This window comes from Campylobacter sp. P0109 (assembly GCF_002138755.1).
Taxonomy (GTDB): Bacteria; Campylobacterota; Campylobacteria; order Campylobacterales; family Campylobacteraceae; genus Campylobacter; species Campylobacter devanensis.
In genome coordinates this window covers 230,687-288,357 of record NZ_MJKK01000001.1, presented here as the reverse complement: position 1 = coordinate 288,357, position 57,671 = coordinate 230,687, and the positions used below count along the sequence as shown (strand labels likewise).

Genomic DNA, 57,671 nt, shown 5'->3' with positions numbered 1-57,671 from the left:
TATATTTTCTTTATATATTTTTTGTTCCTTTTTATATTTTAATAATACATCTATCAATCTAAATGGTAATTTAAAAATACCTATTGTACTTTTAAAACTCTCTACCATAGTATAGCCTAGTCTATATTCAAGTCCATTTAATATTTGTAATTTTGCACTACCATAGGTAAGCTTCGAGCTTGGCTTTTTTACTATATTAGATGGCTCAGATATATTGCAATTTAAAAATTGCTCTTTAATTTAATATTATTAAATCTTTTTTTATACTGTGTTAAAGAGATATCATAAGGATAATTTTCAAAATAAGCAAATCTATTTTTACTCTTATTATTATAGATTACATCATATAAAAATTCCAATTTATCTTTTGCATTAATTAGGCTATTTAGCATATTTTCAATAGCTTTTGGTGAGATAAACTTATCTTTATCATAAATATATTTAAAATTTTCATTTGACATATTTAAATTTTTTAGTGTCTCTTCTTTACTCCATTTTTGTTCAAATATATCATCTCTTAGCCAAAATATATCATTTTTTATCTGTTTTGCTGGATTTCCTGCATTTATAGTATTTAAATAGCACTGCTTAACAACCATACTTTTAGCACCAATTACTGATCCAGATGCTATAAATACGCCTTTTGAAATACCAGCTTCTTGTTCGCACTAAACATGATCGCCAATATAAATACTTTTTGAAAAATTTAATCTATTATTGCTATTAATATCCATTATAGGATGATAATCACAAGTACCAGCCCATATACTCCATGAAAACATACAATCCCTACCGATAATAATATTTGTAGCCTCATAAATACGCAGGCTAACTCCGCCAAAACTACTATCATCGTCTATATAACAACAGCAATCCTTTGTAAGAGAGATTGAGCCATTTACCCTAACACAATTGCCAATAAAAAACCAAATTATTATCTGAGTGAAAAGTTATATTAATATTCTCGCTTCTTCCAGCAAAAAAATACAATATTATTTTTACCTTTAAAATCACATTTGAAATTTAACTGTTTTTATAGATCGCCATATATAATATTGCCATTTTCACCAATATTTTCTAGCATAATTTCTCCAAATTTTATACAAATATAAAAATTGACAATATATTAAATAACTATAAAATCACAAATTCAAATAAGCGATTTTATAGTTATAAATTTAGCCATAAAATTTTATGAAAACCAGCTTTTAATCTTATCCCAAATTCCCTTATCAGTAGCCATTTCGCCACTTTTGATACTAAAACTATTTTGAAGTTTTTTCAAAAGCTCTATTTGCTCATCATTTAGCTTTTTAGGTGCTTGGATTGAAATTTGAACGATTAAATCGCCTAATTGCTTGGTTCTAGCGTTTCTAACCCCTTCTTTAGCGATAATAAATTGCTGTTTATCCTTAGCTCCTACTGGCAAATCCAAAGTCGCCTCCCCTCTAAGCGTCGGTATCTTGATACTATCACCTAAAATAGCTTGAGTGAAGAATACTGGAATCTCCACATATACATCATCTCCATTTCTATGGAAATGCTCATCATCTTTAACAGCTATACGGACATATAGATCTCCGGTTAAATTTTCATATCTATTTCCCTTTTGGCTAACCCTAATTCTAGTACCATTATCCACCCCTTCAGGGATATTGATTTTAATGCTATCGCTTATTTCATTATAGCCACTAGCATTACACTCAGGGCATCTGTCTTTGATAGTTTGGCCTGTACCTGAGCACTCTGGACAAGTTTGGACAAATTGCATAAAGCCTTGTTGGATTCCTATCTTACCATTTCCGCCGCATTTGCTACAAGTCTGTTTTTTGCCATCTTTTGAGCCTGTTGCGTTACAACTTTTACATGGAATTTTATACTTATATTTTATCTCTTTTTCACAACCAAAAACCGCTTCATTAAACTCTAACTCAATACCAACTTCTATATCTAAAGCATATTTATACTGATTTTTAGATCTACTTTTAGTACCAAATCCACCACCAAAAAATGAGCTAAATATATCACCCAAATCATCAAAATCAAATCCACCGCCAAAGCCACCACCGGCCATGCCTTTTAGCCCATCTTTGCCATATCTATCATATATTTCTCTTTTCTCGGCGTTGCTTAAAACCTCATAAGCTTCATTAATCTGTTTGAATTTCTCCTCAGTCTCTTTATCGCCTTGATTTCTATCTGGATGGTATCTTAGCGCTTGTTTTCTATAGGCTTTTTTAATCGTATCGCTATCAGCATCCCTTGAAATCTCTAATATCTCATAATAATCAAATTCCAAAATATCTTCCTTGTTTATAATTTTAACTGGCGATTTTATCCAAAAGTTACTAAATTTATACATAAAAAGCAAATTTATTATTAATTTTTGGTATAATAGTGCCAAATTTTATACTAGGAGCCAAATATGATAAATGTATTAATGATAGAAGATGATCCGGAATTTGCTCAAATTTTATCTGAATATTTAATAAAATTTAATATCAAAGTTACAAATTACGAAGATCCATATTTAGGCCTTAGTGCCGGTATCAAAAATTATGATCTTTTGATATTGGATTTGACGCTGCCAGGTATGGATGGGTTAGAGGTTTGTAAAGAGATTAGAGAAAAATATGATATCCCTATCATCATTAGTTCAGCTAGAAGCGATGTAAATGATAGAGTTGTTGGACTTCAAATTGGCGCTGATGACTACTTGCCAAAGCCATACGATCCAAAGGAGATGCACGCTAGAATTACAAGCTTAATCCGCCGTTATAAAAAGAGCAATGAAACCCAAGAAGAGGTCACAGATACGCTATTTAAAGTAGATGATAAAAGGCATGAGATATCATATAATGGAGCGCCACTTACACTAACACCAGCCGAATATGAAATTTTAGAATACCTAATCAAACAACATAGCTTTTCAGTATCAAGAGAGCAGTTAGTATATCATTGCAAAAGCCTAAAAGATAAAGATTCTAAAAGCTTAGATGTTATAATCGGTCGCTTAAGAACCAAAATCGGTGATAATTCCAAATCGCCTAAACATATATTTTCAGTTCGTGGTATAGGGTATAAATTAGTCGGATGAGATACTCTCTAACTACCAAAATCACGATAATTTTCGCTATTGGATTTATCGTGATTTGCACTCTATTTTTTATGTTTTTTAAACTACAAAATGAGAGATTGCTAGAAAAAATTAGCGAAAATCACTATAATTCTATTAGTTGGCTACTATCACTATACCAAAAATCCAATATGCCAGAAGATTGGGAGCGATACTTTAAAAATTTTGACCTAGCTTATGTTAAAAATGCAAATTTGCAAAAGGCAATTTTTGACCACGGCACACTAGTTAGTAGAAGCGATACATTAATTGGCATAGTTGATACCATTAGCTACAAAAATAATCTTTATCTACGCATTAAAAATCAAAGCGTAACTATAATTTTAGAATCTACTTTACATAGTGGAAATGACAGTATATTAGCAAGTTTCATAATTGTTATGGCGCTATTTATCTCGCTTTATGTATCGATTTTTAGAAGTCTTGTACCATTAAAAAAACTACGTAGTGATATACGTAAATTTGCAGCTGGTAATATGGATGGAGTTTGCGTAGTCAATTTTTCTAAAGGTAACGATGAGATAAGCGAGGTTGCATATGAATTTAATAACGCAGCATGCAAAATTAAAGATCTCATTATGTCTAGACAATTATTTTTACGCACCATTATGCATGAGTTAAAAACACCAATTGGCAAAGGTAGAATCGTTAGTGAAATGATCGAAGACGACACTCAAAAAGAGCGCTTAATAGCAATTTTTGAGCGACTCAATATCCTAATAAATGAATTTGCTAAAATAGAACAACTTTTAAGTAAAAGCTATAGCTTAGATTATGCTAAATATCGTTTTAGTCTCATATTAGATCAAGCTAAAGATATGATGCTCTTAGATGATTTTAATAGTAATGTTAAAGTTAATTTAAACTCCGATCCGCTTTTAAAAGTAGATTTTCAACTATTCTCTCTTGCTATTAAAAACTTAATAGACAATGCATTAAAATATTCTGATGATAAAAAAGTGCTTATAACATGCGATAATAAGACTATTTCTATAAAAAATCATGGTAAGCCATTAGATCGCTCTATTGAACATTATAAACAAGCCTTTATAAGAGATAATAGCTCAAAAGCTAGTGGAATGGGACTTGGACTATATATCATAGAACACATATGTTCTATGCATAAATTTAGCTTAGATTATAATTATGCTGATGGATATCATGAATTTTTGATTAAATTTGGAAAATTAGATAATGAAAAAGCTTGAGCAGTTTGATAGACTTGTAGAAGCCTTTGGTAAAATTCCTGGTGTAGGTAAAAAATCAGCGATAAAATACGCTTATTATGTAGCATTACAAGATCCATTTTTTGGGCTAAATTTAGCCCATACAATAGAAAATTCCATTCAGAATCTAAAACATTGTATAATCTGTAGCGGTATTAGCCAAAATGAAATTTGTGATATCTGCAGCGATATCAATCGAAATAGCTCCATAATATGCGTAGTTGAGAGTCCTAAAGATATTCTAACTATAGAAGATTCAAATTCATTTGACGGATTATATTTTGTCTTTAATGATATAAATAGTGTAGAAAATTTAAAAGATATGATTAGTAAATTTAACTCAAAAGAGTTAATTTTTGCTTTTAGCCCAAGTATAAATAGTGATGGTATTATGCTTTATATAGAAGATCAATTAAAGGAATTAGGAATTAGCTTTACAAAAATCGCTCAAGGTATCCCAACTGGAGTAAGTCTAGAAAATGTCGATATGCTTTCATTAACTAAAGCAATAAAAGATAGAAAAGAACTTTAAAGCTCAAACACTCCACGCATTAACTGTGTAATCTTATCTTGATTAAATTTATTATCAAAAAATATATTAAATGCCAAAACCGCTTGATAAAGTAACATATCCCTACCATCTTTGTTTTGTACATTCAACTCATTAGCAAGGCGTAAAAATTGAGTATTTTTATTATAAATAACATCAAAGGCAAATTTTGAATTAGAAAAAATATCATTTAGCAAATGTTTATCACATGGCAATTCATCACCACAAAGCCCTGCTGAAGTGGTATTTACTACCAAATCGTAACTACTTGGAGTAAAATTTGTATGAGTATGGAATTTATAGTTATTAAACTGTTCGCTTTTATCGCTTCGGTTTAAAATCTCAACGTCCACTCCGCTAAGATCTAAAATATATGCAAGTGCTTTAGCAGTACCACCAGCACCTAATATTAGCACCTTATTAATTTTGCCAAATTTAGCAATTGCCATCATAAATCCAGGTGCATCGGTATTATAACCTTTAATCTTATCACCTATACGAACTAATGTATTAATCGAGCCAATCTCCTTTGCGATACTATCAAGCTCATCGCAAAGGTTGATTACTGACTCTTTAAATGGAACGGTGATATTTGCCCCTTGAAGGTTATATTTTTTAAATTTATCAATTATATCACCACCTTGCTCTAGTAAAATCCTACCATATATTCCATTTATACCCAATCCGCAAAGCGCACTATTATGAAGCCTTGGCGAGATAGAATGCGATACAGGATTACCAAAAAGAGCAAAATATTTCATTATTATTTAACCCTATAAACAAAGGCGCCACTTGAGACATCTTGGCGTATTTTTTGAATATTTGATTCAATGTTAGAATTAAATGGACCAATTAGAATTTTTACTACTTTGTTACCATTTACAACAACTTCATGAGTTGTGTATTTATAGCCATTAGCTGTAATTCTTTTAATCAAAGCACTATTTCTATCGAGTTTAGATACAGATGCAACTTGAATATATGTTCCCTTAGCTAGGCCGTTTGTAGTAGCTGGCTCTTTTTTAGTTTCTACCTTTTTAACTGGTTCAGATTTTTTAACTGGTTCTTTTTTAGGTTCCACCTTTTTAACTGGTTCTACCTTTTTAGCTGGTTCAGATTTTTTAACTGGTTCTTTTTTGTTATCTTTAACAGCTGGAGCAGTTGCACCAAATGGCTCTTCAACTTTTGGAGGTAGCACTGGCACAATCATACTAGGTGTAGTATCCATAGCAGCTTGAGCATTTTTATACTCATTTACTATATTTTCAAAACTCTCTTTAGAATTTGAATTATCACTAACAATTGGCACTTGTTCAAAAAGGTCATTTGAGCCACTATTATCTGATGTATTAGCAGGTAACTCAGCAGGTAGTAATAGACTATCAGATATATCGTTACCCTTTTTAGTCTCATTTGAATTTAAAAACTTCACAACAATCAATACTACAACAAAAATGATAACTAGCAACGCCACACCAATTAAAATTTTGCGTATACCACCAGACTTTTCCTCTTCGTTTTTATCTAGCAAGATATCTTGTAAATTATTATTTTCTTCCATAATTTATCCTTTACATATGTTTTGACCAGCTAGCACCACGTTCTTTTTGATAGAGCTCATATGGCAAGGCTAGAATATTATACTCTAATGGCATATCCATAGTAGGAAACATTCTCCACTCTTGAGGTAACTTTTGTGATAGCATCACTGATAGTTTATTAGCTATTTGACACCCTTCCATAAAGGTTGTATGACCTTTATGGACGTATAGATGTAAATGACCAGGGGTTTTGGTCTCATAAGCTGTGAAATTTATAAACCCTTCTTCTCTTAGTAGTAGCTGAGCCCTATGCCAAAAGCGTTCAGGCATTCTGCCATTATAGTCAAAAACAATATTTTCAACCTTATTTAACCTATTGATCAAAGAGTGTGCTACAATTATTTTACGCTCAGCATGTTCTCTTTGTATTGCTAGGCTAAGCGGTTCATCTACTCTTTCAAATTTATCAAAAAAATACCTACCCTTATGCTCAATCTTTTTTACAGTTAAATCACGCTTGATATAGTAGTGATCTGTAATCATCTTAATAAGCGATAAATCCATACGCTGCATTAGAATGTCGCTTTATTATAGATGATAAATTGATGAGCTAAATCTTTTAATTCGGCTGCGATTTTGCGTTGTTTATCAAGATTATTTATATCATCTAATACATCAGCAATGCGATTTGCAATTAACTCAAATTCAGTCTCTTTCATACCTCTAGCAGTAAGCGCTGGGCTACCCACTCTAATACCGCTTGTTATAAATGGACTTCTAATTTCGCCTGGGACTGTATTTTTATTTACCGTAATTCCTGCATTACCTAAAGCTATATCTGCATCTTTACCGCTAAAATCTTTATTTAAGAAACTAACAAGTACAAGGTGATTATCAGTACCGCCACTTACTAGATCATATCCACGGCTAATTAAAACTTCACCAAGTTTTTTAGCATTTGCTTTGACTTGTTTGGCATATACTTTCCACTCATCACTTAAATTATGCTTAAAGCCTACAGCCTTACCAGCTATAACATGCATTAATGGCCCACCTTGAATTCCTGGGAATATAGAGCTATTGATCTTTTTAGCAAATTCCTCATCGTTTGTCATGATGATACCGCCTCTTGGGCCTCTTAGAGTTTTATGTGTTGTGGAGCTTACTACATGGCAATGTGGAAATGGATGAGCATGCTCGCCAGCTACAACTAACCCCGCTATGTGCGCCACATCAGCAAATAAATACGCACCTACGCTATCAGCAATTTCTCTAAATCGCTTAAAATCTATCTCTCTAGTATAGGCACTCGCACCGCAAACTATCATCCTTGGTTTAACAATATTTGCAATATCGGCTACCTTATCATAGTTGATTCTACCATCTAGCTCAACACCATAAAAAAAACTCTCATAATACTTACCAGAGCTTGAAACCTTAGCACCGTGAGTTAAGTGGCCACCATGGCTTAAATCCATACCTAAAATTTTATCACCTGGCTTTAAAAATGCTCCATAAACACCTTGATTTGCTTGGCTACCGCTATTTGGCTGAACATTAGCAAATTCACAACCAAAGAGTTTTTTGCATCTATCAATTGCAATCTGCTCAATTTCATCTACAAATTCACAACCGCCATAGTATCTCTTACCAGGATACCCTTCGGCATATTTATTAGTCAAAATAGAACCCATAACTTCCATAACTTCAGGATATGTAAAATTCTCACTAGCAATCATCTCCAAATGATCGCACTGACGCTCAAGCTCTTTATTTAAAAGAGCGTAAATCTCTTTATCATAACTTTCTAAATTCATATTTACTCCTTAATTTTTTGGTTTCATCGCTGGAAATAATATAACATCGCGAATTGATTTTTTATTTAATAGTAGCATTACCAACCTATCAACACCAAGACCCCAACCAACAGTTGGTGCCATACCATATCCAAGAGCTCTACAATAATCCTCATCCATCTCATGAGCTTCATCATTGCCGGCATCTTTGCTCTGTATTTGAGCCTTAAATCTCTCATATTGATCAACTGGATCATTAAGCTCATTAAATGCATTTGCTAATTCTCGACCAGCGATAAATAGCTCAAATCTCTCTGCGATTTCAGGATTTTCATCACTTCTTCTTGAAAGTGGTGAAATTGAAATAGGAAAATCTGTTATAAATGTAGGATTAATTAGCTTACTTTCAACATAATTATCAAAAAGTTCAGCTTGTAAATGACCAAGATCTAACTTATCATTTGCTTCAAATTTATCCTCTTTTAATTTAGCCAATATCTTCTCTTTATCGCTTATAATTTCTCTATCTAACCCACCAATTTCTACAAGTGCATCAAGATATTTAATCCTTTTAAATGGCTTAGAAAAATCGATATTTTGACCATCGAATTCGATTATTTTATCCAAATTTAATTTATCAAGTAGTGTCGCAAATAACTCTTCAGTCAGATCCATAACCTCAAAATAATCATGCCAAGCCCAATAAAACTCAATACTAGTAAATTCAGGATTGTGAGTTAAATCCATTCCTTCATTTCTAAAGCAACGATTCATCTCAAATACCGCTTCCATACCACCTACGATAAGCCTTTTGAGATAAAGCTCTGGGGCGATTTTAAGATATCTATCTACGCCTAATGCGTTATGATGGGTGATAAATGGTTTGGCATTAGCCCCGCCTGCTATCGGATGCATCATAGGCGTCTCAACTTCTAAAAATCCACGCTCTTCAAAAAACCTTCTAATAGTGCTAATAATAATTGAACGCTTAAGAAAATCACTCCTTACATCCCTATCCATAATCATATCTAGGTATCTTTGGCGATATCTTGTCTCTATATCAGTTAATCCATGAAATTTCTCAGGTAATGGAGATATAGCCTTAGTAGCAAGAGTGATATGGCTTGCATGTAGGCTAAATTCGCCTGTTTGGGTGATAAAAGCATAGCCTTTAATAAGGATTATATCACCAACTTCAAGATTTTTTTTGAATTTAGTATAATCCTCCTCGCCTATACTAGCTAATGAGTAATAAATTTGGATATTATCGCTCTCATCTTCTATATTGGCAAATGTTGATTTCCCAGCTACTCTTTTTAGTTTTATTCTACCAGATATAACTACCTCTTCTTGGGCTTTTCTCTCACCTTCAGGAAGTTCTTTTATATATCCAAATTTGCTCTTAAACTCAGAAATATTCATCTCTCTTTTTAAGAAATGCGGATAAGGGCTAACTCCCATTTGTCGTAACTCATCAGCCTTAGCTAGACGAGTTAATTCTAATTCAGTATCAAAAATCAATTAAATTCCTTTTATCTTTTGTTTATTACATTCACTACAAACACCATATAGTTGCATAATATGGCCAGTAAGCTTAAAGCCATGCTCTTTAGCAATTGCTAGCTGGCGCTTTTCTATAATCTGGTCTTCAAACTCAACTATTACACCACACTGCCTACAGATCATATGGTCGTGATGAGGCTTATTGGCTAATTCAAATTTCTTACCCTGCACACCAAAACTAATTGATGTTACCATACCTGATTCTTCAAGTAAATTTAGACTTCTATAAACTGTAGCAATACCGACATTTAGCCCTGGATGGCGTTCTTTGATATACAAATATAACTGCTCTGGGGTAAAATGCTCACTATTATTATATAATGTTTGTAAAAGTACTTCACGCTGTTTGGTATATTTTAAACCATTATCTCGTAATACCCTCTTAAATCTCTCTAGCAACGCATCATATTCAATATTTTCTATCATTGCTCCACCTTAGTTAAATTTTCTTCTACTCCCTCAGCACTATCTAAAAGCTCAGGAACGACAATCTGACCACTCTCTACACTCTCTTTAACTTTACTAACATCCATTGCCATAATAAATTGACCAGCACTTAATAATATTGGATAAACCTTACTGCCTTCAAAAAATGGAGATATTTTCTGATTTAATACTGAAATTTTTGATACAATCGCAGCTAAAATAGCAAGAACTAAAAATATCTTTGCTGCTCCAACAAAAAATCCCAATAATCTATCCACAAATCCCAATCCGCTCATTTTTAACATCTTTGATAGTAGATTACCAAGCATCAAACATACAAACCAAAATACTAATAAAGCAAGTAAAAATCCAAAGAAAAATTCTGCCGAATCACTGAGTTGATATATATAAAGACTTATTAAATCTCCAACTAAATTTGCATTTCTACTAGCGATAATCACACCACCAATAATGCCTATAAGACCAAAAACTTCCTTAATAAGGCCATTTATAATACCCTTAATTCCTAAAATAATCACTACAGCGATAATAATAATATCAAACCAAGTAATAAAATCCATCAATTTTTCTCCATTAATTTAAATTTGTAGCATTAAATTGCATCGCAATATCTTTTGTTATTATATTTTCATTTAGTGCTTTTTGTATCTCGCTTGCCATAATTCTCATACCACTTTGCGAGCTACCAAGTTGCATTTGAGAGAGGATTTGATGAATTTTCCCCTCTCTTATTAAATTTGAAATTGCGATATTGTTTAGCATAATCTCAAAAAGCGCAACCCTACCTCCGCCAATTTTTGGAAGTAAATTTTGAGAAATTACAGCTATTAATGACGAGGCTAAAGAGCTTTTGATATATGCTTGATCACTTGTAGCAAAACTATCTATTATTCTATTTATAGAGCTTACAGCTGAGTTTGTATGTAGTGTTGCAAAGACCAAATGCCCTGTTTGAGCCGCTTCAATAGTCATTGCCATAGTCTCTTTATCACGCATCTCTCCAACTAAAATAACATCTGGGTCCTCTCTAAGAGCATATTTTAACGCTCGTGAAAATGAGCTTGTATCGCTTCCAACATTTCTATGCGAAAATAGTGAGTTTTTGCTAGTATGAATAAATTCTACTGGATCCTCAATAGTAATGATGTGTTTATTTTGACTTTGATTTATCTCATTTAAAATTGCTGCTAGCGTAGTACTTTTGCCACTTCCTGTAGCTCCAGTTATTAGAATTAGTCCCTTTTGTTTCTTAGCTAAATCAAATAATATATCGGGTGCACAAATATCATCGAGTGTTGGTATCTCTAGCGGTATAGTACGAAATGCAGCCGAAAGCTCACCATTCATAGTATAATAATAATTTACTCTAAATCTACTATTGCCAAGATCAATAGAAAAATCAAGCTCTTTAAATTTTTTTAATTCAGCTTTTTGCTCTTCATCTATAAGTGGTAGGCAAATTTCTTCTATATCATTTGGTGTTAGAGCTACATTTCCTGTAGAAACTAGCTCTCCATCAATTCTAATCTTTGGCATACTTCTAGCTACTAGGTGTAAATCACTAGCTTTCTTATCTATTACCAAATCAAGCAAAGATCTTATAGCCATATTCTACTCGATAATTTTTGGAACTTCAAAACTTTTGCCCTGTTTTTGTGGAGCATTTTGTAAAATTATATCTATTACATCACTCTTGCGTGGTTCATCATCTCTAAGTGGAGTTCCACCGCTTACGGTACTTACTGCAGCTTCTATGCCATCTAAATTTAACTCATTTAAAACATCAACAAAATCGACAATCTTGCTAAGTTGACCCTTAAACTCTTCACGCTTATCATCCGGTATCTTTAGCGCGCTTAATTTCTCTAATTTTTCAAGCATTTTATCATCAATTTGCACAGTTTCACCCCAAATTTAAAATTTTTGAGCGATTATATCATAAGTTTTCTTAGATAGAAATTATCAATATTAGGAACTTTTTAATAATTACCTTTTTATTTGTTAGATTTAAGATAATTTATGATAAAATTAGCAAATTTTTTATTTTTAAAGGATATTACTTTGGCAGTTAAAGAGAATATTGACTATATTAAAAATGAGATTAGCTCTCAAGAACAACTATTAGAAAGCGCTATAAAAAGTGAAAGATTTTTTAAACGCAATAAAAAGAGCTTTATCGCTGCAGGAATTGTTATAGTTATTGCGCTTGTTGGTTATAGCATATCAAATGCTTTACAAGAAGCTAGTAAAGCAGAAGTTAATAAAGCCTATAATACCTTAATAAATCACCCAGACGATAGTAATGCAAAAGAAATTTTAATATCTAAAAACCCATCTTTATATGCTCTTTTTGTAATTAAAACAGCTGATTTAAACTCAACTACAATTATAGATGAGGCGATCAATTTAGAGATCGATCCGCTTTTAAAAGAAATTTTAATAAATTTAAAAGGCCAAGAATCGGCTAAAATTTTATCAAATTATAATGCTTTAATCGATGGTTATAAACTATTAAAAGATGGCAAAACCGATGCTGCAAAGGCTGAATTTGCAAAAATTCCTCTTAATTCACCACTTCAACAAATTGCTAAAAATTTAGAGCATTATCAAGGAAAATAGTATGAATTACAAAGCTTATATTCTATCATCTTTAATACTTTTTATACTTGTTGGTTGTTATACTAAAAGAGAGTATTATAAACCTGAGAGTGTATCTAGTAATATAGAATTTACTGGCTCATTAAGCTCAGCCATTCAACAAACTAGCAAATATGGTGCTGTATTAAAAAATGGTAGTGTGCTGCTAAAAAGTGGAAAGATTATAGAGCTAAATTTGCTTAAAGATGATAACTTTTTAGGAGAGTATCAAGATAAGCTTTTAGTTGCTAATATTGATGGCTCATTTAAAGTATTAGTTGATAAAGATGAGTATTACACAAATAAATTTAACACTCGCATAGTCTCAGCCTCTATAAATGATAATCATCTAGCTGCTCTAAGTGCTGATAATACTATATACCTTATTGATATGATTAGTGATACAATTCTTTTGGAGTATAATATCGGTATAACCTATGCAATCGATGCAAAGATGGCAAATCCAATATTTCTAAACTCAATTATAGTATATCCAACACTTGATGGTAAAATTATGATTGTTGATAGAGCTAATGGAAGAATTTTACGTGATGCAGTTGTTAGTAGTGAGCCATTTTTTAATAATATTATATTTCTTGATTTGCTAGGCGATAAAATGTTTGCAGCGAGTGCTACAAAATTTATGGCAATTGACCCTAATGGTGTTAAATATTATGATGGCCAAATAAAAGATGTTTTAATTTACTCTGGTAAAATTTATATTTTCTTAAAAGATGGAGTGGTAGAGATTTTGGATTTGGAGCTAAATAAAATTGGCAGTCAAAACTTTAAATTTGCCATATTTGCAGGTGCAATTCCACAAGATGATAAGCTATATATCTTTGAAAAAACCGGATATATGTTTATAACAGATCTAAATTTACAAAATACTCAAGTAATTGAGCTAGACTCAGAAATTAGCAAAAAAAGCTTCACAGGCGCGGACGCTTTCTACTATGATAATGAGATATTAAAATTAAAATAATGGATAATAGAATTTGTAATATTTTTAACCAGCGTAAAATTTTACTTAAAAATTTACGCACTCTTGATATTAAAGAGTTTAGTAAAAAGCGTAATTATCAGCTATTTTTAGGAATAGATAAAAGCGGATTTTATAATCTTATCTTTTTTAGGGATTCAAAAAGTAGATTTGTGAGTAAAGAACTTGAGGAGCTAAGAGAAATTAGCGAACTTGTTAAGAGGAAATTTGATACAAACATAGTTAAATTTGTACTTTTTTACAGCTCGCCGATCTGCTCAAAGGTTCTAAAATCAAATTCAGATTGGAAATTTTATGATTTTATGTGATATTGGAAATACAAATGCCTCATTTTTTGATGGTAGAAGGGTTTGGAATTTAACCATTGATGAATTTATGGCTTATGAGCCAACAGAAAAAATTTACTACATTAATGTAAATGATAAAGCTGAACAAAAACTTTTAAACCATTTATTTATCGATATTTCATCATATATTAAGTTAAATAGCACATATATTGGTTTAGGCATTGATAGGGCTGCTGTATGCTATGCTATAAATAATGGCCTAATTGTAGATGCTGGAAGCGCTATAACTCTTGATTTAATGGCAAATGGTTGTCATATTGGTGGTTTTATAATTCCTGGGATATCTGCAACACTTAAAAGTTTGCAAAATATCTCACCGCGACTAAATTTGCCACTAAATACAAATATAGATCTAGATTGCCTACCACAACGCACACAAGATGCTATCAGCTATGGAATAATCAAACCAATTGTAAGTTTAATTAGCGATTTTTCAAGCCAAAAAACGATATATTTTACTGGCGGAGATGGGGAGTTTTTGTCTAAGTTTTTCTCTCAAGCTATCTATGATAGAATGCTAATATTTCGTGGTATGCAAAGAGCGATAAATGAAAATAAGGAGATTTTATGCTAAGTGTAGCATTACCAAAGGGTAGAATTGCTGAGCAGACTTTAGAAATTTTTAGCAAAATTTTTGGAAGTGAGTTTAAATTTGAAGATAGAAAACTCATTATGACAAAGGGTGAATTTAAATTTCTAATGGTGCGAAATCAAGATATCCCAACTTATATTACCGAAGGTGCTGCAGATATCGGTGTAGTCGGACTTGATGTATTAGAAGAGCATAGATGCGATGTGCTTAGATTGCTTGATCTTGGACTTGGGCGATGCAAGGTTTGCATTGGTATTAAAGAAAACCAAAGACTAGACTATAGCAAACCAGAGCTCAAAATTGCTACAAAAATGCCAAATATTACCAAAAATTATTTTGACCAAAAAGGGATTGCAGTTAAGATTATTAAACTTTATGGTTCTATTGAGCTAGCTCCACTTGTTGGACTTAGCGATGCTATTGTGGATATTGTTGAAACTGGCACTACAATGAGACAAAATGGCCTAAAAGTAGCCGAAGAAATAATGACTAGTAGCGCTCATTTGATTGCTAATAAAAATAGTTTTATAACTAAACGTGATGAAATTTTATCACTTTATCATCAGATAAATAGTATAATCCAAAACTAAATTTAAGGCAAAATATGAGTCCATATATTTTTATTCCACTATCTACGCTGATTTTTTTGGGAATAAATTTATATACTTATAAACGTCTTAAACAAAACTTGATATTGGTCAAATTTAAATGGAGTTTACGAGTAGTTTTTGGGTTAATATTTTTATTTGAAGTAGCCTATTTTATATCTATTAAAAGCTCTCCACTACCATCGTTAATCTATCAAATTTCTATCATCTGTATTGGCGTGAGCTTTATGCTATTTTGTACTATTTTGCCTTTTCATTTGGTCTTATATTTTATTAAAAAGCTTAAAAAAAATAGCCAAAAAATAGCTAAGTTTATACTTGATATCTGTGTGATTCTTGGCTTTGCTTTATATATAATAATTGGTGCTTATAATGCCAATTTTAACACCATTATCACTGAGTATAATGTAAAAATAAAAAATCTTAAAAACCCTATGAATTTAGTCGTAATCAGCGATGTTCATATTGGTGAGTTTTTTCAAAAAGATTATATGAAATCATTAGTAGATAAGATAAATTTATTAAATCCAGATGCTCTTTTGATAGTGGGTGATTTGGTAGATTTAAATAGCGATGAATTGGGTGATTTCTTAGATCCTTTAAAGGATGTTAAGAGCAGATTTGGAACCTTTATGGTAGTTGGAAATCACGAGTATTATCATGGAATAGAGGGCTTGATTGATAAGTTTAAATCTATTGGAATTAAAGTTTTAGAAAATGAAAGCGTTGTAATCGCAGATATAAATTTAGCCGGTGTCTATGATATGGCTGGCCTTAAAATGGATAAATTCAAGCCAGATTTTACAAAAGCTATGAGCGATATAGACCCAAATTTACCTACAATTTTACTAACTCATCAGCCTAGATCTTTAAGCTATCTACAAAATAGCGTAGATCTAGCGATTTCAGGTCACACTCACGGCGGACAGATATTTCCATTTTCAATTTTAGTTTGGCTAAACCAAAAATATATCTATGGACTATACAATATCACTGACGATATGAAGCTACTAGTTAGCAGTGGCGCTGGACTTTGGGGGCCACCTTTTAGAGTTGGATCAAATAGCGAAATAGTATATTTAAAGCTTTTAGGAGATTAATATGGATTATAATAAATTTTCAAACTACTTTGGCCTGATAGCGCACTATAAATTCCCAAAATTACTTCAAAATGCTATAAATAACTGGTATGTTAAAAAATTTCAAATAGATATGAGTGAGTTTAATCCAATTGGTAGCTATGATAGCTTAAACGCCATATTTACAAGAGAGTTAAACTCTCCAAGAGCACTTGGTGATGGATTTGTTTCACCAAGTGATGGATTGTGCTTTGAGTGTCAAAAAGGTGATAATCTAAAAGCTTATAGCATCAAATCCAAAAGCTATAGCGTAGATGAGCTACTAGGTAAATCTCTTGAAAAAGGCGAGTTAGATGGTGAGTTTGACTATCTAAATATCTATCTATCACCACGAGATTACCATCACTATCACGCACCTTGCGATATGGAAATTATAAGTCTAAACTACACCCCTGGAACGCTTTTTAGCGTAGCTAGAAGCGCCCTTTTAAAGCATGATAATCTATACGCTAGAAATGAAAGAGTTGTATTAAAAGCAAGATTAGCTAATGATAAATTAATCTGGATGGTATTTGTAGGCGCTTTAAATGTAGGAAAGATGAAATTTGATTTTGAACCAAGAGTTAGCACCAATTCAAATTTATCTCCCGCTTTTTATAATTACAATAATTTAAGCTTAAAAAAAGGCGAACATATAGGCAATTTTGAGCTAGGCTCAACCATTGTTATAATCAGTCAAAATGGTGCTATAAACTACCAAATAAAAAGAGATATGACTCTAAAACAAGCCCAAAGCATAGCCCAAATAATAGGCTAAATCAACTGCTAGCTTTTAGCTTAGCTGCTAGGGCTTGTAAATTTTTTATCCTATTTTCATGACTTGGGTGAGTGCTTAAAAACTCCAATCCGCCATCACCTGAATGCTCTTGCATCTTCGTCCATAATGACGCTGCACCATCTGGATTAAATCCCGCCATATACGCAAGCTCTAGCCCTATTTCATCGCTCTCATTTTCATGCGAACGGCTAAAAGGCAGAGATATCCCCACATTAGCAGCCAAATTCGCAACTCCTAAAATAGTATTATCCACCCCAAAAACCGAAGCTACATTGATTAATCCACTCTTTATCATCTCTTGGCTTTGTTGCTCTCTTACATGCTCTCTTAAGGCGTGAGCAATCTCGTGAGCTAGGATAAATGCTATCTCATCATCATTTAAATTCAACTTCTCTATAATCCCTGTATATACAGCTATCTTGCCACCAGCCATACACCAAGCATTGATAGTATCACTTGTAATTACATTTACCTCCCAATCCCACTTTGTGCTATCTTGTCTAAAATATGAAGTTTTAGCAATTAATCTATTTGAGATATTTTTAACCCTATTTGTAAGATTTGGGTCTTTATTTAGAGTATTTGACGCTTTTGCTTTTTGTATCACCTCGCCATAAGCTTTAGCAGATGCTTCATTTATCTCATCGCTAGATATCAGCATTAGTTGCCCTCTATCAACTTCTGAGTGGCCTACATTTGTGGTATTTTGCATACAACCAACAAAAAATATAAGAGCAAATATCAATATAATTTTTTTCATATTTTTCCTTAAAATTTATGTTAGTAATTCTACCCAAATTTATCTAGTAAAATCCTAAATTTGCTAGAATTTAAGATTTATTTGGCTATAATCACGCATTTTATAGAAATTCAAAAGGTTAAAAATGAGTAAATGGAATAAAGATAGTTGGAGAGATTATAATATTTTACAACAACCGGTGTATCCCGATATTACCAAGCTTAGAGAGTGCGAAGATAAGCTTAGCAAACTCCCACCACTTGTATTTGCAGGTGAGGTTAGAAATCTCAAAGATGAGCTAGCTAAGGTCACTCAAGGCCATGGCTTTTTACTTCAAGGTGGAGATTGCGCTGAGAGCTTTGCTAACTTTAATGCGGTAAATATCCGTGATATGTTTAAGATTATATTACAAATGGCGATTGTCCTTACCTTCGCTGGTGGCTGTCCTGTAGTCAAGGTCGGTCGTGTAGCGGGTCAATTTGCTAAACCTAGAAGTAGCGATTATGAAGAGATAAATGGGGTTAAGCTCCCTAGCTATAGAGGCGATATCATAAATGGATTTGAATTTAATGAATCAGCTAGAGTCCCAGATCCTAAAAGAATGATAGATGCCTACTATCAAAGTGCATCTACGCTAAATCTTCTAAGGGCATTTTCACGAGGTGGATTGGCTAATTTACATGAAGTCCATAGATGGAATTTAGGATTTGTAAAGCGAAGTGAATTAGATGAAAAATTCGAAAAACTCGCTTCTGAGCTTACAAATGCTCTTAAATTTATGGAGGCTTGTGGGGTTACAACCTCTAATACCCCAACACTAAGCGAAACCAAATTATACACTTCTCACGAAGCTCTTTTACTCCCATATGAAGAGGCTCTTACAAGGGTTGATAGTTTAAGCGGAGATTGGTATGACTGCTCTGCTCACATGCTTTGGATAGGTGAGAGAACTAGAGGAGTTGATGATGCTCATGTCCATTTCTTAAGCGGAGTTAAAAATCCAATCGGATGCAAAATCGGCCCAAATGCCACAGCCGATGATGTGATAAAATTAGCCAACAAACTAAACCCAAATAACGAAAATGGCCGCCTAAATATCATCATCAGAATGGGAGCTGATAAGATAGAGAGTCGCTTGCCAAATATCTTAAAAGATATTAAATCCGAAGGGCTAAATATCTTATGGAGTATTGATCCTATGCATGGCAACACGGTAAAAGCGTCAAATGGATATAAGACTCGTGAATTTGATAATGTTTTAAGAGAGGTTAAGAGCTTCTTTGATATCCATCACGCTTGTGGCACCATACCTGGGGGCGTCCATTTAGAGATGACAGGTCAAGATGTTACAGAGTGTACTGGTGGTGCATTTAAGGTAACTCAAGAGGCCCTTGCTAGTCGCTATGAGACTCAATGCGACCCAAGACTAAATGCCGATCAAGCCTTAGAGCTTGCCTTCTTAATCGCAGATGAAGTGAAAAAATCTCGCTCATAAGCTATGGCCTTTGCCATAGCTTTTATTGATATAATTTAAATTCCAAATAACTATATAAGCATATTTTTGGTATAATCCATCACTATTTTTTACACAAGGTGATATATATGGATTATCTACAAATCAAAAGATCAACAAATTTAAAAGGCAAAATCACAATTAGTGGTGCCAAAAATGCTGCTTTGCCGATAATTGCTATGACAATTTTAGCCAAAAATAGAGTAACAATCCAAAATACACCTCAAGTTGCTGATATAAAAACATTGATAAAACTACTACAAAATTTAGGCGCTAAGGCTGAATTTAAAAACTCAACCCTACAAATAGATACCGCAGATATAAACTCCACAAAAGCGACATACGATATTGTCCGCACTATGCGTGCTTCAATTTTAGTCCTAGGGCCGCTACTTGCTAGATTTGGTCATTGCGAAGTCTCGCTTCCTGGAGGGTGCGCTATTGGGGCTAGGCCAATTGATCTTCATCTAAGTGCTTTAGAGAAAATGGGTGCTAAAATTGAGATAAAAGATGGCTATGTGATAGCCGATGCCAAAGATGGATTAAACGGAGCTAATATTGTTTTTGATAAGATCACAGTTACAGGCACTGAAAATATCATAATGGCTGCGGCCTTAGCAAATGGAGTTACGAAGATATTTAACGCAGCCAAAGAGCCCGAAGTCGTCCAACTATGTGAAATTTTAAACCAAAATGGCGTCAAAATCGAAGGCATTGCAACAAGTGAGCTAACAATACACGGAACAAATAGTAATCTTATAAATTTAGATGAAATCACAGTAATACCTGATAGAATAGAAGCTGGAACTTATATGTGTGCTGTGGCGATTGCTGGTGGGGATGTTACAATAGAAAATATAAATCCCGATCACCTAGTAGCGATAACTTCAAAGCTTTGTGATATGGGAGTTGAGTGTAAGCTTAGCCAAAATTCAATAAGAGTAATTAGTGATGGCAATTTAAAGCCATGTAATATCATCACAACTGAATTTCCCGGCTTCCCTACCGATATGCAAGCGCAGTTTATGGCTCTAGCATCTATCGCTGATGGCGTATCTAGCATTGATGAGAGACTTTTTGAAAATCGTTTTATGCATGCTAGTGAGTTATCTCGCATGGGTGCTGATATAAAACTAAATGGTCATATTGCTACCATAACCGGAGGCAGTTTAAATGGCGCTGATGTGATGGCGACTGATTTAAGAGCTAGCTCAGCACTCATCATAGCAGCCCTAAGAGCTAAGGGAACTACAAGAATTCACCGAATTTACCACCTAGATAGAGGTTATGAGAATTTAGAATCCAAACTTACAGCAATCGGAGCTGATATAAAAAGATTAAGAGAGTAAGATATGAGAGTTGATGAAGTATTTGATTTAATTAGTAGTATCAATGCGCTAAATGGAAGCGAGATTGTGCCACTTTATATGGCAACTAATAGAGTTGTAGCTAGAGATATTATAGCTACTAGAACTCTTCCAGCATTTGACAACTCAGCACTTGATGGCTACGCCTTTGCCTATGCTGATATTAAAAATCCTCTAAAAATCAAAGGGACGATTCTAGCAGGCGATAAAAATATCTATCAAATCGGTTCAAATGAGTGCTATAAGATTATGACTGGAGCTATATTTCCTAATGGTGCTGATACTGTTGTAATGATAGAGAATGAAAAATTAGATAAAAATGGTAATTTAATAGTTCCACTAGATACTCCACCAAATAACGCTAGAAAAATCACTGGGGAAGAGATTAAATCTGGTGAGCTTTTACTAAGTAAAAACTCAACACTCACTCCAGCAAATATAATGCTTTTAGCTGCTCAAGGTATTAGCTATGTAAATGTTATTAAAAAGCCAAAAATTGCTATCTTTAGTAGCGGGAATGAGATTTATGAGCCGTGGGATAGCTGCGATACTTTTTCTGTATATAACGCAAACGGTTTTGGGATAATGGCTGCACTTAGCCAAAATGGCTTTGACAGTGAATACAAAGGTGTTTTAAAAGATCAAATTTCAACTATTAAAGAGGCTCTTGAGAGTTGCGTTAACTATGATATTATTATCACAAGTGGCGGAGCAAGCAAGGGTGAAGCTGATTATATGAGCGAGGTTTTAGATTTACTTGGTTTTAAAATGCTTTTTAATTCAATTGATGCGCGCCCTGCAAAACCTACTAAATGTTATAAAAAAGGTGATAAGTTTATCTTTGTCCTGCCAGGTAATCCAATGTCATGCCTACTAGCTACATATATCACTGTTTTACCGCTAACTAAAAAACTAGCCGGATTTAGTGAATTTTTGCCTCAGATGCAAATTGCCAAATTTAAAGGCAATTTAAAATTTAAAGCCAGCAGAGCAAATATTGTAATAGGAACAGTAAAAAATGGCGAATTTAGAGCAACAAATGATAATATTTATAGCCCTTCAATGATAAAACCTATCTCTTTATCAAATTTTATATATATCTCTAGTATCGGTGAAAGCGGCATTGAGGATAATAAAGAGATAAAAATTTTTAAAATATCTTGACAAGTGAGTAAAAATATGGTATCATTCCACTTTAATTCAACAAAATGCGGGAATAGCTCAGGGGTAGAGCACAACCTTGCCAAGGTTGGGGTCGCGAGTTCGAATCTCGTTTCCCGCTCCATTTTTTTACTTCTTATTTTTTATATTCCTCTTTTTAGTAGCTCTTTAATTGATGAACTTCATAAGGCTATTTATGATGAATTTCCATCAGCTAAGATAAATTCTATTAATATAGATAATCACAATGAACTACCAGTAAATTTTAATGAGTTAAAATTAAAAAATATTATCTTGCTTGGCTTACGTGATGATAGTGGAACATTTAGAGCAGTCTATACTACACCAAATTCTACCAGTAAAAGTATATTTTATAAATTCAAAATCGATTTTAAGCTCCCAGTATTAGTTGCTACCAAAGACATTGGGCGAGATCATATACTAAATTTAAGTGATTATAAACAAAAATTTGTAAGTCTCAAGGATTATGATAAGCAAGCTATCATAAATCCATCAAATCACCAACTTATAACTAAAAGCAAAATCAAGCGTGGCAAAATTTTAACTAATCGCCAATTTAAAACCCTAAGCGATATTAAAAAAGGTGATAAGATCACTGCTATTATAGAAGATGGATCTTTAAAAGTAGAAATATTAGTAACCGCGCTCAATGACGGCAATATCGGACAAATAATCAGTGTTAAAAACCAAAATAATCAAACCCTAAAAGCTCAAGTAATAAGTAAAAACCAAGCCATCATAAAATAGAGGTAAAAATGAAATCATGCATATATCCAGGAACCTTTGATCCTATCACTAATGGTCATCTAGATGTTATTAGACGAGCTTGTAATGTCTTTGATAGAGTTATTGTAGCAGTAGCACTAAATGAGTCTAAAAAGCCGTATTTTAACTACGATCAACGAATCGAACTTGCCCGTTTAGCGACTAAGGAACTATCTAGTGTTGAGGTTACGGGATTTAATAATCTCTTAATCGATTTTGCTAAATCACAAAATATTAATACTGTTGTGCGAGGTCTAAGAGCTGTGAGTGATTTTGAATATGAATTACAAATTGGTTATGCAAATGCTTCATTGTGGAGCGAATTTGAGACGATTTATTTTATGCCAAGTCTTAAAAATGCCTTTATTTCTAGTTCTATTGTCCGCTCAGTTTTACGCCACGATGGTGATATTAGTTCACTTGTCCCATCTAAAGTATATAAAAAAATAAAGGAAGAATATGCTAATTAATTTTGAAGGTGTCGATGGAGCTGGTAAATCTACTCAAATAAATCTGCTAAAAGAGATTTACAAAGATGCCATAATAACTAAAGAGCCAGGTGGCACAGAGCTTGGATTGATGATTAGAAATTATTTAATGAGTAGTGCAAGTAAAATATCACAAAAAGCAGAAATTTTTCTATTTTTAGCAGATCGTGCCGAGCATTATGAAAAAGTTTTAAAACCCAATTATGGAAATTTGATTTTAAGCGATAGAAGCTTTGTATCTGGTCTTGCATATGCTATGGCAAATGATGATAATTTAGATATAAAAACCTTAATTGAACTAAATAAATTTGCGCTTTGTTCAGATTTTGGAGATAAATTTGTATTTTTAAAAGCAAATGAGAATTTAATCCGTCAAAGGCTTTTTAGTAGAGGTCAAAATGATGATATTGAAAGTCGTGGAATTGAGTATTTAATGAGAGTTCAAGGATTTATGAGTATAATACTTGCCGATTTAAAATTTGAAGTCTTAGAGATCGATGCCTCACTAAGCCCAGAAATTATACATAATAAAATAAGGAAATTTATATGATTAATGCTCTTCGTGGTATGAAAGACCTACTTGAAAACGATGGAAAACTATATAAATTTATAATTGATACCTGTGAAGCTGTGGTTAAAAACTATGGCTATGAGTTTTGCGAAACACCAAAACTAGAAGAGACCGCACTATTTAAGCGAAGTGTTGGCCAAAGTAGCGATATAGTTGGAAAAGAGATGTATCAATTTATAGATAAAGGCGGTAATGATGTCTGTCTTCGCCCTGAAGGAACTGCTGGAGTCGTAAGAGCATTTATAGAGAATAAATTTGATAGAGCTGGTGGAGTTAAAAGATATTTTTATCACGGTAGTATGTTTAGATATGAGCGTCCTCAGCGTGGACGTCTAAGAGAATTTCATCAATTTGGCGTAGAGTGCTTTGGCGAAGCTAGCGTTTATGAAGATGCCTCTGTAATATTAATGTTAAATGAGATTTTAAATAGGCTTAAAATTAAAACCACACTAAAAATCAACTCACTAGGCGATAGTCAATGTATGCCAGCATATAAAGAAAAATTAGTTAAATTTGTTGAAAATAATAAAGAAAATCTATGTGATGATTGCTTAAGAAGACTTGATACTAACCCTATTAGGATACTTGATTGCAAAAGCCAGAGTTGTCAAAATATCTTAAAAGATGCTCCGCTTATTACTCAAAATTTAAATCAAATTTGTAACGATGATTTTAATAAACTTCAAGAGATTTTAAGAGCAAATGGAGTTGAATTTCAAATCGATCCAAAACTCGTACGTGGGCTTGATTACTACTGCAAAACTGCCTTTGAGTTTATCAGTGATGATATTGGCTCTCAAAGTGCCGTAGCAGGCGGCGGTAGATATGATAAACTCTGTGAATATCTAGATGGCAAACCTACTCCAGCAGTTGGCTGGGCTATGGGTATTGAGAGAATTATGGAGATTTTAAAGCAAAAAGAGTCGCAAAATACCCGTCAAGGTATCTATATCTGTGCTTTAAATCCAAATTTAATTGATGAAATTTACAAAATCGCTCAAACTCTAAGAAAAAGATATATAACCGAAATTTCATACGAAGCCAAAAGCCCAAATAAACATCTAAATATAGCTGATAAAAAGGGATTTGAGATATTTTTATGTCTTGGCGATGATGAGTTTAGCCAAGGTCAAATTTGGTACAAAAATCTACAAACAAAAGATGAAAAACGAATATCTATAGCAAATTTGGAGGGTGAAATATGACACACGACTATGGACTAAGCCTGTGGGGAGATTCAAATTTTATCACTGATAGTGGCAAAGTCTGCTTAAATAGCGACTTAAAACCAGCACTTATTGATATCGTAAAAGATATTAGAAACGATGGTTATCGTGGACCACTTTTACTAAGATTTCCACACCTTATTAAAAAACAAATTGTACAGGTATACTCTAGTTTTGAAAGAGCTAAAAAAGAATTTGGCTATAGTGGTAACTTTAATGCCGTATATCCATTAAAGGTAAATCAATATCCAGGATTTGTAGAAAATCTAGTTAAAATTGGCGAAAGCTATGGCTATGGCTTAGAGGCTGGCTCAAAGGCTGAGTTGCTACTAGCGATGGCTTATAACAACTATGGAGCGCCAATTACCGTAAATGGATTTAAAGATAATGAGTTAATCGATATTGGATTTATCGCTGCTGAGATGGGACACAATATCACTCTTACAATAGAGGGATTAAATGAATTAAAATCAATTATCTCTACTGCCAAAGAGAGATTTAAACCAAAGCCAAATATCGGCCTTAGAATCAGACTTCATAGTAGTGGTACAGGCGTTTGGGCTAAAAGTGGCGGGATAAACTCTAAGTTTGGACTTACATCTACAGAGCTTATTGAAGCAGTAAATTTACTAAAAGAAAATAACCTAATTGAGCAATTTACTATGATTCATTTTCATATTGGAAGTCAAATAAATGAAATTCATCCGCTCAAAAAAGCTCTTATAGAAGCAGGAAATATATACGCCGAACTTCGTAAAATGGGAGCAAAATCTCTAAAAGCTATAAATTTAGGCGGTGGTTTGGCTATTGAATATTCACAATTTAAAGATAATCCAAGCAGGAATTACACACTTAAAGAGTATGCAAATGATGTTGTGTTTTTACTAAAAAGCATTGCTAATCAAAAAAATGAGATTGAACCTGATATATTTATAGAAAGCGGTAGATATATAGCTGCATCTCATGCTGTATTAGTAGCTCCTGTGCTTGAGCTATTTAGCCAAGAATACACAGAAGAGAAGCTAATATTAAAAGAGAATAATCCGCCATTAATTAGCGAATTATATGATCTATATAGAAGCATCAAACCAAGCAATGCTATAGAGTATCTCCATGATGCAATTGATCATATGGAGAGTGTTTTGACGCTATTTGATTTAGGCTACGTAGATTTACAAGATAGATCAAATAGCGAAATTTTAGTCCATTTAATTATGAAAAAAGCGATCTCACTTTTAGGAAATAAACAAAATTATGCAGAGCTTTTAAAAATTCAAGAAGAGGTGCAAGAGAGATATTTGGTTAATTTTTCAATGTTTCAAAGCTTGCCTGATTTTTGGGGACTTGGACAAAACTTCCCTATAATGCCTCTTGATAGACTTGATGAGCGCCCTACTTTGTCTGCTTCTATATGGGATATAACTTGCGATAGCGATGGCGAAATAAGCTTTGATGCGACCAAAAATCCGCTATTCTTGCATGATGTGGATTTAGAAAAAGAGGAGTATTTTTTAGGTTTTTTCCTAGTTGGGGCTTATCAAGAGGTTCTTGGAATGAAACACAATCTCTTTACCCACCCTACTGAAGCTACAATAATCATCAATGAAGAGGGCAATTATGAGATAAAAAATATTTTAGAATCTCAATCTGTCATGGATATATTAGAGGATTTAGACTATGATATACATGCTATTAGAGATACTTTAAATGAACGAATAGAAAATTCAACACTAGTAGATGAAAAACAAAAAAAGCATATTCTAGGCGAACTATATCTATTCTTAAACGATAATGGATATCTAAAAACCATAGGCTAATGATGGGTATTTTTCAAATTATTAAAGAGGATTTATCTCAGCCTAAAGTACAAGATCCAGCATATCGTAGCTGCATAGATCTTATCTTTAATTATCCTGGAGTATGGGCAGTAGCCAATCATAGAATTATCCATATTTTATGGAATAAAAAGTGGCATAAATTAGCCAGAATACTTGCTGGAATTAGTAATTTTTTAACCAGAGTTGATCTACACCCAGCAGCAGTTATTGGAAGAAGAGTATTTATTGATCATGCTACTGGAATAGTAATTGGTGAGACAACTATAGTTGGCGATGATTGCTTGATATATCAAGGTGTAACCTTAGGTGGGGTAAGTCTAGATAAAGGCAAACGCCATCCTACATTAGAAAATGGCGTAGTTGTCGGTGCTGGAGCTAAAATTTTAGGCAATATCACCATAGGAACTGGCTCAAAAATTGGTGCAAATTCAGTTGTAGTAAAAGACGTACCACCACACTCTACGGCTGTAGGAATTCCTGCTAAATGCATTAGCAGTGATAATCGTCCATTTGAACACAATAAGCTACCAGATATCACAAAAGAATTGCTAATCTATCTAATAGATCGCATAGAAAATCTTGGATGCCAAGGAAGTGATAAAATAGTATTAGACAAAAAATATCAAGAGTATATTAAATCAATAAAGGAGTAAAAATGTTATTATCTAAAAGAATTTCAGTTCTAAGCGAGAGTCTTACAATCGCAATTAGCTCAAAAGCCAAAGAGATGAAAGCTGCTGGGCTTGATGTTATTAGCTTTAGTGCTGGAGAGCCTGATTTTGATACACCAGAAGTTATCAAAAATGCAGTAAAATTAGCTTTGGATAAAGGTTGCGGTAAATATACTGCAGTCCCTGGTACACCTGAGGTCTTAGAAGCTATTGCTACAAAGCTAAAAAGAGATAATAATCTAAACTACAAACCAAATCAAATTATTACAAATGTAGGTGCCAAACACTCTTTATTTAATCTATTTTCATGCATTATCAATCATGGAGATGAAGTTATAATTCCATCTCCATACTGGGTAAGCTATCCTGAAATAGTAAAATATTGTGGTGGTACTCCAGTTATAATTGAAACAAGTGAAGATAATAAATTTAAATTAACAGCTAGCCAAATTAAATCCGTTATAACCTCAAAAACAAGAGCAATAGTGCTAAATAGTCCAAGCAATCCATGCGGTGGCGTATATAGCAAAGCTGAACTTGAAGAGATTGGCAAAGTATTAGAAGGTAGTGATATCTTAGTAGTTAGCGATGAAATTTATGAAAAACTTACATATAGTGGTGAGTTTATAGCAGCTGCAGCAATTAGCGATGATATGTTTAAAAGAACAATTACAATAAATGGTTTAAGCAAATGCGGAGCGATGCCAGGGTGGAGATTTGGCTATATGGCTAGTAATATTGATGAGTTAAATAAAGCTGTTAGAAAACTTCAAAGCCAAAGCACAAGCAATATCTCAAGCATAGTTCAAGCTGGAGCCATACCAGCGCTACTAGGAGAAGCTGATGCTGATATAGAGTATATGAAAAGCAAATTTATAGAGCGTAGAGATTATGCTGTAAAAGCTATAAATAATATAGAAAATTTAAGTGTAGTATGTCCAGATGGAGCATTTTATCTATTTATAAACTGTAAAAATGTAGAGCCTGACTCAATGAAATTTTGCCAAGAACTCCTAGAAAAAAGCCTAGTAGCTACTGTGCCTGGCGTGGGATTTGGTATGGATGGATATTTTAGAGTTAGCTTTGCATGTGATTTAGATAGTTTAAAGCGTGGTATTGAGCGTATAGCTGAGTTTGTCAAAAATTATAAAAAATAACAATGAGAGTGCTATAAAGGCACTCTTATTTAGACTAAATTCATAATATTTAGCTATAATTCTAAGCTTACAAACTATAATAAAGTATCAAAATGGGAAAAGATCTAGCAAAAAATAAAAAAGCACTTCATGATTATACAATTATAGAAAGCTTTGAAGCTGGTATAGTTTTACAAGGCAGCGAAGTCAAAGCACTCCGTGCTGGTAGAGCAAATTTAAAAGATAGCTTTGTAAGAATCATCAAAGGCGAGCTATTTTTGTTAAATGCTCATATTAGCCATCTACAAACCGCTCACTCGCACTTTCGCCCTGATGAGAGATCGCCTAGAAAGCTCCTTATGCACCGCAAACAGATAGATAAACTCCTTGGCAAAGTTAGCACCGATGGGCTAACAATCGTAGTTTTGAGTCTATATCTAAACCACAAAAATATAGTCAAAGCAAATATCGCCCTAGCCAAAGGCAAAAATTTACACGATAAAAGAGAAGCTCTCAAAGAAAAACAAGCAAATTTAGAAGCTAGAGCCGCTCTAAAAAGATATTTATAAAGGATAAAATATGAAAAATATTAAATTTATAGCCCTATTTTTAATAGCACTTTTCGCACTTAATGGGTGCAATCAAGATAAGACAACTCAAACTCAAATAGAACAATCAAGCTATTATAAAACAGGCGATGAGATAGAATTAACCAGTATAATCGGCACTAAAGCTACGATAATTCGCACTGAAAATGGCTTTAAACTTAAAGATAGCGATAAAATTCTAATGCTTGATATATTTGGAACTTACTGCGCCCCATGCCAAAAAGAGGCTCCACATTTGATGGATTTTCAGCTTAAAAACGCAGATAAATTTATGATAATTGGGTTAATTCACTTTGAAGATGTAAGTGATGAGTATGTTTTAGAGAATTTTAGTAAAAAATATAACGCCTATTACTTCATAGCAAATTCAAAAGAAAATAGCAAAATCATAGATCAAATTCTAAATGATATAAACTACAATAAAGCCCTTTCAATTCCATTTAAAGTAGTATTAAAAGATGGTAAATACCAAAATCTAAGCGATAATCTAGGCGGTACAACAACGCAAAATAAATTCTACCTAGGTGAAGTAAGCACCAACACAATTAGCCAAGATATAGATAAGATCTTAAATGCAAACTAAAAGAAGCCTTAATACCAAAACCAAATTAAAAGAGTTTAAACCAACTCTTTATAAGGTGATTTTATTAAACGATGATGTAACTACAATGGATTTTGTAGTGATGGTGCTTTGTGAAATTTTCAATAAAGAGCTAAAGCAAGCTATAGAATTGATGATGAAAATTCATAAAAATGGTAGCGCTGTTTGTGGAATTTACACAAAAGAGATCGCCCAAACCAAGCAAAACCAAACCCTAAGCCTAGCTAAGGCAAATGGATTTCCATTAAAATGCGTTATAAAAGAGGATTAATGATAGAACAAAATCTAGCAATGTCAATAAAACAAGCTAATGATTTAGCTTTAAGCGAATCGCATGAGTATATTAGTACTGAACATATTTTATATACTCTAACATTTGATAAGGAATTTATAAAAATTCTAGAAAATATCGGTATTAATGATGTTATAGCTTTAAGAAATGATCTAATAAATATACTCAAAGAGTCTCCAAAATCTAGCGAAAAAAAGCCACCTATGCTTACTCATAAGCTTAGTGAATTATTCTCTAGCATTACTGCTGAGGAAAATTTTGGAATTGAGGAGTTTTTAGATGAAATTTTGAGCGATAAAAACTCACAAGCCTATCAACTACTTGAATTTCACGGATTAAATTTAGATGATAATGAACTACTATCTGTAGCTACAAATTTAAATGAATTAGTCAAAAATCATCAAATAGACCCTGTGATAAATAGAGATAAAGAGATTGACAAAGCTCTTCAAATTCTATGCCGACATAAGAAAAATAATCCGATTTTTGTAGGCGAAGCTGGAGTTGGTAAAACCGCAATAGTCCAAGGAATAGCCCAAAGAATAGTAGATGGAAAGGTCCCTGATAGATTAAAAGATAGCGTGATTTTTAGCTTAGATATCTTTGCTATTTTAGCTGGAGCGAAGTATAGGGGTGAGTTTGAAGAGAGATTAAAAGAGATTATAAATCGCTTAAAAGATAATAAAAATCATATAATTTTCATAGATGAAATTCACACTATCCTAAACACAGGGAGCAATGACAATGGCCAAGATGCGGCAAATATCTTAAAACCACACTTAGCAAATGGTGATATAAGGTGTATTGGCGCAACTACTTATAGCGAGTTTAGAAATTTCAATAAAGATAGAGCCTTGCTTCGTAGATTTAATAAAATAGATGTCGCCGAACCAAGCAAAGAAGAGACCTTAGAGATATTAAAAGGCTTAAGGCCAACTTATGAGAAATTTCATAATGTCAAATATAGCGATGAAATTTTAAGCCAAAGTATAGAGATGGCTAAGAGATATCTAACTGACAAATTTCTGCCTGATAGCGCTATAGATATCATTGATGAGGCTGGCGCATCGGCAAATATCGAGAATAAAAAAAGCGTAACAAAAGCCAAAATCAATGAAATTGTCTCTAAAATAGCCAATATCTCAAATATCCAAACAAGCTCTGATAACACTCAAATTTTAAAAAATCTATCCACTATATTAAACCAAAAAATATTTGGCCAAGACCTAGCTATAAAGAGCTTAAATGACGCTTTAATCACATCATACGCAGGATTAAATGAGCCAAATAGGCCAATTGGTGTATTTTTATTTACTGGAAGTAGCGGTGTGGGTAAAACCGAGTTAGCAAAAGAGCTAGCAAATGCTTTAAATATCCATTTTGAGAGATTTGATATGAGCGAATATATGGAGAAACACGCCGTAGCTAAGCTCATTGGCGCACCTCCTGGATATATAGGATTTGAAAATGGCGGAATGCTTACAAATATGGTTAAAAAGCACCCTTATAGCGTGATTTTGTTTGATGAGATTGAGAAGGCTCATCCAGAGCTATTAAATATATTTTTACAGATTTTTGATAGCGCAACTCTAAGTGACGCAAGTGGAAATAAGAGTGATTTCAAAAACACAATTATCATAATGAGCTCAAATTTAGGCACCAAAGAAGCACCAATTATGGGTTTTAATAAAGATGATAGCGATAAAACAGATAGAGCTGTGAAGGGATTTTTTGCTGCGGAGTTTAGAAATAGAATTGATAAGATTATAAATTTCAACACTCTAAGCCACGAAGTCTTAGAAAAAATAGTCCAAAAAGAGATAAAAGAGCTAGAGCTATCAGCCAAAAAAATCTCTATATCTATTAGCAAAAATGCGATTAATGAGATTATTAAACTTGGATATAGTAGCGAATTTGGCGCTAGAAATCTTAAACGAACTATTAAAGATAAAATCAATCTTAAGCTATCCAAAGAGCTGCTTTTTGGGGCTTTAAAAAATGGTGGCACTGCTAATATTGATTTTAATGGCAGTGAGTTTGAGTTTAAATTTATCCAAGCAAAATAGATAATGAACTCTATTTTTCCAAATCCATTAACTGCTCCAAAAGACGCTCCACTAGCATATGGTGGTGACCTAAGTAGTGAAATTTTACTTGATGCGTATATGCATGGTATTTTTCCATGGCCGTGTGATGGGGTGATATTTTGGCATAGCCCTGACCCAAGGGCAATATTTTATCCACAAAATATTAAAATTCAAAAGAGTTTAAGGCCATTTTTAAGGGATTATAGAGTTAAATTTGATTATAATTTTGCAAATTTTATCAATTTTTGCAAAACTCATAGAGAACAAAATGAGCCAACTTGGATAGATCAAAATGTCGTAGATAGCTATATTAAGATGCACGATCTTGGCTACGCTCACAGTGTGGAGGTCTATTATAATGATGAGCTTATTGGCGGGCTTTATGGGCTGATTTTTGGTAAGATTTTTTGTGGTGAAAGTATGATAAGCAAAGGCAAGAACGCCTCCAAAGTAGCCCTAGTAACACTAGCTAAAACCTTAGCAAAATATGATTTTATCATAGATGCACAGGTGATGAATCCGCATCTTAAGTTTATGGGGGCTAAAGATATATCTAGGGATGAGTTTTTAGCTATTTTAAAAATTAAGTCAAATCAACCTAGCGGATTTGAAAATTTTAAAGATTTAGAGTTAAATTTGGAATAAATATTGCTTATGTATTGCAATAAATTTAAAAAGGATATATGATGTACGCAGGTTTTAGTACTAGCAAATCAAAACAATTAGTAGATTCGGCTCTTGGTAGTAGGGTTGCTAGAAACCAATTAATAGCTAGCAATATTGCAAATATCGATACTCCTTTTTATAAAGCTAAAGATATCGATTTTGAAACCGCTTTAATAGAAAAAAAAAGAGAGGTATATAAACTAGGTGCTAGTGAGCCAAAATTAGAACTCGCTAGAACAAATGATAAACATTTTGCCGCAATCGATTTTCCATCAGTTAAGATTCCAACTATATATCTAAGAGATGGTCATATGGCTAGAAATGACGCTAATACTGTCGATCTAGATATCGAAACTAGCGAAATGAGTAAAAATGTTTTAATGATTCAAGCACTAGATTCAGCTAGCAAAAAACATGGGGATATCTTTAAAAGCGTAATAGACGCAAGTGGAAAAATATAAAGGATAAATAATGGCATACTTAAGTGATTTTGATATTAGTGGATATGGACTTAGTGCGCAACGCTTTAGAATGAATGTAATTAGCTCAAATATAGCTAATGCAAATACTACTAGAACTGCCGAAGGTGGCCCATACCGCCGTAAAGAGGTTGTATTTAAGGCAATTGAATTTGATAAAGAGCTAAATAAACAACTAAATGCTAAAAATGACTTTTTAGAAAATGAGAATCCTTTAGACGATCCAGATGCGCCAAGATTTCCAAAACCTGCGATCTCAACTGTGGTAGTCGATAAAATCGTACGTGATGATAAAGATTTTAAAATGAAATTTGATCCAACTCACCCAGATGCAAATGAAAAAGGTTATGTAATGCTACCAAACATAAATCCAGTCATTGAGATGGCGGATTTAATAGAAGCAACAAGAGCATACCAAGCAAATGTATCAGCATTTCAAAGTGCCAAAGCGATAGCGACAAGTGCTATTGATATGATGAAAGGATAATTGAATGAACATTAATAATATATCAAATTTAAATCCATTAGAGCAAAAAAGTAGTAAAAATGATAATTTACTAGACCAAAGTTTCTCTGATATTTTAACCAAAACTCTAGGCGAACTAAATGACGTCCAACAAAAAGCTGATAAAGCAGTGGCTGATCTAGCAACTGGAGAAGTAAAAGATCTACACCAAGCAGCGATTGCAATCGGCAAAGCAGAAACTAGCATGAAACTAATGCTAGAAGTAAGAAATAAAGCTATAAGCGCTTATAAAGAGATAGCAAGAACACAGCTATAATGAGCCAAAATAGTAGCCAAAGCAAAGTATATGTAGTATTTTTGCTAATTGTTCTTGGTATCTTTATATTCTTAACAGTTATATTTTACCGATCTAGTATCGAGCGTCGCCTTCCAAAACTCCAAAGTAGCGACTATACCAGTGCTATGCGTGGCTCTATATTAAGCCAAGATGGTTTTAGCCTAGCAAGCAGTCAAAAACTCTTTAAAGCGATGGTAGATACTAGAAATATTGATCCAAATAAAAAAGAGTTATTTATCAAACTATATACTTTATATAGTGGTGATGACCCTAAAAAAATTAGAAAAATCCTAGCAAAAAAAGGCTTAGTAACTCTATCATATGAGATTGATGCCAAGGGTGCTGCATATCTAAAAGAGTTAGCTAGAAAGCTATATAGAAATAAAGTATTTATCGCATATCAAGATCCAAAAACCGGTATAGTCTCTACTCAAGGAATGAGCATTATAGAAAGCGGTGAAAGACGAATATATATGGCAAGTGACGCTTTAACGCCAGCTATTGGCTACATTAAAAAGATTGAAATAGATGGTATTACAAAAGTTGAAGGAGTAAAAGGAATTGAAAAAGTATATGATAACTTGTTATCCTCTACTCAAGATGAGCTAACAAAAGGACCAAGAGATCTAGCAAATACAATAATTTTAAGTAAAGACGCTGAGCTATCTCGCCGTATTGATGGCTATAATGTCGTGCTAAATATTCCATTAAAACTACAAAAAATATTAGAAAAAATGGCTGTAGCAAAGATGAATGAACTAATTGCTAAAGAAGTTATAATAGGCGTTATGGAGGCTAAAAGTGGAGCTATAATTTCATTAGTTTCTACCTCTAGATATAATCCATCAAGTATCACTAAAAAAGATTACCAATCACTAAATTCAACAGCAAGCGAATACGCTTATGAGATGGGTTCAGTTATGAAACCATTTATCTTTGCCCTACTTTTAAAAGCTGGCAAAATCGATCCACTTGAGATAATAAATGTCTATGGTGGTAAATATAAACTAGGTAAACGAACAATCACTGACAGTCATAAAAATGATACCCTAAGCGCCCAAGATGTAATCGTAGAATCTTCCAATGTTGGTATGATTCAAATTGTAGATAGATTAAGCGAATTTGAACTTTATAATGGTCTTTTAGAATTTGGATTTTCTCAAAAGAGCGGAATAGATCTAAGCTATGAACAAGTTGGCAATATACCATCAATCTCTAAACTAAAAAATAAGGTATATAAATCCACGCTAAGCTATGGTTATGGCGTCCAAGCTACATTTATACAGCTTCTAAGCGCCTATAATGCAATCACAAATGATGGTGTTATGGTTACACCACGCATAGCTAGTCATCTAGAAAAAGATTCTAAAACCTATAAATACAAAGAACAAGAGTTTACCCAAATTCTCTCAAAAGCTCAAGCTCAAAAGATGAAAGATATCCTAATCAAAGTTGTAGAAAGTCCTAATGGAACCGCTAAAAGAACACAAATCCCAGGCCTAATAATTGGCGGCAAAACTGGTACTGCACATATCGCTACAAGTGGTGGTTATAGCGATAAGCGCTATAATGCAAATTTCTTTGGCTTTGTCCGTGATGCCAAAGGCAAGGAATATACAATTGGCGTTTTAGTACGTGAACCAATGAAGCCATATCCATACTACTATGCTTCATGGAGCGCATTGCCAATATTTCGCTCAACTATCGAGCTAATGGTAGAAAATGGCTACCTAACTCCAACTAAACTAGATCCAAAAGCCGTTAAAGCCATTAATGCTAAAGAGGGTAAGAATATAAATGTAATATTAGACTAAATTTAACGCAAATAAAATCTTTTTAAGTCTCTTTTGCATATAATTTAAGTTTTATTTTTTAGGTAGGATTATGAATTTAATAGACAAGTTAGAAAACAATCAAAGATTGGAATTTGATGATGCTATCAAGCTTTATGATTTAGATCTATTTACTCTAGGCAAATATGCCAATAAAATCAGAGAAGCTAAAAATGGTAAAAAGGTATATTTTAATATAAATCGCCATATAAATCCGACTAATTTATGTGCTGATGTGTGTAAATTTTGCGCCTTTTCATCTCATAGACAAAGCGCTGATAAGAGTTATACAATGAGCTATGAGCAGATTATTGAAGCAGTAGATAAAAGCGTATTAAACGGAGCCAAAGAGATACATATAGTCTCTGCTCACAATCCAAATGTATCATGGCAATGGTATCTAGAGATATTTAAAATGATAAAAAATAAATATCCAAATTTACACATAAAAGCACTTACTGCAGCAGAGGTTGATTACTTGCATAGAAAACATGGCTTAAGCTATGAAGAAGTGATAGAAAAGATGATTGAGTATGGTGTAGATAGTATGCCTGGTGGAGGAGCTGAAATATTTGATGAGGGCGTTAGAAATGAAATTTGTAAAGGCAAAGTAAGCAGTGATAACTGGCTTAAAATTCACTCTTTATGGCATCAAAAAGGTCGCCAAAGCAACGCTACAATGCTATTTGGTCATATAGAGAACAAAGAGCATAGAATCGATCATATCCTTAGAATTCGCTCGCTACAAGATCGCTCCCTAGCTCTAAATAACGGCGGCGGATTTAATGCTTTTATTCCATTAGTCTATCAAAGAGATAATAACTATCTTAAAAATATCCCATTTTTAGGCTCAGTTGAGATACTAAAGACAATGGCAATTAGCAGAATCTTGCTTGATAATATAAATCATATCAAGGCATACTGGGCTACTTCTACTTTAAATTTAGCTCTTGTAGCACAAGAATTTGGTGCTGATGATCTAGATGGAACGATAGAAAAAGAGAGTATTCAAAGCAGTGCTGGAGCAGCAAGTAAAAATGGTAAAAGTCAAAAAGAATTTATAGAGCTAATTCAAACAAGTGGATTTATACCAGTTCAAAGAGATAGCCTATATAATGAACTTATAATATACAATTAGAAAGAAATATGGATATATTTAAGCTCAAACAAAACAATACAACTGTAAAAACCGAGCTAAATGCAGCTCTTACTACATTTTTGGCTATACTTTACATAGTTCCAATTAATGCGCTTATCTTAAGCGATGCTGGTATGCCAAAGGAAGCTTTATTGGTAGCGACAGCCCTTATCACGATTCTAGCAACTATTTTTAATGGCTTATGGGCTAACACACCAGTAGCACTAAGCACGGGAATGGGATTAAATGTTTACTTTACATATAGCATGGTAATTGGTATGCAAATTCCATGGCAAACTGCACTTGGGGCTATATTTATCAGCTCGGCGATATTTACCATTTTGAGTTTTACAAATTTTCGCCTTTGGATTATCAAAAATATCCCACTAGATCTTAGGTGTGCCATTAGTGCTGGTATTGGTACATTTATATGTTTTATTGGTCTATCTAAAATGGGTTTAATAGTTGCTAGTCCAGCTACTAAAGTTGCTATTGGCAATATTAGCGATCCTAAAGTTTTAATTGGTGTTATAGGGATTATATTTATGATACTATTTTGGACTTTAAAACTGCGTGGCGGATTTGTTTTGGCAATTGCTGTAACATCAATTGGAGCGTGGATATTTGGAATTTATGAAACACCAGAAGAGATAATCTCGATACCTGTTAGCATCGCTCCAATTTTTGGGGAGTTAGATATTCTCTCAGCTCTTCAAATTTCTTTACTTCCAGCAGTTTTAACACTATTTGTTACTCACCTATTTGATAGTATTGGCACCCTTACTGGAGTTGGAAATAGAGCCAATCTATTTACACACGCTGATGGCGAAAAAAAATTAGCCAAAAATTTAGAAAGTGACGCAATAGCTGGCATGGGTGGAGCCATTATAGGTACAAGTACAATTATAACATGTGTAGAGAGTGCAAGCGGTGTAGAAGCTGGTGGCAGAACAGGACTTACGGCTGTATTTATAGGAGTGTTTTTTATATTTACCCTATTTTTCTTACCACTATTTGGCTCTATTCCAGCTAATGCTATCTATCCAGTACTTGTAATGGTAGGTATTTTAATGTTTAGTGAACTTGGCAAAATCAACTACAAAGATCCAGCTATTTGCGTTTCAACATTTTTAACTGTGATATTAATGCCGCTTACATACTCTATTACAATAGGATTGAGCGTAGGATTTATATCATATTTTATTATTAAATTAGTACTAAGAAAATGGGAAGATCTAAATTTAGGCGTAAGTACACTAGCTATTATTAGTCTATTTGCCTTTATTGCTAGTTCAGCACCTAATCTATTTAAATCAATAATTGGAGGCTAAAAATATGACATATTATGATTTTAGCTCATTTAAACATGATGCCAAAATTTTAGCTAAAAGAGCTAGAGATGAATTTAATCCAGAGGTTATTTTAGGTATTGCTAGAGGTGGATTAACTCTAGCTCACTTTTTAGCAAATGCGCTTAATATTAGAGATTGCTTTAGTCTAAACTCTATACATTATGAAAATACTACAAAGCTAGATAATATCAAAATCTACAATATCCCAGATCTAAGCAAATTCAAAAGAGTATTAATTACAGATGATATTATCGATAGTGGCGAATCTATGGTAGCTATCAAAAAAGAGATCAGTAGATTATATCCAAATTTAGAAATTGCTGTAGCTACTATATTTTATAAGCCAAAAGCTTTGATGTTACCTAATTTTACTATCAAAGAAGCTGATGATTGGATTGAGTTTTTTTGGGATTTGAGCTTGGATTAGATGATGAAACGGGCTGAGATTTTACTATACTATTTTTGCACAGGACTTACACTATGTATTCTTTATGCAACCCAGCCAATTGGTCCTATATTTGAAAATGAACTTGGTATATCTAAAACTCAAGCTGCTCTATTTACTACTGCGATAATGACTCCACTAGCATTTGCTGGAATATTTTATGGCTATCTACTTGAAAAAATTGCTATTAAAAATATCTTAGTCGTAGCGTTTTTACTTCTTGGTATTAGCGAGATTATTTTTAGCTTTGCTAATTCATACTTTTTATTATTAAATATTAGAGGATTTCAAGGGTTGCTAATCCCTGCTGTGCTAACTGGAATAATGAGCTATATAAGCCAAATTTCATCAAAAGATAATGTAGCAAGTGCTATTGGTATATATATTGGAGTTACTATTATTGGTGGATTTATGGGGCGAGCATTAAGTGGATTTTTTACAGATATATTTGGCTGGAGACCATTTTTCTTTATTATTGGCTGCGTTGCTATTTTTGCTTCAATTTTACTACTTAAATTTAGCAAAAATATCAAAGCTAGCTACCTAAAACCACACTTAATAGATGTAATCCATACTCTAAAGCTTCGTCATAATCTTTATATATTTTTAATGATTTTTGGGATATTTTTTACATTTCAAGCGATGCTTAACTTTATCCCATTTGAACTAGCTAGAATTGATGAAAACTATAATTCATCAAAGGCTGGAATGCTATATATTGGCTATTTAATTGGTGTTTTAGTTGCGTTTAATACTAAAAAAATTACAGCTCTATTTCGCAGTCCAATAACTGCTATAATAGCTGGAATCATAACCCTTATCATTGCTATTCAAATTTTTAGGATCGAGAGTTTTGGACTTATTTTTGTAGCAATGGTAGTCTTTTGCCTTGGAAATTTTATAGCCCACTCTATTGCTAGTGGATTTATAAATAAGATGGCTACAACACATAAAGGAATCTCAAATGGTCTTTATGTAAGCTTTTACTATTTTGGCGGAGCGCTTGGTAGCTTTATCCCTGGACTTATTTATATGCCTTTTGGCTGGAATGCCTTTTTATGGCTTCTTAGCGTTATTAGCTTTATTTCATTACTTTTTATTTTGGTGATTCGTGATATCAAGGCTTAATCTATTTTGGCTTTTTATAGCCCTAGCTTTAAACTCAGCTCTTTTAATCTTTAGCATGAGCGGATTAAGCATTAGCTATTATGAAGCACAAATTTATTATAGTAACTCAAATTTAGGTTTTATATTACGCTATATTAGCTCTATTTTTGGCGATAATGAGATAGTAATCCGTGGTCTATTTTTAACACTTCATATTGCAAACTCACTACTAATCTACATCATTTCTCTAAGAATCCTAAAACGCCAAAGCGACTGCGTGATAGCTGCAATTTTATATATGTTTTTACCTGGCGTACTAGTTAGTGCATTAATAATCAATCAAGCTAGTATTGCGATATTTATTACGCTTATTGTAGTATTTTTACAGCAACGACAAATGTATATCTTAATGAGCTTAATACTGGCTTTGAGTCTATTTTTTAGCAAACCATTCATCGCACTTTATCTGGCTATTATGCTATTTGGACTTTTTAGCAGAGATAAAAAATTTGCCATAATTGGCGCATTTTTTTGCATAGCGTGGTACTATTTAAATGGTTTAGAATCTAGCGGAAAACCACGTGGATATTTCCTAGACTCAATAGCGGTATTTGCTGCAGTATTTTCACCATTGCTTTTTATATACTTTATATATACGATTTATAGGATTTGTATTAAAGAAATTAAAAGTTTTTTATGGTTTATTAGCCTAACTGCCCTTGGTGTATGCTTGCTTCTTTCTATGCGTCAACGTGTAGAATTAGAATTATTTTTACCATTTTGTGTGATTTTAGTACCAGCAATGGTAAAAACATTTTTTAGTTCATATAGATCACGCTTACCACGTTTTAGAGTACTTTATAAGTTGATTTGTATTATTGTTTTAGTTACATTAGCACTAAATAGTTTAGCTATTATTTTTCATCAATATTTATATATTTTTCTAGATAATCCTAAAAATCACTTTGCCTATAAATATGACATTGCAAAAGAGCTAGCAAAAGCTCTAAAAGATCGCCAAATTACTGCTATTTCAACCAACCCAAATCTAGCTCTAAGGCTAAAATTTTATGGAATTCCAATGGGCGGTAACTATTATTTAGATACTACTTATAAAAAATCATGCGAACAAATAAAAATATATAAATTTAATAAATCCATAGCTAAATTTTATCTATGCAAAAAATAAAAGCTTTTAGCCTATTTGAATTGGTAATTGTAATGGTTGTGATTGGTGTTTTACTCTCAATTACAACCATAAATTTCAAAAATGATGACCTAGCACGAGCGGCAAATCAAGTTGCTAGCCATATAAGATATACGCAGTTTTTAGCACTCACAGATGATAAATTTAACCCAGAAGATAAAAATTGGACTAAATCTAGATGGCAAATTTACTTCACTAAAACAGTTGCTGGTAAAAAAGTATTATATTATTCAATCTTTAGCGATAGTGGAGGATATAGCGGAAGTCCAGATGGAAAGGAAATTGCTAAAAATCCGCTAAATCCAGCTAAGGTTTTATCAGTCTCACACGCTGGAATCTCTACCATTAATCCAACTGATGAGCTAGATTTGATGGAAAAATTTAACCTAAATGATGTAGAGCTTTTAGGTGGTTGTTCTCAAAGTGGCTCAACTAGAATTAGTTTTGATAATCTTGGACGACCATTTAAAGGTAATCCAAAAAGTGCTAATAACTCCACGCATAATCTAATTACCTCTACATGCCAAATTCGCCTCACTCACCAAAATGGCAACTGTATATATATAAATCTTGAGCCAATCACTGGATTAATTAGCATTGATAAGCCACAAATCCAGTGTAAAAGCAATTAAAATAAATTTATATAAAACTTGGTGCATCATTACTAAATAAAATCAAATCTCCACTTATTGTATGTTGCGCTAAAAATTCACTCATCTTAGATTTGTCAAATAGACGCACCACTTCAGGCCTAGTTAAATCTAAAACCAGCTCAGACTCATTTAACACACTTGTTATTACTACAATATCAAAGACTTCGTTTATTACCTTTGAAAGCTTGCGATTTACTCCGCTTCCACCCTCAACAATTCCTGGTGTTAACAAGATTTTACGCCCCTTAAATTCACTCACCAATCTATAGCTTGCTATCATTCCTTGCAAATTTCCATTAAAACTATCATCGATTATAATCTTGCCACCAGCATCAATTCTTTGAAGCCTATGTTCTACACTCTTTATGTTATCTAAGCTTAAATTTTTAACCCCAACAGCACTAGCGGCCAATAATGCAGCTCCAAGGTTATAACTATTAAATTCGCCAAGTACTTTAGCGCTAAAATGGCTCTTTTGATTATTTAATTTCATATCAAACTCAACCCCATCAAGACTACTTTTGACCCCGCTAATTAGTTCATCGTAAATTACTGCTTTGCCTTGTAAATTTGTAGAACTATGAGCTATACAAGTAGCTAGACGGTTTGAATTTAATGCTTCAAGCTTAGCAGTTCTTACTTCATCAAGCGAGCCAAAATACTCTAAATGTGCCCCACCGATCTGCCCAATCACCACAATCTGAGGATTTATAAATTTAACAATCTCATCAATATCACCGCGCAACCTAGCCCCTGCCTCAACAATATAAATCTGGCAATCACTTGGTAAATTTTCATTAATATCACGAATAATTCCAAGCAATGTATTTACACTCCGTGGAGTTTTATGAGTTTTTAACTCCTTGCTAGCTATATCATAGATAAAGTTTTTAATACTTGTTTTGCCAAAACTTGCCGTTACTAAAATAATTTTTAAATCACTCATTGAATTTAGCTTTGTCTTAGCGATTTTTTTGTATCTAATAGCTATAATTTTTTCACTCAAACCACTTAAAATCAATGAAAAAATAATACTAAAAATTGTATGATAAATAGCATTTTGGCTATATGGGCAAAGAGTAAATAATACAAAACCAGCAATCAAAAAAGCAAAATACCGCTTCACTCTAGCAGTCATTACAACCCTCTTATCCAATCGATACGCCCACAAAGCTAAAAGAGATATATAAATTACTGCTAAGCAAATTTGATAGACATAATGCCAGCAAAACGCCATTATAAATAGCGGTAAAACGATAAAATATATATGCCACATCGGTTTAGTATAGTGAAAAATCACTCGCTTAATTTTATAACTAAACCACTGCAAAGCGCTAATTAAATAGTATCCAAGTGCCATAGTAAAACCAAATTTAGCAATAGTTGAGATTACTAATTCTATAATCATTATCGATCCTTTTTAGTAGTTTCAGTTATGATTTTAGCAATGTATTTACTATGCTGCAAGAAAAAGAAATGATCACCATCAAGCGAATAAAATTGACTATTTTTTATTAATTTAGCTATATTCTCTCCGCTACTAAGCGGCGTAGCATCATCGCTAATCCCCCAAAAAATAAGTGCGTTACTGTTTAGACTAGCAAAAATATCGCTAAAATCTTCATCTACGACATTTTTAAGCGTCTCGTACATTATTTTACTCATTCCACTTATATCCTTTGTAGCAAAAATTCGCCAAAATCTTCCCAATCCAATACTCTTTAAAATCTTAAAAATAGCAATTTTTGCTCTCACGCTAAAGCGTTTTTGTTTAATTATTCCAGCACTACTAAGCAAAATCAAATATCTTGGATTTAACAGCGCTGCTATCTTTCCACCAAAGCTATGACCCATAACTATCTCAAACTCAATTCCTAAACTACGAATAAATTTGCTCACGATATTAGCATAATCATTAGTACAAAGTGGTGCTTCTAAAGTACTACTAAGCCCAAATCCAGGTAGATCTAAATATACACAGTTAAATTGATTCAAATATTTACTAAATGCTCTTTTCATCAGCTCTTTATTTGCTCCCCAGCCGTGCAAAATCAGTATATTTTTAACTCCATTTTGCCCTATTATTTCATAGCTTAGAGAATATTTTAATCCATTATATTCTATCTCTTTTATCGCCATTTTAGCTCTCTTTTTTTCTATTATAAATTGCTTCTAGCAGCGTTACGGCCTCGCTTAGACGCTCATACTCTTCCATATTTATCATCACCGCTTCAAAGCGGTTATTTTTGACGATGAAGGCACGCTTTTTTTTAGCCTGTGAGATATCGTTTAAAATCGAGCTAAAATTTCGCACCATCTGTGTGGCAGTATAAATTTCATCTTTGCTAAACTTTGCCATCGATGCCCCTTTATGTAGAATTATACATAAAATTATACATAAATTTAACTTTAGTAGTGATGAATTAAGCAGTTAGAGCCTTAAATCAAGGCTCTAAAATTAGGCTAATTTGCCCTTATTACTAGTAATCGAGTGAATATATTTATAATCAATTGGGATTTTTTTCTCTACTTTTATATTGTTTGCAAGTCTAGCTAAAGATGCGCTAAAGTCGCTAAATAAATAGTTAGCCAAACTACCCGGATTTGGGTTAATCTCATTTAAATAAACCTCATCGCCAATAACAAAAAAATCACATCTAATAAGCGCTCCATCAAATCCACCGCCAACATAAATCTTGCTAAAGGCTTCTTTAATCTTATCTTTTAGCTCTTTACTAATATCAGCCTCATTTGAGCTTGAGCTTGCAAAGCTCATATATTTTTGCTCAAAATCTAGCATTTTGCCTTTTTTAGGCTCTTCTATAATAGATAGCTCGAGATTTTGCCCTACTCTAAATCCGGCTAAATTAAACTCCCTAACTCCATCTATAAACGGCTCAACTAAAATCTCACCATCAAATTCAAATCCAACATCTAATGCATAATCAAGCTCTTTTTCATTGCTTACCACACTTACACCAATACTACTGCCAAGATGGGAAGGTTTTAGAATGTATGGTAATGGTAAATTTGGCTTTTGATCCCTATTAATCACCTCATATTCTAGAGTTTTAACTCCGCATTTTAGTGCTAATAATTTAGTCAAAACCTTTGAGTAGCTCATTACACTTGCCTCAAGTCGTGGGCCAATAAATTTAAGTGAATAAAACTCAAACATTCCAGCTATTTTACCATCTTCGCCATCACAACCATGGATTAAATTTATATAACAATCTACGCTAATTTCTTTAACTCCAAATATTCCATGAGTTACAAATCCACCATGCCTTAGATAGAGTTTTTTACATTTTTTATATTTTTGAGAGCTAAAAAAATTTGCTCTCATATCGCTTGGATTGATTAGATAAAACTCTCTATTAGCATCAACAAATATAAATTGTAAATCTGCTTTTAGCGCTTTTTTGATTGCTACAGCAGAAACAATGCTAATCTCATGCTCCCAGCTTGCCCCACCAAAAACTATACCATAATTCATCACTATCCTTTAAGCCAATATTTTAAGCGCCTCTTTAATTAAAGAGGCCGTATCATTGCTAGTACATTTAGCTAGTGCAGCACTTATTTTATCACGCTTAAAGCCTAAACTCTCTAGCGCCATAAAGGCCTCGCTACTACTACTGCTAGCACTACTTATCTCGACTAATTTTACATCACTCAACTGGGCTATTAATGTTCTAGCAGTTTTTGGTCCAATCCCTGGAACTCGCTTTAGCGCAGCATCATCCCCATTTATAACAGCAGCGCTAAATTCATCAGGATTAAGAGATGAACAAACCGCCATCGCAGTAGAAGCACCAATACCATTAACTTTTAAAAGCAGTTCAAATATTCTTTGTTCACTCTCTTTTAAAAATCCATATAATAAATTTGCATCTTCTCTAATAATCTGCGTAATATATAACTCTATATTTTCTCCCTTTTGCACAGCTGCACTAGTGAATAAAGATATATTTACTCCATACGTGATTCCAGCGCACTTTATCCAAAGCTGAGTTGGTTCTTTTTTTGTAATTAACCCTTCGATTGCCTTTATCATATCTCATTTGACCTTTTTATCTCATATCCATTCACGCCAGCTTTGAGAGTCATTACTCTAATAATCTCATTCTCTTTAGTGCTGTATTTTATATCAATTGGCGGTTCAATAAGTTTAAATTTAATCTCATTTAACTCAGTCCAACGATCCCTATTTATAATTTTAGCATTAAAGATTATACTCTCCATACTTACTAATTCATCTTTTAGTGTTGCTAATTCTGATTGCTTAGAATTTATGCTTTTTAAAATTTGATTATACTCGGCTACCAATCCTTGAAAATCTTTTAATTTTTTCAAAAATGCAGCTGGTGGAGTAGTGCCTTCTTGTCTCATTTGCATAAGGCGCTCTTTTATCATATTGATAGAATGTTTATTACTATCGATTATATTTCTTTTAAATTCAAGCTCTTTTGGAAGTGCTTTTAATTCATCTTCTAAAACTTTCATTCTTGCGCTATGAGCGGTTATATCCCCATTTGCATTTAGTACATTCTTAACATCAACAATAAATTTATTATTATCACCTTTTAACTCTTCAAGACTAATCAATGCTGAAGCTTTTAGCGTTGAGTTTGAGTGCAAAGTCTGTATATATATCTCATCGGCTTCTATATCTCCGCCTAAAACACGATTTAGATGAACTACCTTGGCTCGCACTTTGCCACCTTCTAATCTATCTATGCGAGCCTCATCACACTCTAAAAATCCCATATGTAACGAGATATTTGCATTTTGCGCATATATCTTTGATTGGGCGTGAGTATTGCCCTCAATTACTACGGTTTTAGCCTTTATAACTGCATCAGGGCCTACATTTCCACTAGCTCTTACTTCGGTAGTCTCAACTTTCATTCCAGCACCAATAGCATCTTTTAAGTAATTGCTCTCCTTGACATTTATCTTTACATCAGATGCTAAATCAGTAGTAATCGAACCGGTTGATTTTAAATTTATCGCATTTACATCTAATTCTTCTTTAATATCAAATTTATTATTCTCTTCACTTACATAACCGCTTTTTAAAGCGATATATTTGATACAATCTACAACCTCATCTACTTTAATATTTGGTCCAACGGTTATTTGAACCTCTTGGGTAGTTTTTGGATCATCAACTGGAATTACTTGGCCTTTTAGATTTTTACCATGTTTACCACGTATTGGTTTTAGGTATTCCATTATTAAATCGCCTTCTAAAACACTATGTAAAAATCCCCTATCTATATCTCTTCTGCCTTTGGTCTTATCATCACCAGTATCTTCTTTGCCATTATTTTTATAGTATTTAATTAGCTTATCATCTGTAGATGGTTCTGGTTCTACTCCAGTAGCAATTACTATAGTTTCAGATTTATCTATTATCTCTTTGATTCTTAAGATTGAGGTTAATTTGGATATTTTTTTTCTAAAACCATGATCTCTAATACCGATTAAAAATCCAGCCTTTAGCATCTTTTTATATATTGCATTTACTAGTTCTTTTTCAAATGTTGGTGTATACTTTGCTAATGTATCTTCTTTTATCGTGACAGCAACCTTGGTACCAGTTCGATTGGCTCCTAGGCTAATTTTAGGTAGGTGAGCCCTACTCTCTTTTCTAATATCATAAAATTTAACCTTATAAGATTGAATGATAAATAACTTCTCATCGACAAAAAATGCATCATCATCAAATATACTCATATCAGTAGCTAAAGCCATATCGCTTTGTGGGTTATTTTTATAGCTGGTATAAATCTCTAAAATATCAAAATCTAAATATTCTGGCGGTACTCCCATACTTCTAGAAACGGCATTAAAATCATCAAAAGGGTTCTTGCTATCTTCTACCATCTATAAAACCTTGTGAATTACTTTTTTAAATTTAGCAATTATAGCTAAAAAAGATAAAACGGCTTTTAAGCCTAAATATATTATACTTTTAAAATCTAATTTTTGGAGTGTAATTTGAAACAAAAGCTAATTTTAATCGGTGCATCCACTGGTGGTCCAGGTCATCTAAAAAAGCTTCTAACTGGTATTACTTTGCCATCATATGCCTCCATTATTATCGCTCAACATATGAGTAAAAATTTTGTTGGCTCTTTTGCTAATAGGCTTAGCCAAGAGCTAAACTCAGAAGTTGAGTTGCTAAATAATAAAGTAACACTAAAAAACAAAATCTATATCTGTGAGCAAAATAGCATTATTTTAAATTCTCAAATCCCAACTGCAAATATTGATCAAAGCGGAATTACTACTACATATAATCCAAATGTAAATATGTTATTTAAATCGGCTGTACCAATTTGCAAAGTAATTGATGTAATGGGAATACTGCTAACTGGCATTGGCGATGATGGTGCTAGTGGATTAAATGAACTATATAAAGCTGGTGCAAAATGTATAGCAGAAAATGAGCAATCAGCTATAGTTTATGGAATGCCTAGGCGTGCTAAAGATATAAATCCAAATTTAGAAATTGCCAATTTAGATATGATTAGAACAAATTTGCAAAGGTTTATCATATGAGCGACTTTGAATGCAGTATTAATGATCTTTTAGAATTTATCGAGCTAACTAAAAAATATAGCGGCAATGATTTAATAAGCAAAAAAGAGATTGTAAAAAATAAAATAGCTCATTTTGCCAAACATAAAAAGATAGATAGTATGCATACCTTGTGTGGCAAATTTCAGCATGATAAGATCTTTAGACAAGAACTTTTAAATTTAATAACCATAAATGAGACATATTTTATGCGTGAGCTAAACCAGCTAAACTCAGCTATGCAATATGCCAATACTCTAAGCATAAGTGGTAATACAGTTAAAATTTTATGCGCTCCATGTAGTAGCGGAGAAGAGGTGTATTCGCTTGGAATTTTAGCTAAAACCATTGGAATTGATAAATACCTCCTAAAAATCACTGGAATTGATATAAACTCTAATATGATTCAAAAATGCAAAGAGGGAATTTATAACGAACGATCAGTCAAAAATATTAGGCAATCTCAAAAAGAGATATATTTTAAAAAAGTCAATTCTGATTATAAAATTAAGCAAGAACTAATGCCAATGATTGAATTTAAAACTATAAATATATTTAATGATTCACTCTTTGCACTTGGGCAGTTTGATATTATTTTATCTAGAAATATGATGATATATTTTGATGAGAATTACCGACTTTTAACTATTGAGCGATTTGCCAAAATTTTAAAGCCACATGGGCGAATTTACTTTGGTAGTGCTGATTTGGTACCATACTGCGATCTATATAACAAAATAATAGATCTATCAGGTACATACTATGAAAAGGTATAACGCCTATATATAATAAAATAATATAAAGCACCAAATAAAAATATAACTGCCATTAAAAAGGTAATCATCGCTAAACTTATACCACTTTCATAAAGTATCCCAATCATAAAGGATATGGTAGCAGATGCCAAATAATATACCATATCCTTATAGGCTATTACTCTACCATAAAATCTCTTATCGCAGCTATTTTGTAACATTGTAAAAGTATATGACCATAGTGTAGATGTACAAAATCCAGCCGCTACCAGTCCAATTAACCCTAAATAATAATCAAACTGCAACACAGCCCACAACCCAATACCTAAAAATTCCCCAATAAATAACCATATCAGTGTTTTATTATTTATAAATTTGCTCAAAATCATAGGCCCAACTACTAAAGAAATCGCCCTAGTCATATTCATAAAACCAATTATAAGAGAAATACTCATAATCTCCTTATACTGATACTTTGCCATTAATGCTACTAGATTATCATACGCAGTTACCCCAACAAATGAATGCAAAAATATTATATGCATTAAAACTGGATTTGCCTTTATATACCCTAGCCCATCTTTCATCATATTAAAAATATTTTGACTAGTTGTTTTAATAACTACTGGTGCTTTAAGCCTACTAATAAGCCCTAACCCCACAATATAAAGTCCAAAATCAAACAAAAATGACGCCTTTATCCCAAAATAGTGGATAAAAATCCCAGCTAATCCCATTCCAGCAGTATACGAGACTGCCCAAATGATAGAATGAATCTCATTAGCTAATTTTAAATTTTTTTTAGTCATCAAATTTGGTAGTAGACTCATCTCAGTTTGAAAATAGACAACCCCAACACCCATCCGCACAAAAATAATAATAAAAAGCAGCCAAAGCAACGAAATATCATCTATAAAAATCAGCATAAAAACAGTAATAATCTCTATAAAAAGCATAAACATCATTAATTTTTTAGGGCTAAATTTATCCACAATAACACCATTTATTGGTGCTAGTAATACATTTGGGATAAATGCCATTGCAGCAGCTAAAGTAATAGCCCACACAGGTGCATCAAGCTCAATAAGCAAAGCAAAAATCCCTGTATGAGAAAACCACATACCAAAATAACATATAAACTGCACTGAACTTAATATTCTTAAATTTGGCTTATATCGAAGTAAAATATAATATTTTTTCAATTATCAACCTTGTTTTTATTATTTAACCACTTTAATTTAAAGCGCAATAATACATATTTACAAATAAAAAAATAATAAAATACAGTAAATAGCATTAATGAAACAACAAGAGAAGTTTTGATTTTCTTTAATTACGCTCTCTTTACAATTTTAATAAGCTTGAATTTTGCCAGTTTTTGATACAATACGCTACAAAAATTTTAAGGAAATTAAGTGAGTAGATTAAGTGTTGATGAGGCTCTAGACCTTATCAAAAATGGAGATTTAAGAGAGCTTGGAGAGTTAGCCAGTGCTAAAAAATTACAGCTACACCCTGAAAAAATTACAACATTCATTGTCGATAGAAATATTAACTACACCAATACCTGCTGGATTGATTGTAAATTTTGTGCCTTTTATAAACATGTTAATGAAGAGGATGCTTATCTACTAAGCTTTGATGAAATCGATCGCAAAATAGATGAATTAATTGCAATTGGTGGGACTCAAATTTTATTTCAAGGTGGCGTCCATCCAAAATTAAAAATACAATGGTATGAAGAGCTAGTCTCTCACATTGCTACAAAATATCCAAATATTGATATCCACGGTTTCTCAGCTGTAGAGATAGATTATATCGCAAGAGTCTCTAAAATTTCGATTCCAGAGGTTCTTTTAAGATTAAAAAATGCTGGATTATACAGTATTCCAGGAGCTGGAGCTGAAATTTTAAGCGATAGAGTTCGTGATATCATTTCACCTAAAAAATGCTCTAGCAGCACCTGGCTAGAGGTGCATCAAAAGGCTCATAAAATTGGTCTAAAAAGTACAGCAACAATGATGTTTGGTACAGTTGAGAGCGATGAAGAGATTGTAGAACATTTAGATAAAATCCGTACTCTTCAAGATGAGACTGGTGGCTTTAGAGCGTTTATTTTATGGAGTTTTCAATCAGCTAATACTAAGCTCATTGCCGAGCATCCCCACATCAAAAAGCAATCACCAAATAGGTATCTACGCCTACTAGCCGTATCACGACTATTTTTAGATAACTTTAAAAATATACAAAGTAGCTGGGTTACACAAGGCTCATATATAGGACAATTAGCCCTTAAATTTGGTGCAAACGATCTTGGTAGTACAATGATGGAAGAAAATGTTGTAAAAGCAGCAGGTGCTAGCTATAGAATGAGTCAAGCCCAAATGATAGAGCTTATCAAAGATATTGGCGAATTTCCAGCTAAACGAAATACAAATTATGATATTTTGGAGAGATTTTAATCTCTTCTTTTTTAAATTTACCAATAAATTTAAAAATTTTAAAATATTGCAACACTATAAATAAAGCTTTTATCGCTACATTTTACAATCTCTCCAAAAGCTCCCAAACTCTCATCGCTAGCCATATCAAGCGCATAAAATCCTAAATTTAAAAGCTTTACCCTAGCCTCTTTTAATGTCCAAATTTTATAAAATTCAATCAGTTGATTTTTAGAGTTAGCAACCCTTAATCTTTGTTCTTTACTAAAACAAAAATCTATATGAGCGCTAAAATTTCTATCTTTTATCAACTCTAAATCTACCCCTACCCTAGTAGTGTTAATAGCCAAAATAGCACAATTATCACTATGGCTTAATGAGGTATAAAGTGGTATATTTTTAATATTTTTATAGTTTTTTTCAAAATAAATTTTTAAAGACCTAGAGATTTTAAATTTGCTATTTTGAGCCAAATTTGGACTATTTCTAAGCTTTATTTTATCGCTTAGACTCAAATCATCATAACTATAATTATCAAATTTATCACTAAAAAGTAGTAAAATTTCCCCATCTTTTAATTCAAAATTATCCAAATTTAGCAAATCAAATCGCTCAAATTTATCTAAAATAAATTTAAGATACCAAATTTTCATTACTTAATCTTGCTATTATAAGTAGCATACAAAAGAGCAAAATATGCTAACAAAAACATACACAAAGCCGTACTAACTCCAAAACTAAACACTGCATAAGTATTACTAAAACCAAGCATTCCAAAAGATATAATACTAGTTAAACTAGCCAAAATAATACCAAAATATCTCTCACGCAAAGCCAAATTTAAATTACTAGCAAACAGCACATAATCCACCCCAATAGTACTAGCTAAAATAAATCCAAAAATGGTAAAAATATTAAAACTAACCCCAACTAAAAGCATTATAGCAACACCTACAAATGTCCCAAACAATATAATCCCAACCATCACGCACGCCCTAGCAAAGCTAAAAAAGAATAAAAATATCCCAAAAGCGCATACATAAGCTAGAAGTTTTAAATATATTGCATACTCTTTTGCTATGGTAAAATTATTACTAATGCTTTGTGTAATATTAAAATAACTAGCATTATATTTTTGCAAAATCAAATCAAATTCATCACTAAATCCAACATCAGAACTAATAAAAATTAAATTCGTATCACCATCATAAATAAATGGCTCAATCGGGTTATTTTTATCAAATTGAGAATTAAACTCATCAAAACTTATGGGGCTAAATTGAGATATATTTTCCAATGAGTTTTTCACTAGATTTAAGTTAATTCCAAGCTCCTTATAAGCTTTTAAAATCTGCTCATTTTTAGCATAATTTTTCAAAGCTAGTTTTAGCTTTATTTGCTCATTTTGACTTAATAAAATCTTGCTAGCACCTTGATAATTTGCAATATTTAACTCGCTTAAAAGCTTTATTTCTTTTGCTATTTTATCATCATTTGGGCTAAAATTTAATGCTATAAAGCTACTTTGAAATGGATTTTGGCTAATTTGCAAAAACTTTTTACTTTGAGCTAATAGCTCATCATTTAGCGATGAGTAGTTTCTAATATCATCTTTAAAATCCATACTTGGTAAAATATAGATAAAAAATATAATCACGCCAAAGACAAATATTGCCATAAAAAATATCAATATTCTTTTAAATTGCAAGATATAAAAGTTAAATTTTATAAACCCATCAAGCGCTAAATCAAAAATTTTATAGCTTTTAAACTTACTATTTTCTAAAATATATGGTAGTAAAAAATATGTAGCTATAAACGCACCTACAAGACTAAAAATAGATATAACAGCTATCTGTTTTAAAAAACCAATTGGAGCTAAAATAAATAGAGCATAGCCTAAAATTGTGATAAATAATCCGATTAAAAATATCTTTAAAAATCGCCTTATATCATCTTTTTTAATAGCACGACCTTGCACATATCCTAAAAAATGCATCGCAAAATCCAATATAAGCCCAATTAAACTAATACTAATAACAATACTAAAAAGAGTTATCTCATCAAATATTAAAAACCCACCACTAAGTCCACATAAAAAGCTAAAAATAATGACAATAATAAGCTTAAATATACTATAACTACCAAATGCTAAAATCAACAAAATTCCAATCATTACCAAAGAGAGACTACCCATTATAATGCTCTCTTTATTGCCCTCATCTTTAGCAAATCCAGCAAAAATCTCACTTCCAATAATGAGCAATTCATCCCCATTTTGTTTAGCATTTTCTTTAGCAGTTCTATAAAACTCCAATAGCTTAGAACTACTAAAATTATCACCTAAAACCCCATAAGCAAAGTAATAAATTTGGTTGTTATAAGTAGTTTTTAGGCTTTGAGTTTTTAAATCTAATGATAAATTACTAGGCATTAAAAGCGTAGAATATGAGCTAAAATTTAAAAAATCATTATGGATAATTCGGTAGTTAAATGGATTAAATAAATTACTTGCATTAGAGGCAAAAAACTGCTCTGGCTCATATAAAATTTGATTAAAAATTTTCCTATTTATAGTAGCCAAACTAGCATTATTAAGTACTGTTAAAAATTTCTGATCAATATCATATGTAAGCTTAAATTCATTAAAAATTTCACTACTACTAAGCTCTTGTAAAAGCTTAAAATCAGAGCTTAAAAACATAATATTTTTAGCATTTTTACTTTGCATACTCTCTAAAATTGCTGACTCATTAGAATCTAAACTAATAAGAGTGTAAATATCGCTTTTAACCTTATTAAGCGAACTAAAGATAAATCCAAGCATTAAAAGACTAAAAGTCAAAAATATAATATATATAAGATGTTTTTTCATCTAGTTAAATTTAAATTTATTTATAGTCTTATCGCCATTTGCCTCATCAAAACTCATAATTTCAATATGCTCTTTGCCGCTAATGTTAATTTGATTAAATATCTTTTTTAGCCATATATTTTTTGGTTTTAAATTTAGTTGCCATTGTGCTTTATTGCCACTTAGAGTTATATCAAACTGCTCTTTTATAGAGTCAAAATCAAAGCTTAATAGGCTTAAAATTAACTCTTTATCATAGTTTTGTTCTAATTTTTGCCATACATTTTGAGCATTTGCGATCCAAATTCCATCTTTTGTAATTTTAGATTTTTGTTTAATTGGCGATGTTATACTCCATATCAATTCACCATTTGCAATCTCAAACTCACCCCTGCTTTGTAAAACCTGATCAAAGTGCTTTAAATACTTGTTTTGAATAAATTCGCCTTTGGCTAAATTTGAGCGAATATGTTGTAAATATTCTAAATTAAAAGCATATAAATTTGATAAAAAAAATATAAAAAAAACAGATAAAAATCGCATAAAATACCCTAAATCATTAATGATAATTTGGGAATTCTAGCAAAAATATGTTAATATTAACAACTGTGATTTTTAAATTTAGTGATATTTTAGGAGTTTCTATGCGCTATGTGGATGTTTTAGTTATTGGCGGTGGCCCTAGCGGGAGCATTGTAAGTGCGTTATTAAACAAACAAGGAATTAAAGTTTTATGCGTTGAAAAGGAAAAATTTCCTCGTTTTGTAATAGGCGAGAGTCTATTGCCAAACTGTATGAATATCTTGCGTGAGGCTGGATTTTTAGAAGCAGTTGAAGCATATGGATTTCAGTATAAAAATGGGGCTGCATTTAGTTGGAAAGATGAATATAGATATTTTGATTTTTGTGACAAATCTAGCAATGGCGATGGTACAACATTTCAAGTTCAAAGGGCAGTTTTTGATAAAATTTTAATAGATGAAGCAATAAAGCAAGGCGTTGAAGTATGCTTTGAAACTGCTGTAGAAGATATAAATTTCTTAGATCAATACACAGAAACAACACTATCAGATGGTCAAAAAATTCAAGCAAAATATATAATAGACGCTAGTGGATATGGTAGAGTTTTACCTCGCAAGCTAAACCTAGAAGTGCCATCAACTCTATCTCCTAAAAAAGCTTATTTTACACATATTAAAGATAATATTGATGAAATTCTATACGATAGAAAAAAGATTTTAATTACAACTCATCCTGAATTTAGAGATGTTTGGTTTTGGCTAATTCCTTTTTCTAATGGTCGTTGTAGCATTGGAGTAGTAGGCGAAGAATCTAGATTAAATATAAACTCAAGTGACGAAGATACCCTAAAACACCATGTCTATCTAGCTCCAATGTTAAAAAGGCTTTTAGATAAAGCAGTTTGGGATATGCCTATTAGGACAATTAGCTCATATTCTAAAGATGTTAAGCAACTATATGGCCACAGATATGTGCTTTTAGGCAATGCAAGCGAATTTTTAGACCCAGTATTTAGTTCAGGAGTTACAATTGCTATGGTTTCAGCTAAGCTTGCAAGCCAAGTTGTAACAAAGATATTAAATGGCGATCAATTTGATATGCAAAAAGAGTATGTAGAACCGCTAATGTTTGGTATTAATACATTTAGGACATATGTTGAGGGTTGGTATAATACTAAATTCCAAGATGTAATCTACGCAAAAGATGAAAATCATAAAGTGAAAAGGCAAATTTGCTCTATTTTAGCAGGATATGCGTGGGATCATACTAATCCATATGCAACCAGATCCAATGAAGCATTAGAAGTATTGGCTCAAATTTGCAAAAGATAATTTTAATTATATTAGCCTCTATATTTTTAGGCTGCGCTAAGTATCAAGCTCCAAATCTAAATATAACTCAAAAGCGCTTTAGTGTAGATATTGATGGGGCTATTTATTTGCTATATATTTCTAAAAATGATGGGTATTATTTTGCCCTTTTTGACCCTTTTGGTGCACCACAATCTAGTAAAGTGCTAAAAAATGGAACCTTTAAATCTACTAAATTTCTACCTAAAAATAGCTTTTATGATCAGCTATTTATTGAAAGTTTAGATATTTTACAAAAAAATTTAAAGGTCAAAGAATTTATTTTAGATAATAAAAAAATTAGGATGGCAGAAATTTGAGTATATATATTAACGCATATGATGGTATTTGTAGCCTTGGTAGCAATAAAAATGAGATAATGCAAAATATTTTTAAATGCAAACCATCGGTTACTAAAAACCAAATTCAATCAAAAGATTTTATGGTTGGTAAAATAGAAAATTTGCAAGATTTTAGTAAAGATGTAAAAGAGGTATATAAAACACGAACCAATTTAATTCTTCACCATCTGCTACTTAATATGCAAGAGCCTTTAAATGAGCTTTTAACCAAATTTAGCAAAGAAAGAATTGCTGTAATTATAGGAACTACAACTGCTGGGGTAGAAGAAAACTATAAATCAATGCAAAAGATAGAACCTCAACTATTTTTTACTAGAAATTCACTAAGCAATGCAAGTGAGTTTGTCAAAGACTATTTAGGACTTAAATCATTAGCTTTTAGCGTCTCATGCGCTTGTACATCTGGAGCAAAGGTCTTTATAGAGGCTGCTAGATTGCTTGAGTCAAATTTATGCGATGCAGTGATATGTGGTGGCGTAGATAGCTTAAATACTCTTACAATATATGGTTTTGATAGTCTAGAAATTCTAAGTCAAAATAATGCATTGCCATTTTCAAATAATAGAGATGGAATCAATATCTCTGAGGGTGCAGCGCTTTTTATACTTAGTAAAGATATAGCAGATATAAAGCTTAAAGGTTTTGCTGCTAATAATGATGCCTTTCATATT

At 32.5% G+C, this 57,671-nt stretch carries 64 protein-coding genes and 1 tRNA gene (2 of these 65 running past the window's edge); 42 read left to right on the top strand and 23 right to left on the bottom strand.

What is annotated here, in order from left to right:
- From CIGNP109_RS01510 to dnaJ, 3 genes are all read right to left on the bottom strand, one after another.
- A protein-coding gene (locus CIGNP109_RS01510; protein WP_086227931.1) for a hypothetical protein crosses the window boundary here: on the bottom strand, positions 1–108 show its start. Its footprint begins 198 nt before the window's first position; the window shows 108 of its 306 coding nt (coding positions 1–108); its start codon is at positions 106–108; the stop codon falls past the left edge of the window.
- A 113-nt stretch (positions 109–221) separates the two neighbouring features.
- Positions 222–599: a hypothetical protein gene (locus CIGNP109_RS01505; protein ID WP_086227930.1), complete on the bottom strand. Its 378-nt coding sequence runs from the start codon at positions 597–599 to the stop codon at positions 222–224.
- Between the two features lie 593 nt (positions 600–1,192).
- The gene (gene dnaJ / locus CIGNP109_RS01500) at positions 1,193–2,299 is read right to left on the bottom strand and encodes a molecular chaperone DnaJ (protein ID WP_086227929.1); all 1,107 of its coding nucleotides are present in this window, start codon (positions 2,297–2,299) and stop codon (positions 1,193–1,195) included.
- Between the two features lie 126 nt (positions 2,300–2,425).
- On the opposite strand from dnaJ, the gene CIGNP109_RS01495 reads away from it, so the two are divergent.
- The 3 genes from CIGNP109_RS01495 to recR are packed head-to-tail and all read left to right on the top strand — an operon-like array spanning position 2,426 to position 4,894.
- On the top strand, positions 2,426–3,097 hold the full coding sequence (locus CIGNP109_RS01495) for a response regulator transcription factor (protein WP_086224376.1): 672 nt from the start codon (positions 2,426–2,428) through the stop codon (positions 3,095–3,097).
- A complete protein-coding gene (locus CIGNP109_RS01490; protein WP_086224375.1) occupies positions 3,094–4,344 on the top strand; it encodes an ArsS family sensor histidine kinase in 1,251 nt (416 codons plus the stop codon). The genes CIGNP109_RS01495 and CIGNP109_RS01490 overlap by 4 nt, the downstream gene beginning before the upstream one ends.
- On the top strand, positions 4,328–4,894 hold the full coding sequence (gene recR / locus CIGNP109_RS01485) for a recombination mediator RecR (protein WP_236845585.1): 567 nt from the start codon (positions 4,328–4,330) through the stop codon (positions 4,892–4,894). The genes CIGNP109_RS01490 and recR overlap by 17 nt, the downstream gene beginning before the upstream one ends.
- On the opposite strand, the gene CIGNP109_RS01480 is transcribed toward recR, so the two are convergent.
- Genes CIGNP109_RS01480 through gatC form a run of 9 tightly spaced genes read right to left on the bottom strand, consistent with a single transcriptional unit; the run spans position 4,891 to position 12,158 of the window.
- Entirely contained in the window at positions 4,891–5,673 is a 783-nt protein-coding gene (locus tag CIGNP109_RS01480; RefSeq protein ID WP_086227927.1) for a shikimate dehydrogenase, read from the bottom strand. The genes recR and CIGNP109_RS01480 overlap by 4 nt on opposite strands.
- A gap of 2 nt (positions 5,674–5,675) precedes the next feature.
- On the bottom strand, positions 5,676–6,473 hold the full coding sequence (locus CIGNP109_RS01475; protein WP_086227926.1) for an SPOR domain-containing protein: 798 nt from the start codon (positions 6,471–6,473) through the stop codon (positions 5,676–5,678).
- A 10-nt stretch (positions 6,474–6,483) separates the two neighbouring features.
- Entirely contained in the window at positions 6,484–7,026 is a 543-nt protein-coding gene (locus tag CIGNP109_RS01470) for a DUF1882 domain-containing protein (RefSeq protein ID WP_086224370.1), read from the bottom strand.
- The gene (locus tag CIGNP109_RS01465) at positions 7,026–8,270 is read right to left on the bottom strand and encodes a serine hydroxymethyltransferase (protein ID WP_086227925.1); all 1,245 of its coding nucleotides are present in this window, start codon (positions 8,268–8,270) and stop codon (positions 7,026–7,028) included. Before CIGNP109_RS01465 ends, CIGNP109_RS01470 begins: the two co-directional genes overlap by 1 nt.
- A 9-nt stretch (positions 8,271–8,279) precedes the next feature.
- A complete protein-coding gene (gene lysS / locus CIGNP109_RS01460) occupies positions 8,280–9,767 on the bottom strand; it encodes a lysine--tRNA ligase (RefSeq protein WP_236847539.1) in 1,488 nt (495 codons plus the stop codon).
- Between the two features lie 3 nt (positions 9,768–9,770).
- Positions 9,771–10,238 (bottom strand): Fur family transcriptional regulator, encoded by a 468-nt coding sequence (locus CIGNP109_RS01455; protein WP_086224366.1) that lies wholly within the window; start codon positions 10,236–10,238, stop codon positions 9,771–9,773.
- The gene (locus CIGNP109_RS01450; protein ID WP_086224364.1) at positions 10,235–10,819 is read right to left on the bottom strand and encodes a CvpA family protein; all 585 of its coding nucleotides are present in this window, start codon (positions 10,817–10,819) and stop codon (positions 10,235–10,237) included. The genes CIGNP109_RS01455 and CIGNP109_RS01450 overlap by 4 nt, the downstream gene beginning before the upstream one ends.
- Before the next feature lie 13 nt (positions 10,820–10,832).
- The gene (locus CIGNP109_RS01445) at positions 10,833–11,867 is read right to left on the bottom strand and encodes a type IV pilus twitching motility protein PilT (protein WP_086227923.1); all 1,035 of its coding nucleotides are present in this window, start codon (positions 11,865–11,867) and stop codon (positions 10,833–10,835) included.
- A 3-nt stretch (positions 11,868–11,870) separates the two neighbouring features.
- Positions 11,871–12,158, bottom strand: coding sequence for an Asp-tRNA(Asn)/Glu-tRNA(Gln) amidotransferase subunit GatC (gene gatC / locus CIGNP109_RS01440; RefSeq protein ID WP_086224361.1), 288 nt, complete (start codon positions 12,156–12,158; stop codon positions 11,871–11,873).
- A 162-nt stretch (positions 12,159–12,320) separates the two neighbouring features.
- Between gatC and CIGNP109_RS01435 the strand changes: the two genes are divergently transcribed.
- The 7 genes from CIGNP109_RS01435 to CIGNP109_RS01405 are packed head-to-tail and all read left to right on the top strand — an operon-like array spanning position 12,321 to position 17,342.
- Complete coding sequence (locus tag CIGNP109_RS01435) at positions 12,321–12,878, top strand: hypothetical protein (RefSeq protein ID WP_086228107.1); 558 nt, start codon at positions 12,321–12,323, stop codon at positions 12,876–12,878.
- Position 12,879: 1 nt separating this feature from the next.
- Positions 12,880–13,881, top strand: coding sequence for an L-seryl-tRNA selenium transferase (locus tag CIGNP109_RS01430; protein WP_086227922.1), 1,002 nt, complete (start codon positions 12,880–12,882; stop codon positions 13,879–13,881).
- The gene (locus tag CIGNP109_RS01425; protein ID WP_086227122.1) at positions 13,881–14,207 is read left to right on the top strand and encodes a hypothetical protein; all 327 of its coding nucleotides are present in this window, start codon (positions 13,881–13,883) and stop codon (positions 14,205–14,207) included. Before CIGNP109_RS01430 ends, CIGNP109_RS01425 begins: the two co-directional genes overlap by 1 nt.
- A complete protein-coding gene (locus CIGNP109_RS01420) occupies positions 14,194–14,820 on the top strand; it encodes a type III pantothenate kinase (protein WP_086227123.1) in 627 nt (208 codons plus the stop codon). Before CIGNP109_RS01425 ends, CIGNP109_RS01420 begins: the two co-directional genes overlap by 14 nt.
- Positions 14,814–15,428 (top strand): ATP phosphoribosyltransferase, encoded by a 615-nt coding sequence (gene hisG, locus CIGNP109_RS01415; RefSeq protein ID WP_086227921.1) that lies wholly within the window; start codon positions 14,814–14,816, stop codon positions 15,426–15,428. Before CIGNP109_RS01420 ends, hisG begins: the two co-directional genes overlap by 7 nt.
- Before the next feature lie 14 nt (positions 15,429–15,442).
- Complete coding sequence (locus CIGNP109_RS01410) at positions 15,443–16,546, top strand: metallophosphoesterase (protein WP_086227920.1); 1,104 nt, start codon at positions 15,443–15,445, stop codon at positions 16,544–16,546.
- A gap of 1 nt (position 16,547) precedes the next feature.
- Positions 16,548–17,342 (top strand): phosphatidylserine decarboxylase, encoded by a 795-nt coding sequence (locus CIGNP109_RS01405; RefSeq protein WP_086227919.1) that lies wholly within the window; start codon positions 16,548–16,550, stop codon positions 17,340–17,342.
- Between the two features lies 1 nt (position 17,343).
- Here the strand turns inward: CIGNP109_RS01405 and CIGNP109_RS01400 are convergent, their stop codons facing one another.
- The gene (locus CIGNP109_RS01400) at positions 17,344–18,123 is read right to left on the bottom strand and encodes a M48 family metallopeptidase (RefSeq protein ID WP_086227127.1); all 780 of its coding nucleotides are present in this window, start codon (positions 18,121–18,123) and stop codon (positions 17,344–17,346) included.
- A 124-nt stretch (positions 18,124–18,247) separates the two neighbouring features.
- Between CIGNP109_RS01400 and CIGNP109_RS01395 the strand changes: the two genes are divergently transcribed.
- From CIGNP109_RS01395 to CIGNP109_RS01270, 26 genes are all read left to right on the top strand, one after another.
- A complete protein-coding gene (locus tag CIGNP109_RS01395) occupies positions 18,248–19,597 on the top strand; it encodes a class II 3-deoxy-7-phosphoheptulonate synthase (protein ID WP_086224346.1) in 1,350 nt (449 codons plus the stop codon).
- A gap of 107 nt (positions 19,598–19,704) precedes the next feature.
- The gene (gene murA, locus CIGNP109_RS01390) at positions 19,705–20,964 is read left to right on the top strand and encodes a UDP-N-acetylglucosamine 1-carboxyvinyltransferase (RefSeq protein WP_086227918.1); all 1,260 of its coding nucleotides are present in this window, start codon (positions 19,705–19,707) and stop codon (positions 20,962–20,964) included.
- Between the two features lie 3 nt (positions 20,965–20,967).
- Complete coding sequence (locus tag CIGNP109_RS01385; RefSeq protein WP_086227917.1) at positions 20,968–22,146, top strand: molybdopterin molybdotransferase MoeA; 1,179 nt, start codon at positions 20,968–20,970, stop codon at positions 22,144–22,146.
- A 46-nt stretch (positions 22,147–22,192) separates the two neighbouring features.
- Positions 22,193–22,267: transfer RNA gene (locus CIGNP109_RS01380), tRNA-Gly, on the top strand.
- Between the two features lie 170 nt (positions 22,268–22,437).
- Positions 22,438–22,911, top strand: a complete 474-nt coding sequence (gene flgA, locus CIGNP109_RS01375; RefSeq protein WP_180379998.1) for a flagellar basal body P-ring formation chaperone FlgA — start codon at positions 22,438–22,440, stop codon at positions 22,909–22,911.
- An 8-nt stretch (positions 22,912–22,919) separates the two neighbouring features.
- Positions 22,920–23,399 carry a pantetheine-phosphate adenylyltransferase gene (coaD, locus tag CIGNP109_RS01370; protein WP_086224338.1) on the top strand — a complete coding sequence of 160 codons (480 nt, stop codon included), beginning with the start codon at positions 22,920–22,922 and terminating at the stop codon, positions 23,397–23,399.
- Entirely contained in the window at positions 23,389–23,967 is a 579-nt protein-coding gene (gene tmk / locus CIGNP109_RS01365; protein WP_086227915.1) for a dTMP kinase, read from the top strand. The genes coaD and tmk overlap by 11 nt, the downstream gene beginning before the upstream one ends.
- Entirely contained in the window at positions 23,964–25,193 is a 1,230-nt protein-coding gene (gene hisS, locus CIGNP109_RS01360) for a histidine--tRNA ligase (RefSeq protein ID WP_086227914.1), read from the top strand. The genes tmk and hisS overlap by 4 nt, the downstream gene beginning before the upstream one ends.
- Complete coding sequence (speA, locus tag CIGNP109_RS01355) at positions 25,190–27,031, top strand: biosynthetic arginine decarboxylase (protein WP_086227913.1); 1,842 nt, start codon at positions 25,190–25,192, stop codon at positions 27,029–27,031. The genes hisS and speA overlap by 4 nt, the downstream gene beginning before the upstream one ends.
- A gap of 2 nt (positions 27,032–27,033) precedes the next feature.
- The gene (cysE, locus tag CIGNP109_RS01350; RefSeq protein ID WP_086227134.1) at positions 27,034–27,705 is read left to right on the top strand and encodes a serine O-acetyltransferase; all 672 of its coding nucleotides are present in this window, start codon (positions 27,034–27,036) and stop codon (positions 27,703–27,705) included.
- Between the two features lie 2 nt (positions 27,706–27,707).
- Positions 27,708–28,880, top strand: a complete 1,173-nt coding sequence (locus tag CIGNP109_RS01345) for a pyridoxal phosphate-dependent aminotransferase (RefSeq protein ID WP_086227912.1) — start codon at positions 27,708–27,710, stop codon at positions 28,878–28,880.
- 92 nt (positions 28,881–28,972) lie between these two features.
- Positions 28,973–29,428 (top strand): SsrA-binding protein SmpB, encoded by a 456-nt coding sequence (gene smpB / locus CIGNP109_RS01340; RefSeq protein WP_086227911.1) that lies wholly within the window; start codon positions 28,973–28,975, stop codon positions 29,426–29,428.
- Between the two features lie 10 nt (positions 29,429–29,438).
- Positions 29,439–30,050 carry a thioredoxin gene (locus CIGNP109_RS01335; RefSeq protein WP_086227910.1) on the top strand — a complete coding sequence of 204 codons (612 nt, stop codon included), beginning with the start codon at positions 29,439–29,441 and terminating at the stop codon, positions 30,048–30,050.
- Complete coding sequence (locus CIGNP109_RS01330; RefSeq protein ID WP_086224321.1) at positions 30,040–30,339, top strand: ATP-dependent Clp protease adaptor ClpS; 300 nt, start codon at positions 30,040–30,042, stop codon at positions 30,337–30,339. The genes CIGNP109_RS01335 and CIGNP109_RS01330 overlap by 11 nt, the downstream gene beginning before the upstream one ends.
- Positions 30,339–32,426: an AAA family ATPase gene (locus CIGNP109_RS01325; RefSeq protein WP_086227909.1), complete on the top strand. Its 2,088-nt coding sequence runs from the start codon at positions 30,339–30,341 to the stop codon at positions 32,424–32,426. The genes CIGNP109_RS01330 and CIGNP109_RS01325 overlap by 1 nt, the downstream gene beginning before the upstream one ends.
- A 3-nt stretch (positions 32,427–32,429) precedes the next feature.
- Positions 32,430–33,092: a leucyl/phenylalanyl-tRNA--protein transferase gene (gene aat / locus CIGNP109_RS01320; RefSeq protein WP_086227908.1), complete on the top strand. Its 663-nt coding sequence runs from the start codon at positions 32,430–32,432 to the stop codon at positions 33,090–33,092.
- 41 nt (positions 33,093–33,133) lie between these two features.
- The gene (gene flgB / locus CIGNP109_RS01315) at positions 33,134–33,574 is read left to right on the top strand and encodes a flagellar basal body rod protein FlgB (protein WP_086224315.1); all 441 of its coding nucleotides are present in this window, start codon (positions 33,134–33,136) and stop codon (positions 33,572–33,574) included.
- Between the two features lie 10 nt (positions 33,575–33,584).
- The gene (flgC, locus tag CIGNP109_RS01310) at positions 33,585–34,079 is read left to right on the top strand and encodes a flagellar basal body rod protein FlgC (RefSeq protein ID WP_086227907.1); all 495 of its coding nucleotides are present in this window, start codon (positions 33,585–33,587) and stop codon (positions 34,077–34,079) included.
- A 4-nt stretch (positions 34,080–34,083) separates the two neighbouring features.
- Positions 34,084–34,374, top strand: coding sequence for a flagellar hook-basal body complex protein FliE (gene fliE / locus CIGNP109_RS01305; RefSeq protein ID WP_086224311.1), 291 nt, complete (start codon positions 34,084–34,086; stop codon positions 34,372–34,374).
- On the top strand, positions 34,374–36,209 hold the full coding sequence (locus CIGNP109_RS01300; RefSeq protein ID WP_086227906.1) for a peptidoglycan D,D-transpeptidase FtsI family protein: 1,836 nt from the start codon (positions 34,374–34,376) through the stop codon (positions 36,207–36,209). The genes fliE and CIGNP109_RS01300 overlap by 1 nt, the downstream gene beginning before the upstream one ends.
- Before the next feature lie 67 nt (positions 36,210–36,276).
- Positions 36,277–37,365, top strand: a complete 1,089-nt coding sequence (gene mqnE, locus CIGNP109_RS01295; protein ID WP_236847538.1) for an aminofutalosine synthase MqnE — start codon at positions 36,277–36,279, stop codon at positions 37,363–37,365.
- A gap of 8 nt (positions 37,366–37,373) precedes the next feature.
- Complete coding sequence (locus tag CIGNP109_RS01290) at positions 37,374–38,696, top strand: NCS2 family permease (RefSeq protein WP_086227904.1); 1,323 nt, start codon at positions 37,374–37,376, stop codon at positions 38,694–38,696.
- 4 nt (positions 38,697–38,700) lie between these two features.
- Positions 38,701–39,144, top strand: a complete 444-nt coding sequence (locus CIGNP109_RS01285; RefSeq protein WP_086227903.1) for a phosphoribosyltransferase — start codon at positions 38,701–38,703, stop codon at positions 39,142–39,144.
- Between the two features lie 3 nt (positions 39,145–39,147).
- Complete coding sequence (locus CIGNP109_RS01280) at positions 39,148–40,290, top strand: MFS transporter (RefSeq protein ID WP_086227902.1); 1,143 nt, start codon at positions 39,148–39,150, stop codon at positions 40,288–40,290.
- Complete coding sequence (locus CIGNP109_RS01275; protein ID WP_180379997.1) at positions 40,274–41,458, top strand: hypothetical protein; 1,185 nt, start codon at positions 40,274–40,276, stop codon at positions 41,456–41,458. The genes CIGNP109_RS01280 and CIGNP109_RS01275 overlap by 17 nt, the downstream gene beginning before the upstream one ends.
- Entirely contained in the window at positions 41,446–42,108 is a 663-nt protein-coding gene (locus CIGNP109_RS01270; protein WP_086224300.1) for a pilus assembly FimT family protein, read from the top strand. Before CIGNP109_RS01275 ends, CIGNP109_RS01270 begins: the two co-directional genes overlap by 13 nt.
- A gap of 7 nt (positions 42,109–42,115) precedes the next feature.
- Here the strand turns inward: CIGNP109_RS01270 and CIGNP109_RS01265 are convergent, their stop codons facing one another.
- From CIGNP109_RS01265 to CIGNP109_RS01240, 6 genes are all read right to left on the bottom strand, one after another.
- Positions 42,116–43,537 carry a Mur ligase family protein gene (locus tag CIGNP109_RS01265; protein ID WP_086227901.1) on the bottom strand — a complete coding sequence of 474 codons (1,422 nt, stop codon included), beginning with the start codon at positions 43,535–43,537 and terminating at the stop codon, positions 42,116–42,118.
- Entirely contained in the window at positions 43,537–44,268 is a 732-nt protein-coding gene (locus CIGNP109_RS01260) for an alpha/beta fold hydrolase (RefSeq protein WP_086224297.1), read from the bottom strand. Before CIGNP109_RS01260 ends, CIGNP109_RS01265 begins: the two co-directional genes overlap by 1 nt.
- 1 nt (position 44,269) lies before the next feature.
- Positions 44,270–44,488: a prevent-host-death protein gene (locus tag CIGNP109_RS01255; protein ID WP_086224296.1), complete on the bottom strand. Its 219-nt coding sequence runs from the start codon at positions 44,486–44,488 to the stop codon at positions 44,270–44,272.
- Between the two features lie 99 nt (positions 44,489–44,587).
- Positions 44,588–45,625 carry a D-alanine--D-alanine ligase gene (locus tag CIGNP109_RS01250; protein WP_086227900.1) on the bottom strand — a complete coding sequence of 346 codons (1,038 nt, stop codon included), beginning with the start codon at positions 45,623–45,625 and terminating at the stop codon, positions 44,588–44,590.
- 9 nt (positions 45,626–45,634) lie between these two features.
- Complete coding sequence (gene ruvA, locus CIGNP109_RS01245) at positions 45,635–46,186, bottom strand: Holliday junction branch migration protein RuvA (RefSeq protein ID WP_086227899.1); 552 nt, start codon at positions 46,184–46,186, stop codon at positions 45,635–45,637.
- Positions 46,183–48,021: a flagellar assembly protein A gene (locus tag CIGNP109_RS01240; RefSeq protein ID WP_086227898.1), complete on the bottom strand. Its 1,839-nt coding sequence runs from the start codon at positions 48,019–48,021 to the stop codon at positions 46,183–46,185. Before CIGNP109_RS01240 ends, ruvA begins: the two co-directional genes overlap by 4 nt.
- 114 nt (positions 48,022–48,135) lie before the next feature.
- Here CIGNP109_RS01240 and CIGNP109_RS01235 point away from each other — a divergent pair, with 114 nt between their 5' ends.
- The gene (locus tag CIGNP109_RS01235; protein WP_086227150.1) at positions 48,136–48,699 is read left to right on the top strand and encodes a CheB methylesterase domain-containing protein; all 564 of its coding nucleotides are present in this window, start codon (positions 48,136–48,138) and stop codon (positions 48,697–48,699) included.
- Positions 48,696–49,493 (top strand): CheR family methyltransferase, encoded by a 798-nt coding sequence (locus CIGNP109_RS01230; protein ID WP_086227897.1) that lies wholly within the window; start codon positions 48,696–48,698, stop codon positions 49,491–49,493. Before CIGNP109_RS01235 ends, CIGNP109_RS01230 begins: the two co-directional genes overlap by 4 nt.
- Here the strand turns inward: CIGNP109_RS01230 and CIGNP109_RS01225 are convergent.
- A complete protein-coding gene (locus CIGNP109_RS01225; protein ID WP_086227896.1) occupies positions 49,478–50,674 on the bottom strand; it encodes an MFS transporter in 1,197 nt (398 codons plus the stop codon). The genes CIGNP109_RS01230 and CIGNP109_RS01225 overlap by 16 nt on opposite strands.
- A gap of 213 nt (positions 50,675–50,887) precedes the next feature.
- Between CIGNP109_RS01225 and CIGNP109_RS01220 the strand changes: the two genes are divergently transcribed.
- Positions 50,888–51,934 carry a dehypoxanthine futalosine cyclase gene (locus tag CIGNP109_RS01220; RefSeq protein WP_086227895.1) on the top strand — a complete coding sequence of 349 codons (1,047 nt, stop codon included), beginning with the start codon at positions 50,888–50,890 and terminating at the stop codon, positions 51,932–51,934.
- A gap of 38 nt (positions 51,935–51,972) precedes the next feature.
- Here CIGNP109_RS01220 and CIGNP109_RS01215 read toward each other — a convergent pair whose 3' ends face one another.
- The 3 genes from CIGNP109_RS01215 to CIGNP109_RS01205 are packed head-to-tail and all read right to left on the bottom strand — an operon-like array spanning position 51,973 to position 55,310.
- The gene (locus CIGNP109_RS01215; protein WP_086227894.1) at positions 51,973–52,566 is read right to left on the bottom strand and encodes a 4'-phosphopantetheinyl transferase family protein; all 594 of its coding nucleotides are present in this window, start codon (positions 52,564–52,566) and stop codon (positions 51,973–51,975) included.
- On the bottom strand, positions 52,566–54,788 hold the full coding sequence (locus tag CIGNP109_RS01210) for a hypothetical protein (protein WP_086227893.1): 2,223 nt from the start codon (positions 54,786–54,788) through the stop codon (positions 52,566–52,568). Before CIGNP109_RS01210 ends, CIGNP109_RS01215 begins: the two co-directional genes overlap by 1 nt.
- Entirely contained in the window at positions 54,789–55,310 is a 522-nt protein-coding gene (locus CIGNP109_RS01205; RefSeq protein WP_086227892.1) for a LolA family protein, read from the bottom strand.
- 47 nt (positions 55,311–55,357) lie between these two features.
- Here CIGNP109_RS01205 and CIGNP109_RS01200 point away from each other — a divergent pair, with 47 nt between their 5' ends.
- The 3 genes in view from CIGNP109_RS01200 to CIGNP109_RS01190 are tightly spaced (each overlapping or abutting the next) and all read left to right on the top strand, a layout consistent with a single transcriptional unit that may run on beyond the window.
- Positions 55,358–56,620 (top strand): NAD(P)/FAD-dependent oxidoreductase, encoded by a 1,263-nt coding sequence (locus tag CIGNP109_RS01200; RefSeq protein WP_236845190.1) that lies wholly within the window; start codon positions 55,358–55,360, stop codon positions 56,618–56,620.
- Positions 56,608–56,958 carry a hypothetical protein gene (locus CIGNP109_RS01195; RefSeq protein ID WP_086224279.1) on the top strand — a complete coding sequence of 117 codons (351 nt, stop codon included), beginning with the start codon at positions 56,608–56,610 and terminating at the stop codon, positions 56,956–56,958. Before CIGNP109_RS01200 ends, CIGNP109_RS01195 begins: the two co-directional genes overlap by 13 nt.
- Positions 56,955–57,671 carry the 5' portion of a beta-ketoacyl synthase N-terminal-like domain-containing protein gene (locus CIGNP109_RS01190; protein ID WP_236847534.1) on the top strand. Its footprint extends 432 nt past the window's final position, so only the first 717 of its 1,149 coding nucleotides appear in the window; the start codon lies at positions 56,955–56,957; its stop codon lies off the right edge, out of view. Before CIGNP109_RS01195 ends, CIGNP109_RS01190 begins: the two co-directional genes overlap by 4 nt.

Excerpts from the sequence above, each read along its gene's own strand:
- CIGNP109_RS01505 (WP_086227930.1), bottom strand. The coding sequence starts at position 599 with ATGGTTGTTAAGCAGTGCTATTTAAATACTATAAATGCAGGAAATCCA.
- CIGNP109_RS01495 (WP_086224376.1), top strand. The coding sequence starts at position 2,426 with ATGATAAATGTATTAATGATAGAAGATGATCCGGAATTTGCTCAAATT.
- CIGNP109_RS01490 (WP_086224375.1), top strand. The coding sequence starts at position 3,094 with ATGAGATACTCTCTAACTACCAAAATCACGATAATTTTCGCTATTGGA.
- CIGNP109_RS01480 (WP_086227927.1), bottom strand. The coding sequence starts at position 5,673 with ATGAAATATTTTGCTCTTTTTGGTAATCCTGTATCGCATTCTATCTCG.
- CIGNP109_RS01475 (WP_086227926.1), bottom strand. The coding sequence starts at position 6,473 with ATGGAAGAAAATAATAATTTACAAGATATCTTGCTAGATAAAAACGAA.
- CIGNP109_RS01470 (WP_086224370.1), bottom strand. The coding sequence starts at position 7,026 with ATGCAGCGTATGGATTTATCGCTTATTAAGATGATTACAGATCACTAC.
- CIGNP109_RS01465 (WP_086227925.1), bottom strand. The coding sequence starts at position 8,270 with ATGAATTTAGAAAGTTATGATAAAGAGATTTACGCTCTTTTAAATAAA.
- CIGNP109_RS01455 (WP_086224366.1), bottom strand. The coding sequence starts at position 10,238 with ATGATAGAAAATATTGAATATGATGCGTTGCTAGAGAGATTTAAGAGG.
- CIGNP109_RS01450 (WP_086224364.1), bottom strand. The coding sequence starts at position 10,819 with ATGGATTTTATTACTTGGTTTGATATTATTATTATCGCTGTAGTGATT.
- CIGNP109_RS01445 (WP_086227923.1), bottom strand. The coding sequence starts at position 11,867 with ATGGCTATAAGATCTTTGCTTGATTTGGTAATAGATAAGAAAGCTAGT.
- CIGNP109_RS01430 (WP_086227922.1), top strand. The coding sequence starts at position 12,880 with ATGAATTACAAAGCTTATATTCTATCATCTTTAATACTTTTTATACTT.
- CIGNP109_RS01425 (WP_086227122.1), top strand. The coding sequence starts at position 13,881 with ATGGATAATAGAATTTGTAATATTTTTAACCAGCGTAAAATTTTACTT.
- CIGNP109_RS01420 (WP_086227123.1), top strand. The coding sequence starts at position 14,194 with ATGATTTTATGTGATATTGGAAATACAAATGCCTCATTTTTTGATGGT.
- hisG (WP_086227921.1), top strand. The coding sequence starts at position 14,814 with ATGCTAAGTGTAGCATTACCAAAGGGTAGAATTGCTGAGCAGACTTTA.
- CIGNP109_RS01410 (WP_086227920.1), top strand. The coding sequence starts at position 15,443 with ATGAGTCCATATATTTTTATTCCACTATCTACGCTGATTTTTTTGGGA.
- CIGNP109_RS01405 (WP_086227919.1), top strand. The coding sequence starts at position 16,548 with ATGGATTATAATAAATTTTCAAACTACTTTGGCCTGATAGCGCACTAT.
- CIGNP109_RS01400 (WP_086227127.1), bottom strand. The coding sequence starts at position 18,123 with ATGAAAAAAATTATATTGATATTTGCTCTTATATTTTTTGTTGGTTGT.
- CIGNP109_RS01395 (WP_086224346.1), top strand. The coding sequence starts at position 18,248 with ATGAGTAAATGGAATAAAGATAGTTGGAGAGATTATAATATTTTACAA.
- murA (WP_086227918.1), top strand. The coding sequence starts at position 19,705 with ATGGATTATCTACAAATCAAAAGATCAACAAATTTAAAAGGCAAAATC.
- CIGNP109_RS01385 (WP_086227917.1), top strand. The coding sequence starts at position 20,968 with ATGAGAGTTGATGAAGTATTTGATTTAATTAGTAGTATCAATGCGCTA.
- coaD (WP_086224338.1), top strand. The coding sequence starts at position 22,920 with ATGAAATCATGCATATATCCAGGAACCTTTGATCCTATCACTAATGGT.
- tmk (WP_086227915.1), top strand. The coding sequence starts at position 23,389 with ATGCTAATTAATTTTGAAGGTGTCGATGGAGCTGGTAAATCTACTCAA.
- hisS (WP_086227914.1), top strand. The coding sequence starts at position 23,964 with ATGATTAATGCTCTTCGTGGTATGAAAGACCTACTTGAAAACGATGGA.
- speA (WP_086227913.1), top strand. The coding sequence starts at position 25,190 with ATGACACACGACTATGGACTAAGCCTGTGGGGAGATTCAAATTTTATC.
- cysE (WP_086227134.1), top strand. The coding sequence starts at position 27,034 with ATGGGTATTTTTCAAATTATTAAAGAGGATTTATCTCAGCCTAAAGTA.
- CIGNP109_RS01345 (WP_086227912.1), top strand. The coding sequence starts at position 27,708 with ATGTTATTATCTAAAAGAATTTCAGTTCTAAGCGAGAGTCTTACAATC.
- smpB (WP_086227911.1), top strand. The coding sequence starts at position 28,973 with ATGGGAAAAGATCTAGCAAAAAATAAAAAAGCACTTCATGATTATACA.
- CIGNP109_RS01335 (WP_086227910.1), top strand. The coding sequence starts at position 29,439 with ATGAAAAATATTAAATTTATAGCCCTATTTTTAATAGCACTTTTCGCA.
- CIGNP109_RS01330 (WP_086224321.1), top strand. The coding sequence starts at position 30,040 with ATGCAAACTAAAAGAAGCCTTAATACCAAAACCAAATTAAAAGAGTTT.
- CIGNP109_RS01325 (WP_086227909.1), top strand. The coding sequence starts at position 30,339 with ATGATAGAACAAAATCTAGCAATGTCAATAAAACAAGCTAATGATTTA.
- aat (WP_086227908.1), top strand. The coding sequence starts at position 32,430 with ATGAACTCTATTTTTCCAAATCCATTAACTGCTCCAAAAGACGCTCCA.
- flgB (WP_086224315.1), top strand. The coding sequence starts at position 33,134 with ATGTACGCAGGTTTTAGTACTAGCAAATCAAAACAATTAGTAGATTCG.
- flgC (WP_086227907.1), top strand. The coding sequence starts at position 33,585 with ATGGCATACTTAAGTGATTTTGATATTAGTGGATATGGACTTAGTGCG.
- fliE (WP_086224311.1), top strand. The coding sequence starts at position 34,084 with ATGAACATTAATAATATATCAAATTTAAATCCATTAGAGCAAAAAAGT.
- CIGNP109_RS01300 (WP_086227906.1), top strand. The coding sequence starts at position 34,374 with ATGAGCCAAAATAGTAGCCAAAGCAAAGTATATGTAGTATTTTTGCTA.
- CIGNP109_RS01290 (WP_086227904.1), top strand. The coding sequence starts at position 37,374 with ATGGATATATTTAAGCTCAAACAAAACAATACAACTGTAAAAACCGAG.
- CIGNP109_RS01285 (WP_086227903.1), top strand. The coding sequence starts at position 38,701 with ATGACATATTATGATTTTAGCTCATTTAAACATGATGCCAAAATTTTA.
- CIGNP109_RS01280 (WP_086227902.1), top strand. The coding sequence starts at position 39,148 with ATGAAACGGGCTGAGATTTTACTATACTATTTTTGCACAGGACTTACA.
- CIGNP109_RS01270 (WP_086224300.1), top strand. The coding sequence starts at position 41,446 with ATGCAAAAAATAAAAGCTTTTAGCCTATTTGAATTGGTAATTGTAATG.
- CIGNP109_RS01265 (WP_086227901.1), bottom strand. The coding sequence starts at position 43,537 with ATGATTATAGAATTAGTAATCTCAACTATTGCTAAATTTGGTTTTACT.
- CIGNP109_RS01260 (WP_086224297.1), bottom strand. The coding sequence starts at position 44,268 with ATGGCGATAAAAGAGATAGAATATAATGGATTAAAATATTCTCTAAGC.
- CIGNP109_RS01255 (WP_086224296.1), bottom strand. The coding sequence starts at position 44,488 with ATGGCAAAGTTTAGCAAAGATGAAATTTATACTGCCACACAGATGGTG.
- CIGNP109_RS01250 (WP_086227900.1), bottom strand. The coding sequence starts at position 45,625 with ATGAATTATGGTATAGTTTTTGGTGGGGCAAGCTGGGAGCATGAGATT.
- ruvA (WP_086227899.1), bottom strand. The coding sequence starts at position 46,186 with ATGATAAAGGCAATCGAAGGGTTAATTACAAAAAAAGAACCAACTCAG.
- CIGNP109_RS01240 (WP_086227898.1), bottom strand. The coding sequence starts at position 48,021 with ATGGTAGAAGATAGCAAGAACCCTTTTGATGATTTTAATGCCGTTTCT.
- CIGNP109_RS01230 (WP_086227897.1), top strand. The coding sequence starts at position 48,696 with ATGAGCGACTTTGAATGCAGTATTAATGATCTTTTAGAATTTATCGAG.
- CIGNP109_RS01215 (WP_086227894.1), bottom strand. The coding sequence starts at position 52,566 with ATGAAAATTTGGTATCTTAAATTTATTTTAGATAAATTTGAGCGATTT.
- CIGNP109_RS01210 (WP_086227893.1), bottom strand. The coding sequence starts at position 54,788 with ATGAAAAAACATCTTATATATATTATATTTTTGACTTTTAGTCTTTTA.
- CIGNP109_RS01205 (WP_086227892.1), bottom strand. The coding sequence starts at position 55,310 with ATGCGATTTTTATCTGTTTTTTTTATATTTTTTTTATCAAATTTATAT.
- CIGNP109_RS01200 (WP_236845190.1), top strand. The coding sequence starts at position 55,358 with ATGTTAATATTAACAACTGTGATTTTTAAATTTAGTGATATTTTAGGA.